57 protein-coding genes and 3 pseudogenes (1 of these 60 running past the window's edge) are annotated in these 57,671 nt (G+C 42.4%); 45 read left to right on the forward strand and 15 right to left on the reverse strand.

Annotated elements, in window-relative coordinates; genetic code table 11:
- From L1271_RS22115 to L1271_RS22125, 3 genes and pseudogenes are all read left to right on the forward strand, one after another.
- Positions 1–259 (forward strand): annotated as a pseudogene (locus L1271_RS22115) (hypothetical protein); the annotation flags it as partial.
- Positions 260–516: 257 nt separating this feature from the next.
- Positions 517–729, forward strand: a complete 213-nt coding sequence (cspE, locus tag L1271_RS22120; protein ID WP_010375758.1) for a transcription antiterminator/RNA stability regulator CspE — start codon at positions 517–519, stop codon at positions 727–729.
- Between the two features lie 341 nt (positions 730–1,070).
- Entirely contained in the window at positions 1,071–1,274 is a 204-nt protein-coding gene (locus tag L1271_RS22125) for a hypothetical protein (protein WP_235368816.1), read from the forward strand.
- A 232-nt stretch (positions 1,275–1,506) separates the two neighbouring features.
- Here the strand turns inward: L1271_RS22125 and L1271_RS22130 are convergent.
- Positions 1,507–1,723, reverse strand: a pseudogene (locus tag L1271_RS22130) (cupin); the annotation flags it as partial.
- A gap of 411 nt (positions 1,724–2,134) precedes the next feature.
- On the opposite strand from L1271_RS22130, the gene L1271_RS22135 reads away from it, so the two are divergent.
- Positions 2,135–3,874, forward strand: coding sequence for a hypothetical protein (locus tag L1271_RS22135; protein ID WP_235368818.1), 1,740 nt, complete (start codon positions 2,135–2,137; stop codon positions 3,872–3,874).
- Between the two features lie 12 nt (positions 3,875–3,886).
- A complete protein-coding gene (locus L1271_RS22140) occupies positions 3,887–6,028 on the forward strand; it encodes a glutamate synthase-related protein (RefSeq protein ID WP_235368819.1) in 2,142 nt (713 codons plus the stop codon).
- Positions 6,029–6,494: 466 nt separating this feature from the next.
- Here L1271_RS22140 and L1271_RS22145 read toward each other — a convergent pair whose 3' ends face one another.
- The 6 genes and pseudogenes from L1271_RS22145 to L1271_RS22170 all read right to left on the reverse strand — a co-directional run bounded on the left by L1271_RS22145 (position 6,495) and on the right by L1271_RS22170 (position 12,953).
- Complete coding sequence (locus L1271_RS22145; RefSeq protein WP_235368820.1) at positions 6,495–7,745, reverse strand: hypothetical protein; 1,251 nt, start codon at positions 7,743–7,745, stop codon at positions 6,495–6,497.
- A gap of 573 nt (positions 7,746–8,318) precedes the next feature.
- Positions 8,319–8,567, reverse strand: a pseudogene (locus L1271_RS22150) (transposase); the annotation flags it as partial.
- 140 nt (positions 8,568–8,707) lie between these two features.
- On the reverse strand, positions 8,708–9,862 hold the full coding sequence (locus tag L1271_RS22155) for a glycosyltransferase (RefSeq protein ID WP_010603839.1): 1,155 nt from the start codon (positions 9,860–9,862) through the stop codon (positions 8,708–8,710).
- Positions 9,863–9,889: 27 nt separating this feature from the next.
- Positions 9,890–11,464: a hypothetical protein gene (locus L1271_RS22160; protein ID WP_211865237.1), complete on the reverse strand. Its 1,575-nt coding sequence runs from the start codon at positions 11,462–11,464 to the stop codon at positions 9,890–9,892.
- Between the two features lies 1 nt (position 11,465).
- A complete protein-coding gene (locus tag L1271_RS22165) occupies positions 11,466–12,644 on the reverse strand; it encodes a radical SAM protein (RefSeq protein ID WP_010603837.1) in 1,179 nt (392 codons plus the stop codon).
- Between the two features lie 69 nt (positions 12,645–12,713).
- Positions 12,714–12,953, reverse strand: a complete 240-nt coding sequence (locus L1271_RS22170) for a hypothetical protein (protein WP_010603836.1) — start codon at positions 12,951–12,953, stop codon at positions 12,714–12,716.
- A 364-nt stretch (positions 12,954–13,317) separates the two neighbouring features.
- On the opposite strand from L1271_RS22170, the gene L1271_RS22175 reads away from it, so the two are divergent.
- Positions 13,318–13,638, forward strand: a complete 321-nt coding sequence (locus L1271_RS22175) for a response regulator transcription factor (protein WP_010603835.1) — start codon at positions 13,318–13,320, stop codon at positions 13,636–13,638.
- Positions 13,639–13,832: 194 nt separating this feature from the next.
- On the opposite strand, the gene L1271_RS22180 is transcribed toward L1271_RS22175, so the two are convergent.
- Positions 13,833–14,708 carry a trypsin-like serine protease gene (locus L1271_RS22180; protein ID WP_223229984.1) on the reverse strand — a complete coding sequence of 292 codons (876 nt, stop codon included), beginning with the start codon at positions 14,706–14,708 and terminating at the stop codon, positions 13,833–13,835.
- A 653-nt stretch (positions 14,709–15,361) separates the two neighbouring features.
- On the opposite strand from L1271_RS22180, the gene L1271_RS22185 reads away from it, so the two are divergent.
- The 15 genes from L1271_RS22185 to L1271_RS22255 all read left to right on the forward strand — a co-directional run bounded on the left by L1271_RS22185 (position 15,362) and on the right by L1271_RS22255 (position 28,238).
- On the forward strand, positions 15,362–15,856 hold the full coding sequence (locus L1271_RS22185; protein WP_235368821.1) for a hypothetical protein: 495 nt from the start codon (positions 15,362–15,364) through the stop codon (positions 15,854–15,856).
- 252 nt (positions 15,857–16,108) lie between these two features.
- Entirely contained in the window at positions 16,109–17,527 is a 1,419-nt protein-coding gene (locus tag L1271_RS22190) for an MFS transporter (RefSeq protein ID WP_235368822.1), read from the forward strand.
- A gap of 110 nt (positions 17,528–17,637) precedes the next feature.
- Positions 17,638–18,276, forward strand: a complete 639-nt coding sequence (locus L1271_RS22195; RefSeq protein ID WP_235368823.1) for a thermostable hemolysin — start codon at positions 17,638–17,640, stop codon at positions 18,274–18,276.
- Positions 18,269–19,744: an AMP-binding protein gene (locus L1271_RS22200; protein WP_235368824.1), complete on the forward strand. Its 1,476-nt coding sequence runs from the start codon at positions 18,269–18,271 to the stop codon at positions 19,742–19,744. The genes L1271_RS22195 and L1271_RS22200 overlap by 8 nt, the downstream gene beginning before the upstream one ends.
- A gap of 13 nt (positions 19,745–19,757) precedes the next feature.
- Entirely contained in the window at positions 19,758–20,441 is a 684-nt protein-coding gene (locus L1271_RS22205; protein WP_102058320.1) for a TenA family transcriptional regulator, read from the forward strand.
- On the forward strand, positions 20,441–21,232 hold the full coding sequence (locus tag L1271_RS22210; RefSeq protein WP_102058321.1) for an SDR family oxidoreductase: 792 nt from the start codon (positions 20,441–20,443) through the stop codon (positions 21,230–21,232). The genes L1271_RS22205 and L1271_RS22210 overlap by 1 nt, the downstream gene beginning before the upstream one ends.
- Positions 21,229–21,885, forward strand: coding sequence for a tetratricopeptide repeat protein (locus L1271_RS22215; RefSeq protein WP_010603827.1), 657 nt, complete (start codon positions 21,229–21,231; stop codon positions 21,883–21,885). The genes L1271_RS22210 and L1271_RS22215 overlap by 4 nt, the downstream gene beginning before the upstream one ends.
- Positions 21,882–22,544 (forward strand): response regulator, encoded by a 663-nt coding sequence (locus L1271_RS22220; RefSeq protein ID WP_235368825.1) that lies wholly within the window; start codon positions 21,882–21,884, stop codon positions 22,542–22,544. Before L1271_RS22215 ends, L1271_RS22220 begins: the two co-directional genes overlap by 4 nt.
- Positions 22,544–23,875: an ATP-binding protein gene (locus L1271_RS22225; protein ID WP_235368826.1), complete on the forward strand. Its 1,332-nt coding sequence runs from the start codon at positions 22,544–22,546 to the stop codon at positions 23,873–23,875. Before L1271_RS22220 ends, L1271_RS22225 begins: the two co-directional genes overlap by 1 nt.
- On the forward strand, positions 23,862–24,221 hold the full coding sequence (locus L1271_RS22230; protein WP_102058324.1) for a cupredoxin domain-containing protein: 360 nt from the start codon (positions 23,862–23,864) through the stop codon (positions 24,219–24,221). Before L1271_RS22225 ends, L1271_RS22230 begins: the two co-directional genes overlap by 14 nt.
- Positions 24,211–24,942: a hypothetical protein gene (locus tag L1271_RS22235; RefSeq protein ID WP_102058325.1), complete on the forward strand. Its 732-nt coding sequence runs from the start codon at positions 24,211–24,213 to the stop codon at positions 24,940–24,942. Before L1271_RS22230 ends, L1271_RS22235 begins: the two co-directional genes overlap by 11 nt.
- The gene (locus L1271_RS22240) at positions 24,932–25,639 is read left to right on the forward strand and encodes a hypothetical protein (RefSeq protein ID WP_235368827.1); all 708 of its coding nucleotides are present in this window, start codon (positions 24,932–24,934) and stop codon (positions 25,637–25,639) included. Before L1271_RS22235 ends, L1271_RS22240 begins: the two co-directional genes overlap by 11 nt.
- Positions 25,640–25,752: 113 nt before the next feature.
- The gene (locus tag L1271_RS22245) at positions 25,753–26,583 is read left to right on the forward strand and encodes an alpha/beta fold hydrolase (RefSeq protein ID WP_102058327.1); all 831 of its coding nucleotides are present in this window, start codon (positions 25,753–25,755) and stop codon (positions 26,581–26,583) included.
- A 351-nt stretch (positions 26,584–26,934) separates the two neighbouring features.
- Positions 26,935–27,144: a cold-shock protein gene (locus L1271_RS22250; protein WP_010603820.1), complete on the forward strand. Its 210-nt coding sequence runs from the start codon at positions 26,935–26,937 to the stop codon at positions 27,142–27,144.
- A 752-nt stretch (positions 27,145–27,896) separates the two neighbouring features.
- Positions 27,897–28,238, forward strand: a complete 342-nt coding sequence (locus L1271_RS22255) for a zinc ribbon domain-containing protein YjdM (RefSeq protein WP_017217750.1) — start codon at positions 27,897–27,899, stop codon at positions 28,236–28,238.
- A gap of 29 nt (positions 28,239–28,267) precedes the next feature.
- On the opposite strand, the gene L1271_RS22260 is transcribed toward L1271_RS22255, so the two are convergent.
- Positions 28,268–29,227 (reverse strand): integron integrase, encoded by a 960-nt coding sequence (locus L1271_RS22260; RefSeq protein WP_235368828.1) that lies wholly within the window; start codon positions 29,225–29,227, stop codon positions 28,268–28,270.
- A gap of 386 nt (positions 29,228–29,613) precedes the next feature.
- Here L1271_RS22260 and L1271_RS22265 point away from each other — a divergent pair, with 386 nt between their 5' ends.
- Both L1271_RS22265 and L1271_RS22270 read left to right on the forward strand, forming a co-directional pair.
- Positions 29,614–29,994, forward strand: coding sequence for a hypothetical protein (locus L1271_RS22265; RefSeq protein WP_208222202.1), 381 nt, complete (start codon positions 29,614–29,616; stop codon positions 29,992–29,994).
- 99 nt (positions 29,995–30,093) lie between these two features.
- Entirely contained in the window at positions 30,094–31,116 is a 1,023-nt protein-coding gene (locus tag L1271_RS22270; protein ID WP_235368829.1) for a pentapeptide repeat-containing protein, read from the forward strand.
- An 85-nt stretch (positions 31,117–31,201) separates the two neighbouring features.
- Here the strand turns inward: L1271_RS22270 and ltrA are convergent, their stop codons facing one another.
- The gene (gene ltrA / locus L1271_RS22275; RefSeq protein WP_235368830.1) at positions 31,202–32,539 is read right to left on the reverse strand and encodes a group II intron reverse transcriptase/maturase; all 1,338 of its coding nucleotides are present in this window, start codon (positions 32,537–32,539) and stop codon (positions 31,202–31,204) included.
- Positions 32,540–33,238: 699 nt separating this feature from the next.
- Here ltrA and L1271_RS22280 point away from each other — a divergent pair.
- Positions 33,239–33,721 carry a hypothetical protein gene (locus L1271_RS22280; RefSeq protein WP_206472590.1) on the forward strand — a complete coding sequence of 161 codons (483 nt, stop codon included), beginning with the start codon at positions 33,239–33,241 and terminating at the stop codon, positions 33,719–33,721.
- A 178-nt stretch (positions 33,722–33,899) separates the two neighbouring features.
- Here L1271_RS22280 and L1271_RS22285 read toward each other — a convergent pair whose 3' ends face one another.
- Positions 33,900–34,247 (reverse strand): RidA family protein, encoded by a 348-nt coding sequence (locus L1271_RS22285; RefSeq protein ID WP_235368831.1) that lies wholly within the window; start codon positions 34,245–34,247, stop codon positions 33,900–33,902.
- 47 nt (positions 34,248–34,294) lie between these two features.
- On the opposite strand from L1271_RS22285, the gene L1271_RS24785 reads away from it, so the two are divergent.
- Positions 34,295–34,429 (forward strand): hypothetical protein, encoded by a 135-nt coding sequence (locus L1271_RS24785; protein ID WP_268831051.1) that lies wholly within the window; start codon positions 34,295–34,297, stop codon positions 34,427–34,429.
- 60 nt (positions 34,430–34,489) lie between these two features.
- On the opposite strand, the gene L1271_RS22290 is transcribed toward L1271_RS24785, so the two are convergent.
- Both L1271_RS22290 and L1271_RS22295 read right to left on the reverse strand, forming a co-directional pair.
- Entirely contained in the window at positions 34,490–35,215 is a 726-nt protein-coding gene (locus L1271_RS22290; protein ID WP_010603815.1) for a substrate-binding periplasmic protein, read from the reverse strand.
- Positions 35,216–35,234: 19 nt separating this feature from the next.
- Entirely contained in the window at positions 35,235–35,975 is a 741-nt protein-coding gene (locus L1271_RS22295; protein WP_235368832.1) for a substrate-binding periplasmic protein, read from the reverse strand.
- Positions 35,976–36,221: 246 nt separating this feature from the next.
- Here L1271_RS22295 and L1271_RS22300 point away from each other — a divergent pair, with 246 nt between their 5' ends.
- The 7 genes from L1271_RS22300 (at position 36,222) to L1271_RS22330 (ending at position 44,273) form a co-directional block, all read left to right on the forward strand.
- Positions 36,222–36,896: a GntR family transcriptional regulator gene (locus tag L1271_RS22300; RefSeq protein ID WP_193554574.1), complete on the forward strand. Its 675-nt coding sequence runs from the start codon at positions 36,222–36,224 to the stop codon at positions 36,894–36,896.
- A gap of 14 nt (positions 36,897–36,910) precedes the next feature.
- Positions 36,911–37,789, forward strand: a complete 879-nt coding sequence (prpB, locus tag L1271_RS22305; protein WP_010603812.1) for a methylisocitrate lyase — start codon at positions 36,911–36,913, stop codon at positions 37,787–37,789.
- Between the two features lie 77 nt (positions 37,790–37,866).
- Complete coding sequence (gene prpC / locus L1271_RS22310; protein WP_017217742.1) at positions 37,867–38,988, forward strand: bifunctional 2-methylcitrate synthase/citrate synthase; 1,122 nt, start codon at positions 37,867–37,869, stop codon at positions 38,986–38,988.
- A 74-nt stretch (positions 38,989–39,062) separates the two neighbouring features.
- Entirely contained in the window at positions 39,063–41,657 is a 2,595-nt protein-coding gene (acnD, locus tag L1271_RS22315) for a Fe/S-dependent 2-methylisocitrate dehydratase AcnD (protein WP_039496387.1), read from the forward strand.
- A gap of 2 nt (positions 41,658–41,659) precedes the next feature.
- Positions 41,660–42,835 carry a 2-methylaconitate cis-trans isomerase PrpF gene (gene prpF / locus L1271_RS22320; protein WP_235368833.1) on the forward strand — a complete coding sequence of 392 codons (1,176 nt, stop codon included), beginning with the start codon at positions 41,660–41,662 and terminating at the stop codon, positions 42,833–42,835.
- Positions 42,836–42,983: 148 nt separating this feature from the next.
- Complete coding sequence (locus L1271_RS22325; RefSeq protein ID WP_233525263.1) at positions 42,984–43,583, forward strand: LysE family translocator; 600 nt, start codon at positions 42,984–42,986, stop codon at positions 43,581–43,583.
- An 84-nt stretch (positions 43,584–43,667) separates the two neighbouring features.
- Positions 43,668–44,273 carry a GNAT family N-acetyltransferase gene (locus tag L1271_RS22330; protein ID WP_010603808.1) on the forward strand — a complete coding sequence of 202 codons (606 nt, stop codon included), beginning with the start codon at positions 43,668–43,670 and terminating at the stop codon, positions 44,271–44,273.
- A 66-nt stretch (positions 44,274–44,339) separates the two neighbouring features.
- Here the strand turns inward: L1271_RS22330 and L1271_RS22335 are convergent, their stop codons facing one another.
- Together L1271_RS22335 and adhP are read right to left on the reverse strand one after the other, a co-directional pair.
- Entirely contained in the window at positions 44,340–45,941 is a 1,602-nt protein-coding gene (locus L1271_RS22335) for a sensor histidine kinase (RefSeq protein WP_235368834.1), read from the reverse strand.
- 177 nt (positions 45,942–46,118) lie between these two features.
- Positions 46,119–47,132 (reverse strand): alcohol dehydrogenase AdhP, encoded by a 1,014-nt coding sequence (gene adhP / locus L1271_RS22340; RefSeq protein WP_102058341.1) that lies wholly within the window; start codon positions 47,130–47,132, stop codon positions 46,119–46,121.
- 93 nt (positions 47,133–47,225) lie between these two features.
- On the opposite strand from adhP, the gene L1271_RS22345 reads away from it, so the two are divergent.
- The 13 genes from L1271_RS22345 to L1271_RS22405 form a co-directional block, all read left to right on the forward strand.
- Positions 47,226–47,393: a hypothetical protein gene (locus tag L1271_RS22345; protein WP_235368835.1), complete on the forward strand. Its 168-nt coding sequence runs from the start codon at positions 47,226–47,228 to the stop codon at positions 47,391–47,393.
- Positions 47,394–47,546: 153 nt separating this feature from the next.
- Complete coding sequence (locus L1271_RS22350; protein ID WP_235368836.1) at positions 47,547–48,836, forward strand: class I SAM-dependent methyltransferase; 1,290 nt, start codon at positions 47,547–47,549, stop codon at positions 48,834–48,836.
- A gap of 86 nt (positions 48,837–48,922) precedes the next feature.
- Positions 48,923–49,282, forward strand: coding sequence for a GNAT family N-acetyltransferase (locus tag L1271_RS22355; protein WP_233525264.1), 360 nt, complete (start codon positions 48,923–48,925; stop codon positions 49,280–49,282).
- The gene (locus tag L1271_RS22360; RefSeq protein WP_102058344.1) at positions 49,282–49,881 is read left to right on the forward strand and encodes a Crp/Fnr family transcriptional regulator; all 600 of its coding nucleotides are present in this window, start codon (positions 49,282–49,284) and stop codon (positions 49,879–49,881) included. Before L1271_RS22355 ends, L1271_RS22360 begins: the two co-directional genes overlap by 1 nt.
- Positions 49,882–49,951: 70 nt before the next feature.
- Positions 49,952–50,398 (forward strand): methyltransferase family protein, encoded by a 447-nt coding sequence (locus L1271_RS22365; RefSeq protein WP_102058345.1) that lies wholly within the window; start codon positions 49,952–49,954, stop codon positions 50,396–50,398.
- 24 nt (positions 50,399–50,422) lie between these two features.
- Positions 50,423–50,584, forward strand: a complete 162-nt coding sequence (locus L1271_RS22370; protein ID WP_235368837.1) for an I78 family peptidase inhibitor — start codon at positions 50,423–50,425, stop codon at positions 50,582–50,584.
- 71 nt (positions 50,585–50,655) lie between these two features.
- Positions 50,656–50,940, forward strand: a complete 285-nt coding sequence (locus L1271_RS22375) for a hypothetical protein (protein WP_102058346.1) — start codon at positions 50,656–50,658, stop codon at positions 50,938–50,940.
- A gap of 20 nt (positions 50,941–50,960) precedes the next feature.
- Positions 50,961–51,164: a DUF1289 domain-containing protein gene (locus L1271_RS22380; protein ID WP_227388092.1), complete on the forward strand. Its 204-nt coding sequence runs from the start codon at positions 50,961–50,963 to the stop codon at positions 51,162–51,164.
- A 200-nt stretch (positions 51,165–51,364) separates the two neighbouring features.
- On the forward strand, positions 51,365–52,615 hold the full coding sequence (locus L1271_RS22385; RefSeq protein WP_235368838.1) for an efflux RND transporter periplasmic adaptor subunit: 1,251 nt from the start codon (positions 51,365–51,367) through the stop codon (positions 52,613–52,615).
- A gap of 12 nt (positions 52,616–52,627) precedes the next feature.
- A complete protein-coding gene (locus L1271_RS22390) occupies positions 52,628–53,344 on the forward strand; it encodes an ABC transporter ATP-binding protein (protein WP_010603799.1) in 717 nt (238 codons plus the stop codon).
- A gap of 1 nt (position 53,345) precedes the next feature.
- Positions 53,346–55,742, forward strand: a complete 2,397-nt coding sequence (locus L1271_RS22395) for an ABC transporter permease (RefSeq protein WP_235368839.1) — start codon at positions 53,346–53,348, stop codon at positions 55,740–55,742.
- A gap of 4 nt (positions 55,743–55,746) precedes the next feature.
- Entirely contained in the window at positions 55,747–57,129 is a 1,383-nt protein-coding gene (locus L1271_RS22400; protein WP_235368840.1) for a sigma-54-dependent transcriptional regulator, read from the forward strand.
- A 13-nt stretch (positions 57,130–57,142) separates the two neighbouring features.
- Positions 57,143–57,671 carry the beginning of a sensor histidine kinase gene (locus tag L1271_RS22405; RefSeq protein WP_235368841.1) on the forward strand. 728 nt of this gene lie beyond the right edge of the window, so 529 of the gene's 1,257 nt are visible here — the first part of the coding sequence; the start codon lies at positions 57,143–57,145; its stop codon lies off the right edge, out of view.

Consider the following 57,671-nt stretch of genomic DNA (forward strand, 5'->3'; position numbering starts at 1 on the left):
ATTTTTTGCTAGATCAATTGAAAGCGTGCTAACGTTATTCATGATGGACTCTCCTAATAACTGTGTTTGCAACTATCAGTTTGGCGCATTGACGCCGATTTGGGAGCGTCCATCTCATCACCCATCACGATTAGCAAGCGGCGATATCCACGACACCCGCTGCTTAACAGATAATTTTTTTCAGAATCGTTTAATCAGTTGTGACTTTAAAGAAGAGAAACACTCAGGACGGATGATCCAATATTTGGGTGAGGTGTAGTAAGCATCTATAGTCGAGGGTGTAATGCTAAAGGTTTTGCTGTTGATTTTGTTGAATAAATAAAATAAAAAAGAAACTTATATCTATTAGTCATATTTCGTGTATAGTGGGTGACTCAATAAGTTACCTATTAATGTAACATTTAGTTCAAGTTCTTCTCAGTTTCCTTTCGAACCAGTTCGTCATATATGCTCTGCGATATCTTTTCCTTTATTACATACTTAGTAACTAATATTTTTTAATATATCGAGGTATATATGTCTAACAAGATTTTAGGTTCAGTAAAATGGTTTAATGAGTTAAAGGGTTTTGGTTTTATTACACCTGAAAATGGTAGTCCAGATGTTTTTGTTCACTTTAAATCAATTGTAAGCGAAGGCTTTAAAACACTGAATGAAGGTCAAAAAGTGGCCTTTGATGTTGAGCAGGGGGCTAAAGGTCCAAATGCTGCTAACGTTACTTTAGTATAAGTGGCGAATAGACTGGAGAGGACTTCCAGTCAATATCCATCTCTCAAAGTAAAAGTCCATTTCAATATTAACACCATAATTTCATAAAATTCCATTTAATCGATGTGCGTTTTTTAACTCACATAGAAAGGGAGTTTTATGCGTTTTCGTTCATATTATTTTGTTTTGAGAGGTAGGATTTTAAATTGAAAAAGCAGTCGAAAAAAAAGAGTGGCGAAGACGCGGCTCTTGATAAAAGTAAGTCAAATAATATTCACGTTGTAAGAAGAAAAATCGAAGATATTCTGTCTGAACGAGAGCGAAAGAAATTATTGGGGCTTTGATTTAAAGAGAAGTGAGTTATGGCTAGACCAAGAAGACAAAGTAGTAAAAAAACACGGAAAGAGGATTTTGAAGGTAAACTTGAACAAGTGGTAGGTGAATATCGTCAAGCAAAAGAAGTGCTTGATGCTCTTGCGGAAGATACGGTTGAGTATAGCGAGCAGAAAGATGAGTGTGACAAGCTCTTTGCGCGTGCTGAACGTTTCATCAATAGGCTGTCTTAAGACTCATAAACTTCAACATTAAAGCAAATGACAAGGCATGTATCTGCCTTTAATCCCGCTTTAAATTTGCTTACCTTAGTTGCAAAGTTCAAGGAATGAACCAAAAGCTAATATAGAAAAGTTAGCGTTTATCTTAACCAACTCATCTGAACAAACCCTACATTAGTTCGTTCATCTAAACCACTTCTTTGTTTGTATAAATAAGGGTAGTGGATCATGCTTACACTAGTTTTTATACACTTCCCTCTGATTCTATGACCAAAATTCTCGGCGCTCCACGAGGATGAGCAACATGCTCAGTGCCAATTGATGCATAAAAAATATCACCAATTTGCAACAGGGCTGATTGCTCAATACCATTCTCTTTATAAAACATGTCAACAACACCATCTAACACGACAAAGACTTCTTCACCGTCATTAACATGCCACCTTATAAGGCTGATCAGAACGTTAGTTTATAAGTCGAGTGTACTCACAAACTAGGTTGGGTTTTGGCGAAGCTTATCTTGGAGCGGGGTAATTCGGAGGCGTTTACCTTTGATACACGTCGAAAAAGGTGCCTTTTATCGCATCAAAATGGAAGTCTAGGGATTTTCCCTTCTAAAGTAACATCGAACCCCATCTAGCTATATATCGATATTCAAGTTTGGAAGTCCTGATATAACTAAAATGGGGGGTTATCTTCTGCAAAGTCAATCAAGCAAAACAAGATAATTGCGGCTCTCCCAACGAATTTCAAGTCAGCTTGAATGTAATACTATGTAATATCATCATGAACGGCCTTGTGTTAATTTTTTTATATATTTGTTAGTCATTGCGGTCAACAGTACGTTGGCAGTTAATCAGGGGCGGTTTGTTATGGTAAATGTAGTCCAAGTTATTTTATTTCTCTCATGTCTTAGCTCTTTCGTCGTTGCAAAAGAGGCTAACAGTACTCAACAATTACCTGATGGGTATATATATTCAGGGCAGGGTGACCCTATAACCAAAAGGCGACCAGAACCAACCACTATCGAAGTTTTGATTAATAAAAAATACTTTGAAATTTGTGAAGAAGAGCTTGGTCAAATCCCTGTTGAACAGGTTGACTGCACGTTGGCTCAGCCGATCCCTATGACCAGGACTATGGCAGACGGTTCAGTTGTTTCTCTGAACCGCCACAACATACCAGCAAGTATTCCAAGGTTTGGTAGTGGAAGTGAGCAAGTCAGTTTTAATAGTAGTGGTTTTGCTGATGTTACAACTTGTGATAAGCCCAGTGCTATATTTCGCGATATGAAAAATGTTGGCTGTGTTCCTGGTGACAGAATTAAATACATTAATAATGTATTGGCTAATGGTAATAAAGTTGATTGGGTTTATATATGTAGAAAAAACAACAAAATAATGGATGACCCACATCTTTATAATGAGCTTGGCATGATAGGTTACAACAGAGATACTGGGAAAACCTGTTTTTTTGCTGGTCAGCCAACATTAGAAGCGGAAGTTAAGGGGAAATGGATCTTAACTTCTGTGAATGAACAAACGGAGGAAAGCAGTACAAAAATTGAAAATATAGCGGCTATTCCTCTGGTTACTGGTAAGAAAATTCCACCGCCAAACTTTACCGACTTTGATCCCGAGTCGGTCAAACATTGGTCATTACCTGTTGGTGGTTGTGTCGGCTGTCATTCTCAGGGACCATTTGTACGTTTTCCTTTTACAGAGCCCGTTGCTTGTGCTGTCGATCCTAAAACTCAATCCTGCTCTCAGCATTACAACAGCATAAAGGAATGTGAAGTGGCTAGGGAAAATATGCCTCGTCGCGAGCGCCTAAATACCAAGTGTGAAAGTGTTATCCCAAAGCGTCGACCCGGTATGTTGTACGATCCTATATCACCGTTTGATCAGAAAGGAGAGCTTGCAGCTTATATAAATGAGTTAGCTCAATCTGAAGGTTTTGACATCGGAGATAAGTATTATAACAACTTGATGGCGGCTAAATGGAATCACCCGATGCGATTAATGGACGAGGAAGCCAAGCCTTGTACCGTTTGTCATGCCATCGGTAACGCTGACTACGGTGATCGATTTGTGCACGCAGGCTTTGTACTTGGGCAGCTAAACCCTGATGATGTTAAAAAGTATCACATTCGCTCAAAACTTTACTTAAGTAATGTTTCCAAGTCATTGAGAAACGAAGGCTTTCACGACAAGAAAGTACTAATCGATGGGTTACTGCCGCTTAGGCTTGGGTACGATTCAGTGGCTGAACGAAACGCCGAGCGCGAGAAACAAAGCATCGCTCGTTATATCAAGGCTATAAAACACATCAAAGGTTGTTCTGCGAAAGACAATAACTGTTCATGGGACGAACACTGGACTATGACCAGGGTAAAAGAACAACCGCTTAAATATCTCCAGGACCATTGTAGCTTCTGCCATACCAGCGATATGGCTTCACCTAGATTGGTCACGGAAACCGACTTTAAGCGGCTTGAAATACGCGAGCGGATCATTAACCGTTTATATGAAACCGTCAACCCTATGCCGCCAAGTGGGCAGTTTCCCGATGATGTAAAAGCTGTTCTAACAGAATACTTGCGTGCAAAATAAAGGGGTAAAGATATGGATACCGAATTAAAAAGACAGATCAAAAACAGTATTGAAGATAAACGAGCTGACATAATAGAACTGATTGAACTCGGTCGAGATCTTGCGTCAGATGAGTCAGGCCATATCAATCACGGCCCCAATACTTCAATGGGAGTGCCCAAAAATACCTTACCTAAGTGGGACGATATTCAGTTGTTAACTGCCCAACTCGCAAAAAAACCGCTATTTGACGGAGAAACCGTCGATACTCAGCTGGTTATTGGTCCCAGAGCTAAAAGCCCTTTAGTGTTGGATATACCCATGTTTGTTTCAGACATGAGTTATGGTGCCTTATCAAAAAACGCTAAAATAGCGTTAGCTAAAGGAGCAAACTACGCAGGAACTGGCATTTGCTCTGGCGAAGGAGGAATACTGGCAGAGGAACTGGCCGCCAATAATCGTTACCTGTTTGAAATGGGGACTGCTCGAAACGGTATTAAACCAGGTAAAGAAGCAGATTTTTTTGAAAAATATAACGGCAAAGTTAAAGCCTTCCACTTTAAAGGCGGGCAAGCCGCGAAAACGGGTACCGGCGGTCATTTACCAGGCGCTAAAGTTACCAAAGAGATTGCTGAGGTGCGTCATATTACAGAAGGCCAAACAGCAATCTCTCCTCCTACCTACGAGGACTTTACAAGTCCGGGTGAATTCAAAGACTTTGCTGACCTGATAAGGGAAGGGCTGGGCGGCGTACCCATTGGTTTTAAAATCAGCGCAAACCATATTGAACGTGATATTCAGTTTGCTTTGGATGCCACTGCTGATTACATCATCCTTGATGGTCGAGGCGGCAGTACAGGTTCTGCACCCAATATATTTAGAGATCATATTTCTGTTCCAACTATTCCTGCGCTAGCCCGAGCAAGAAATTATCTTGATGCTCAGGGGATGAAAAAGGGAGCCTCAGATTCAGTAACCCTAATCATTACAGGTGGGCTAAGAGTCCCGGCTGATTTTATCAAAGCTATGGCGCTAGGAGCGGATGGTATTGCTTTATCAAACAGTGTGCTGCAGGCAATCGGTTGTGTTGGCGCAAGAATTTGTAATTCAGGTAACTGCCCGGCAGGAATTGCTACTCAGGATCAAAACCTGGTTAATAAACTGAACATAGCTGATAGAGCGGATGATCTGGATAGTTTCTTTTATGCCAGTACACACCTTATGCAAATTATGGCAAGAGCCTGTGGCCACGATTCATTAAGTAAATTTTCCATGGACGACTTAACTACTTGGCATAAACAAATATCGGAATTAACCGGTATCGCTTATGCCGGAGTTACAAACGATTTTACTCGGGTCGAATTACCCGATAGTGCGGGTAAGCTGGCTTTACATAACCTAATCAGTCAGAGCAAAATAAAAATATCTGCTGTCAAACAGTTGGAAAGCTTTGAGCAACTGTGTAAAGGTGTGACATTAGCGAGCGGCAGTGCACAGGCCTATTTAACACAAAAACAGTATGTTGATGCAGGTTACCCATTAGAAATAGTCCTGAATACCTTAGGTGTTAGAGCATTGATGCGGTTGGTGCCACCTTTAATGAGTGGAAGTGAGCACCGTCCTCACTTGGAACCTTATTACGTAGGGAAATTTCAGATTAGTCAAATAGAATGGCAGCGAGTGACAGGTTCGACACCAAGTGAGTTTAAACTTGATGATAACCCAGTGAATAAAGTAACTCGTCAAGAGTGTGTTGACTTCGCTGCAAAATTGAATAGTGATCTGGTGGGCACTGGTTGGGAAGTTTCTTTGCCAAGTGTAGAAGAATGGATCCATGCTTGCCGTGCAGGTACTACAACACAATATTATTCCGGCTCTCTGCCATTGGACAAACAAGGCAAGGAGTTATCTGGTATGTCCCCAGCACAAGCCCATAGCAATGATATGCTTAGAGTTGGCACAATAGCGCCACCTAATGCTTATGGTTTGTACGATCTTTATAGCTATATTTACGACTTTACCATGACCAACGACTTTTCTGGTCAAGATATCTATTTGCGGGGTGGATACTATGGCGGTTTCTTTGGAAGCGAACAACACAGTGGTTCAGATCCGAATGGACCCGCAGCCAACTTTAAAAGCTTTAGATTGGCCCTAAGATATGTTGGAAAGTAATAACTTTTTGTTGGCATATGTATATGTTTTAACAGGTAATGCCACCAGCTAATTAGTATTAGAGGGGTTCTATGTTACTTTCGAGGGGAAAATCCCTAGAACCCCAAACTGTGGGATTTTTTGCAATATGGGGGTTAGCTTATGAAAAGTTCAAATGTTATCGGGTTTGTTTTAGCTACTTTATTGTTTTTTATTGCTAGCTTTATTGACGGAGAGTTTAATGAACTCTTTTTTAGTATTGCTATTTTGTTGGTTATCTTATCTTTGTTTTACTTTTATAAATCAAAAAATGAATTCTAATGATTAAGTGTTATTCTGGCGAGATTTATAAAGCTTTTTAGGTTTTAGGGCATCGAAGGTGTTAAGCTGACATCCTCCGATACCTCTAGTTGTTCTATGATTTGGTTTGTAGTTTCAATAGTTATAAATTGAATGCGTCAGTAATGCGTAAACGTTTTCCTTTCCATTATTCAGCTGAATAGCCTTCACCAGCATTAGACAACACGCCCTTTGGAACTTCTCCATATACAGAGTTAATAAGTGTGGTCACAGTTGTATTTGTCGTCTTTGGGTTCGCGTGCAACCAAATTATCTGTGCAGAAGCCGTAATTGGATCAACTGTGTTTCCTTCTTCTCGATTGCGGCAGTTTGAATCAAAACTGGGCCACTTGTCCGACTTCGTATGAATTTGTGTGTTCTGATCCTTGTAACTCCGAAAAGCCTTTACTGGATCACATTTAACAGAAGGTGAAACTCCAGGGGCTCCTCTATCAGTGTGGCTTTTTGAATATGAATCTTGAATCAAATGTAAGACTGACCCTAATGCAGCCATCCGAACCTCATCTTCGTTTTCAATAACCGTACAGCTAGCGGAAATAAACATTCCGTCACACGCTAAGTTGAACGTCGTTGCAACACTGAATCCCTTGAAAGTCTTTTGTTTGCCATTCCAAAGCTCAGTGTTAAATAAACGAGACCAAAAACTAATAGGTCTTTCCTCACACCAGCCTTTTGCTCTTACATTGTCTACCCCAAGCGCTGGTTCAATATTTGGGTATTCACCACTAGACCAGTGGTCGCAATACGGTTGACTAAGGTCGCTTGAACCAAGAGATAGATTGAAAGCAAAATTTGACCATTCGATAACCTTATTCAGAGTCTTCTCGCTTGGTATGCCGTTAGCTGATGCCATGGAGTGTAAAAATTGTAATTCCCCTAAATGACTGGCACAAAGTAATCCGTCATCTGTAATATCAATCTTGTTATCAGGGTCATCATCCAGTCTGCGGTTACAAACACGCTTTATGGTAGCTGCAAATTTGGCTGCGGTTCTATCCTTATTCTGCACTTGCCGTGTCGGATCATCAGACCATCTAATCGACTTTACCAGTTGGTAGTAATCTCTAATCGCCTCCGGATACTTATTGGGCGATGAATATATGTCAATGTTGTTATTCTCTGAAATCTGTGAATTGCATTCGTTCGGCATATTGGTGATTTCAGTTTCATTGATATTTGCTTCGGCCAAACACTGTAAAGCTAATACAGTCATTTTTTCGTGGTTCCGCTCCCATTCGATGCCGACGATTCCTAATTTATCCGTATCAAAGGTGGGGGCGGACTCGTTCTTTACTGCTTTTTTCCCTATTTCATAAGAAAGTGCGGATGTGGTAATAGCAAACAGAACAGCTGAAAACAATGAACAGATGACTTTCATATTTGGTCCCCTAAAAATTAACAAATTTATGATCCTTAAAGTGTCGAAATGAAGGCCGACAAAATGGAGCTCGCTACAGTATAGTAGATTTCGCTATGATTTCAGGCTGTAAATATCTGGTTGTGCAAAGCGAAAATAGCAACATATTTATATTGGCGAATGCAGACCTCAGCGATTGCCTTCTGCATCTAAAAATAACGCGAAGAAACTGCTTTCGTTATCGAAAAAATTTCGAGAATTTAACTCTTATGAATGCTTTAAAGTCCTTATTAAAGTGAAATTGTTATAGCAATTACTTTTGTACGCGATGTTAGTGATGCTGTCTTTACGATTAGTGTTAAAGTGCTTTGCAAGCGTACAAGTTTACTTAAATGCTTTGGACTAATACCAACAAAATCTAAAAACTTCCGCTCCAGTAGGCGCTTTTTATTGGGATTTGATGATTGTATTAACCGATATATCGTTATCTAGTGCAAAGTAAATATAAAAGTTCACTTATTATTTATCCAACCTCTATATTTTCATTCAGCGCAAAAGCGCTTGTTTGACCTGCACTTCTCACATTGTTTCCCCTATGAGTTCTCCTGACAGTGCTGTGTTTATGTAACTTCTGTAACCGCAGAGTTTGCGAAAGAGCGTGTAGGCCATTTCTGTCACCAGCTTTCGATCATCTACGTTTGTTAGCTTCAACGCCACAATTTCACCTATGTGATTGACGATCAAATGCAGTGTAAATCTAAACGATCAGACCATGGTGCCTTTGCTATCCTGAGCAATGCTTTCAAATACCTTATTTCTCTTGGCGCGAATGACGTGACAGACCCTCGCAATAGGTTTCAACTAACTTATTCACGCTCGTTTCTTTTGGTCGAATGAACTGGTCAGGAAGTGAGCTATTCGTTCCTTTGATTTTTTAAATTCTTATCCGAAGTCAAGATTAAGTTAAATTGGCTAGGCTTAACTTATGACTCTATTGCTGGATAGTACTTATTAAGCCAGTCTAATTCTGCTAACTCTGAGTAATCTTGTTGCAACGTTTGCTCTCTAGTTTGATGTCTAAAGTTTCTTTTTAGACTTATTAAGTAGCTTGAATACATTTTTGCAACGCGTTCCATTGAGTAGTTGTTTTCAGCCCATTCTCTACAATGTTTTGAAGAAATTTTATCTATATTTTTGGTTGCCCAGTAAAACTGCTCTTCGTTACGACACCTAAATCCTGTGAGGCCATGTAGATTATTTTCTGGAATGCCGCCCCAATCACTAGAAATTACAGGTGTACCACTCAACATGGCTTCGATCATAACGCCCCCAAACACTTCAAGAACAATAGTTGGCAGAAAGAGAGCTTTGGCCTTTTTAAGTAAATGCTTTCTTTTATTTAAATCAGCATAACCCACAAACTCAACATGGCTTGGAATTGTTTTATAACTTAGGTGATTGATATCTCCCGGACCTGCGACAATAAGCTTAGCGTTGGCTTTTCTCGTTGCTTCAACAGCTATTACTAAACCTTTATTGGGATCCATCCTACCAAGATATAAAAAATAGTTATCTTTAGCTTCACAGTATTCGAAATCATCACAATCAAAATAGTTTGGTATTACTGCGTCGTAACGTTTGGGATGTGTTATCCCCAATTGACCGTAAACATAGCTCATATGAGCATATGACTCGAATATTTTAAAAGGAGCAAAACATCCCTTGCCATCGTAGCCGATGCCTGGTTCTATGATGAAACATTTTTCCTCGAACATGGATACCGCTTCTTCCATACTATTACCCCAAAAGCATAAAATAGCGTCTCCAGCTTCAACTCTAATTTCTAGTTCTCGTTGAACATTTTGTTTAAATTTATGATGAGCGATGTCCAATGTGCTGTGATTGCAATAACTATCTTGCCAACTTTTACCGCCGTATGCTTTAGTTAAAATGTCGTCGGTCGTCACAGTTACATGTTCATGGCAGTCAACCTCTGATCGTTCATGACCATAATGAATGATCTTAAAAAAAGGTTTCATCATTTTGCAGAATTTGACGACTTTTTGCGTGAAGGCGCAAAACAGATAGTCCTGATTTGTTGTTACGGTATGAGGGGGGGCTAGTACATGCAATATCATTTGTGTTCTTCCATTATTTTGTTGTTTTTATTGGATTCGAAAGTTCTTAAAGATAGAAGGTGAAAATTTGCATGGTAAATCTGCAGAAAATTCTTTCCCTTCAACAGTTAGGACACCTCTCGTAGAGCATGACTTATTATAGCTATCTAAAAGCAAATATCCGTCGCTTCGAATATCCAGCGAATTTATCTTTTCGATGTATCCGTTTGCTTTTTCGAAACTCGATGGACAACTGGAATGTTGGTATATTCTTACTCGCTCTTCGCGAGTTTCGAATGAAAAAAAGCCATCACATGCCGACGTCATAAAATGCCTAAAAATTGCTTTTTTTAATATGTGGTTAGGAGTTGATTTATTAATTATTATTTCACCGATTAGCTGCTGATAACTTTTTATTATCGCTTCTTCGGGTGGGGGAGTTGAGTTGCCAGAAGTGAGCGCACCTAACGCCGTTTTACTTTCAGGAGATATATTACTCACGAAGTGATTGAGACTATTTTCTCGAGTGTTAAGAAGTTTTTGTCGCCAGTAGTGAAAAAATTGTTTTTCCCCAATTAAGTGATGTAAAAATGCATGTCCGCAGCTATAGCGGCCTGGCCAATACTGCGTTCCCGGTATTACCTTATAGCTATGCTCAAGCGAACAGGTGAGCTTTTGAAGATTATTTTGTGTGTCAAACTGCTCCCTATCGATGAGCTTTAAATTGAGCTTGGCTATATTTGCTGCGAATTCAGCACCACCTTCGCTAAGCCAGTGAGGTTCATGACTGTCATTACTTGTCCAAATATGGAATACTTCGTGAGCGATAAATTGTTCTAGGTGTTGAGCAATAGCAGGGCTAAAGTTGAGGTAACGTTTACCACCAAACCTTAAGACAAAAGTGTTACCATTATGCACCCCGCCATCATAAAAATCAGACTCTGGACTCTCGAAGCTTGCAACAATGGTTAACTTTTTATCATTTGATAGTGCTAATTCTTTACTGTAATAACTGTGAAACTTTTTGAAATTTTCAGTTATCAGATCACTTAGCCATTGTGGTAGATTATCATTGAAGATGAAGTTGAATTTACTTTTCTTACTGACGAGCACTGATTCTTCGTTAAAGTTAAATATCAAAAAGTTATTTTTCTTCTCTACACTTACCAGTTTTTTGTCTTTTTCTGCGAAAAAAGTGATGCAATTTTCTTCTAAACTTTCCCATTCGTCATCTGGCTTTATTTTCATTGCAATTGGAGTGATTGCGGTCATGAATACGCCATGAGAGTCTCCTAAATTCACGTATGGCGCGTATGTTGCGTTAATATACTTATTTAAGGGGGATAGAAGGAATGAGGTAGTTAAGCCTTTATCATTCATTAGAACTATGTTACTACTATGATGAGCTATATTTTCCCTCTGGTTAATATTTAAAAATGCAGATTCTGTTTCTTTCGATGCGTTGAGTTTCAATGCAGTGTAAGGTTTGCTAGCTCGATATTCGACCTGCAATCCTTTTGGGCTTTGTTTAAGTATTAACTTTACAGGAAAAGTACAGCTCTCTTTTGCGAAACTAGAGAATGAAAGTATCATCGAACTAAAAAATATAAAAATCTTAATCATTTTACTTCCCTTCTATAATTTTAAGGATTTCATCTTTAGGATAGCCATTGGAGACTAAATGCTGAGTAATTTCAAAATATAATGCACTTATTGCCTCGCAAAACACGGATGGGTTATTAAACCCGTTGTTTTTACTGTATCTATTTTCTAAGTCTCCGCCTCTGCAGAGCTTCTCCCATACACAGTCTTTACAGCCTTCAGGTGTTTCTTTGTAAATTTTATCTATCTCTTTAAAAATTTCGTGTTCCAAAAATGATCTTAATGTGGTTTCTTTTACGTTGCTTGTTGGCGCCATTTTTCGCCATTCACTCGTTGGAATGAATGAATCATCAATGGTTATCGTTCCATCTGATTGAATACAAATTATTTGATTGTTTATTATTTCTTTTCGATCATATGGTCTATTGTCTCCTCCTTCCCTCTTTTGAAATATTCTAAATTTGTCTTCAATTTGACGTGTTGAAAAATTATTAGTTTCTCTCCAAAGATTAAAAATATCGAGCACTGCTTTTTTATAATCATTGATTGTTGTATTGTTAGGGAATGGGTCGTCATGACTTATATCTGGGAATAAGAAGCTTAAATTTTTTATATTTAAATCTTCAACTAAGTGCTCAGTGATTTTTTTATAGTCAAAGGTGCCATTTAATACGCTAATGACACCAGGCTGAGTAAGTCGTCCTTCGGAGGCCGCCTTGGTTATAAGTTCAGTGCCCGCCTTTATTTTGTCATAAGAGCCTTTACCATTGTGGTCGATTCTGAATTTATCATTGAAGCTCTTTGGGCCATCAATACTTAAGCCTGGACTCACCTGATATTTCTCGAAGAGCGTAATCCACTCTTCAGTAACTAGAGTTACATTAGTTTGTACTGATAACTTCAACTGGGTATGCTCAGACAGCCCTTTACTTAGTTTTTCACATAAATCTGAAAACTTTTTAAGCGGGAGCATCAAAGGCTCCCCACCATGTAAAGCTATCTCGATAACAGAAATCTTTATTTCTTTTAATGAACGAAGGAGGAAGTCAATCAAGTCATCAACGGTTTTGCCTGAAATTAATGCAGGTCTATCTTTGTAAGAATCATCGCCACCAAAAAAATAATAGCAATATGTACATGCTAAATTACATCTTTCAGATACTTTTAATATAACCTGCAATCTATCTATAGACTTTAGCATTATTATCTCTTTCTATTTTTAGGCTAAAAGTAGCCCATGCTTTTGCATTACATGGGCATAGATTTATACTTATGAACAGCGCTGGCTGTAACTTCCAGAACCTTGAGTGTAACCACTCCCATCATTTCTCTGGTCGTAACTTCCTCCATTTTGTCCATAGCCAGGATTTGAGCCACCACACTGGGCGTAGTTTCCACCTGAAATGGAAGGTAATACTTCAGGCTCTAGTAGCTTAGTCACTAGTGGGCTTTCTGTTACCTTTCCCTCGTGTTGTTGTAGTTGGTTGAATAAATTACTTTTTTCTATCATGAGCTTTCCTTGTAAAAGATTGTTATTAATATCTCGAATTACAGAAGTCTATGTCTGGAGGCATTACTTCGTAATTCACTCGTAGTGACGTTGTCATATCAATCAGCTCTTATTGGCCTTAAAAGTTAATAATGTTTACTTTTGTACCTTAATGCTGAACTTTTAATTTATCAGTACGTAAGTTAAATGAAACTATCTAAGTGGGTAGTTTTGAGGCGACCAACTTTTGCCAAATGGTTATAGCTGCTGAGGAGTTGCGAGTGATGCTGTTGCGCCGAAAATTGTTTGATGTATACCGCTTCAGATAACAGCTGCTATCAATATGAAAGTAAATGAAGGGTTGTTTTTATTGAGGTGAAAGTATTTGAATGTTAATGTTGAGTTTAAAGGTAATTTTTATGTGATCAAGGAGGTGGGTGTGTCTTGCTGTTTTTCTAAATTATCAAGCCGAGAGCGTGATGTATTACTACTTTTATTATCAGGGAAGTCCTATAAAGACATTGCATTTGAGCTGCATGTTTCATCAAATACCGTGAAGTTTCATTGTGGAAACATTTACGACAAGCTGGGTGTTGCCAATAGAAAAGTGCTGTCGGCTAGGTACTTTAGACATGATGTATTGGAGCAGAATGAGGCTGTAAATGATAAACTACAATACAATGACGCCAAAGAGCCTATCATTTAGCTTGCTATTGTTTATTAAAGCTCAAAGGGAAGCAGAGACAAGCTTAAATTTAACAAAGACTTGTCACTACTTGGCAAACCATTCCTGTAAGCTTTTAGTCGCAGTGGCTGTTTTATCACAACGATCAACATACCTTATTACCTTCGTAAATTTAGCAACCGTCTTATGGTTTGCTTTTAGACGCGCTTTACCTGCTACTGGCCTTTATTGATATGCTTATTTATCCAATCTTGGTAATAAGATACACGCGTTAATACTGCGGTTGAACCGTATTTTCCTAAAGTATAATTTTCCAAATCGCCTTCAATTTCTCTCCATGCAGCTAATCCAACCAATACCGGAGTTGAGCCTTGATAAATGATTGCTGCGCCGCCGCTATCTCCTGAGCCTATAGTGCCTTCTAACGGTAGCGCATCGGCTCCTTGTTCGAAGGTAAATCTGAGCCAGTGTGCTTTTGCTTCTGTGATCACGTTGTTGTAAACATGCATTTGATAGTCGTCTTGAGTGAAAGCCCAATCTGAGAAAAATTTGGTGACTTGGTACCATGCATAGGTAGTTAAGCTTGGTCCCTCAGAGTCGTGCTCTTCACCCGTTATTCCCGTTCCGATAGCGCCGCGACCAAACCCGGTTATTTCCATGCCTAACTCTTCATTTCCCTCATATATAGCGATGGGTTGAATGTGTGTCACAGGCTTACTTAAGCGAATTAACGCAATGTCTTTGGCGTTATTTAGCTGCTCCATAAGCGGTGCCGGGTCGCCTTCACTCCAGTCACCTTCTACCTTTTTGTAATCCGGGTGAATAATGATTTGTGCGATTTGATTTTCAACGCCATGCACCATGATAGGTTTGTCTTGGTAGTCATACATAAACGTATAAATGACGTGAGCTGGTGCCAATAACCAATGCTTATCGATTAACACCGAACCGCCTTGAAATGGCATATCAACATAAAACTGCGGAATGCTGTTAACCTTATACAAGTCAGGGTCAACATCATGTCTTTTGACAACCGCATGGTTCTGAAAAGAGGCAAACATGAGCAAAAAAATGGCAAGGTATTTCATCATTATTCCTTATTTATTATTATTTCCAAAGTGGCCAATAAATCATCATACTGAAACTTTCTTTTCAATGCATCAATAAATGTACCTGTTTTATACTACGCTCTCTCCCTCAAAAATATCTGCACGCTCACCAAATTAAAATAAATAAAAACAAAAGGTTATTGTCATGCTATGACGCCAAAAATATTGCAAATTAGTTCGGAAACATGATTGATAAGAAGTGTGACTGGTGCAATCAAGTTTGTGAGGTAACAGCATTAAGGTAAAGTTAATTTATGTGCTGTAGGGCCTGTTGACCTTTGCTGTTTGACTTTTGTTCTCCTGAGTGTGTTTTGGTTGCGACGCTCGACTTGCCGCCTAGTAATCTAGGCAAAAGTTGAGCAACAATGAGCAAAGCGCACTCAAGTGAACCCAAAGGGCAGCGCTTGATTGGCATTTCTACTGTGTTATCACCTGACTCACATAGAATAACTATGCGACGCAGGCTCTGCCTTGTATAAATACCAATCAAACTGCTGCAAAAACAAACTTGAAAGATAAACAGGCCCTAGGCTATTTGCCGTTTATGCAATCAAAAGCGAGTTGCTTGCAAGGAGATCTCTGAAAGCTAAATCGCTTTGCGGCAATCACATAAAATAAATTGAAAGGAACAACGCATGATAAGGATGATATTTGCAACTTTTCTATTGCTTTGGGGCATGCAGGTTAGCGCTCAAGAGCTTACCTTATCGAAGGTCGTCAAGTTAAAGGTTGACTTACCTATCGCTATTTCGCATGTGTCTGAAACGTTAGTGTTAGCGTTTAAAGACAGTAAATTACTTCACGAAACTTTAGATCCGCAAAAGTTTGTACCTGCTGTTGATTTATCTGGGCATGAACATCAATTTATACGGAGTTTATTTGAGGTCGATTCAAGAATGAAATTGCCTGCTTGGCTCAAGATACTTTCAGAAGAGGTCGCAAGCACCTATCAAATACAGAATGTCAAACAAAAATCTATTCAAGAAATTACGATATTTAGTAGTTACAACAAAGAGGAAACACACGGGATAGCGTTTGTTCTTGAAGCGCAAGTAATTCATAAAATAGAGGTTTTTGGACAACAATTACAGTTTCAAAATGTGATAAATAACATAGCGACAAGGTTTTAGGAACTTAATAATCAAAGTGCTGTGGCGGAGGTCCAATCACTGCTGCTCAGCACATTAAGTTACTGGCTTTCGATTCGCTAAAACTATCTAAGGCTTTGCTGCTAATCCAGTTGATCCAGTTGATCCAGTTGATCCAGTTAATCCAGTTAAGCCAATCAAGCTTCAAACCCAACCACACTCTTGACCTCAAGTTCACTTGAAGTAGTACAGTCACCACTTATTAGCATGGCGCAATGGTAGGAGTGGTAACGCATGTTAGAAGATACGGTAAATACAGAGGATAAAATTGCTCTGGGGGCCGGACAAAAGCGGGTGTTGTTCAGCTTGGCTGTGGTACTCATTTTGCCTACGCTTGGCATGAGTAGTATCAATGTCTTGTTGCCAACACTTGCTGAGGAGTTTGGCGTGGGGCAGGCATTGGTGAATTGGGTCGTTGTGGCATATTTGCTTTCGCTTACCGCGTTTATTCTTGGTGCTGGCGCTGTTGGAGATAGTGTTGGCCGAAAAAGGGCACTTCGCATTGGGATCTGCGTCTTTTGTGTGGGTTCCATTGTCGCTGGACTGAGCGTAAATCTTTGGATGCTGATTGCTGCTAGGCTGTTCCAAGGCATTGGCGCTGCGCTGTTATTATCTCAAGTATTTGCACTGGCAAGCGTTGTGATGCCAAAGCGTAAAGTTGGACTTGCAATGGGGCTACTCGGTACTACCGCTGCGATTGGCACGGCACTGGGGCCATTGCTAAGTGGCGCAATGCTAGAGTGGTTATCATGGCAGTTCACTTTTTGGTTGATGATATTGCTTGGTGGTGCAGCTTACTTTTTAATAGCAAGATTTCTGCCTGATGATGTCGCAAATCCACCTGAGCTACAACGTTTTGATGTTATTGGAAGCGTGTGGCTGTCGGCGTCATGCCTATTTTATGTGTTGGCTATGCCATCGAGTAGTTCGTTTAGTCTTGTCTTGCATAGCGTATTTTTCTTATTTTCAGTGGCTTTTATCTACTGTTTTGTACAAAGCCAAAAGCATGCTCAATTTCCACTTGTGAGTTTGGCTTTTCTGAAACACAAGCTACGCAACACCTCGTTAATCGTGAGCTTTATAGTTGACGCCATCGCGATGTCGACATTAGTTGTCGGGCCTTTTTATCTCACTTATGCGTTAGGGCTGAGCCCGGTCACGGTTGGTCTTATTGTGTCTATTGGACCTTGTATTGCTGCTGTCGCTGGTTATCCGTCAGGCGAGGTGGTTGATCATTTTGGCATCGCGTTTGCCATGTTTTTGGGCTTGCTGATGATCCTCATTGGGACAATTAGCTTTGCAATCCTACCTTCATTATTTGGACTTTATGGCTATGTTGTCGCGTTATTTGTGTTAACTCCCGGAAGGCAGTTGTTTCTAGCGGCTCACCATACCTTTGTGATGACGACAGTAGCCGAAAAAGAAAAGGGCATGGGATCAGGGCTCATTAATTTATGTAAAAACTTAGGGCTAATGACTGGAGCCTCATTACTTGGTGGTGTATTTAGCCTGTTGTTGCAGGTAAAGAGTGCGGCCTTGGCAAGCTCTGCACAGCTGAATATGGCATTTTCAATGACCTTTTTACTCGCCGCACTGTTTATTTTGGTCTCGCTCGTTGCCGTATTTGTGATTAGCCGAAAGCAAGCGTTTTAAAACTGGAATGCGTATTTCGAAAAATTTTTTCCGCCTTTTTTCAAACTTAAGGTTTTCTTAATTTTCGCTTTTTAAAGTTTTTACATCAGAACAGGAAAGGTGTGAAAACGATGGGTGAAGCACTACAAGCAACAAACTCACAAAGTCGTCTTAGATGGGCAAACAAGACTTGCGGTGCGCGCGCTGAATTGGAGCACGCTATCCACAGTGGTTTTGCCCATGCTTTTGGCGCTGACATTCATGAGTATTATCCCCTTTTAAGCCATTTAAACTACCGCCAAAGCGATTGCTTTTTAGGTCTTAGATTTGCAGCCAAAGACGCATTATTTGTGGAGCAGTATCTTAATCGTGCGGTAGAGCAGTGCCTCTCAACGGTTTCAGATCGTCATCATATCGCAGAACTTGGCAATTTGTTCTCAACAGGCCGAATGGCAACGTTAAGCCACTTTATTGTACTGACTCAAGCACTGCTTGAGAGTGATATCCGCTACTTGGTGTTTACGGCAACCAAACAAGTGCGTGCATTGATGAAGTTATGCCAAGTCGAGGTTAACAAGATTTCTTTGGCACACGGCACTATCGCCTCAGCCAAAGATTATGGCAGCTATTACCAATGTGCTCCCATGGTTTGTTCGGTCGATTTATATCAAGCCCTGCAGGTGATCACAAACACTGAAATGTATCAACACTTACTACAAGGACTCGAGGTCGAAATCGCGAGCTTAAAAGAGGCATTTTTATATGTGTGATTTCTTAAAAAAACTGCCACATCAAGACAGTGATGTGCTTTTACAACAAGGGCAAACTCGTCTCACTTTTGCTGAGGTAAAGTCTTACACGCAAGCATTGGCTGAGCGCTTTATTGTGATGAGTGGCGAGAGTGTTGCGGTCTCTCTAGACAACTCTATCGCTTGGTTATTGGTAGATTTTGCACTATTACAAGCGAATAAAGTGTCTATTCCAGTACCTCATTTCTTTACCACAGCGCAAGTTGAACACACCCTTGAGCAGTCAAAAGCAAACTGGTTGATCAGCGATACCAAGCTTGAAAATAGCGCTGAATATTCGGTGTTAGATGTCTATGGTCAAGCAATCTATGTATATAAAACTAGGTGTGAAAGTACGGGAGCCTATTTTCCTAAAACGCAAAAGATCACTTATACCTCAGGTTCAACAGGCGCACCAAAAGGCGTATGTCTGTCGGTTGAAAACCAGCTTGTCGTGGCGAGTAGTTTATGCGAAACCATCGCACTTAATCGGCCTAAGCACTTATGTTTATTGCCGCTACCGGTGTTGCTAGAAAACATCGCGGGTGTGTATGCGCCGCTACTCAGTGGTGGCATGGTTGAGGTAACCGAACTTGCGTCGCTAGGCTTTTCGGGCAGCCAGTTGCTATATCCACAAAAGTTGCTGCAAAAGATAAGTGAAGTACAACCAAATAGCTTAATTTTAGTGCCTGAGCTGCTGCGTTGCCTGCTAAGTGCCGCACAGCAAGGGTGGCAACCCCCCGCAAGTTTACGCTTTATTGCGGTCGGTGGCGCTAAAGTTGACACTGAACTGCTACAGCAAGCTAAACGGCTGGGCTTACCTGTGTTTCAAGGGTATGGGCTTTCCGAGTCGGGGTCTGTTGTTGCACTGAATACTGGTGAGCAAGATGGCAGCGTTGGTAAGTTACTGCCTCATATTCAGGCACGTATTGTGGCAGATGAGTTAGAGATCAAAGGTAATAACTTTTTAGGTTACTTAGGCGGCGAAGCGATAGCCCAAGATGCGTGGTTAAAAACCGGCGATAGAGTGTCCAAGCGTGAGCAGCATTTTGTCATCGAAGGTCGGCTAAAAAATCTTCTGATCAATAGCTTTGGACGCAATATTTCTCCCGAGTGGCCGGAGTCCGTTTTGCTTGCTTATGTACCTTTACTGCAATGCGTGGTGGTGGGTGATGGCAAGCCATTTTTAACGGCGCTTATTTACACCCCGACACAACTAACAGCTGCTGTGATTGATAACGCCATTGAGCTTGCCAACCAGCAACTCCCTGATTACGCCCAAATAAAATGTTATGTGCGCGTAGAGGAAGCCTTTTCGGTAGGTAACGGCATGCTTACCGCGAACGGGAGACCTAAACGCGACGTGATTTTAGCTAATTTCGCGCAGCAAATTTCAGCGCTTTACTCCCAGAATCAATACGAAGCGGCAGAGCCCGTAGCTTCGGTTTAAAAGGAAAACGACAATGAGTAACTTTTACCAAACCCTACAATCCGAAACGGAACAAGCGCGCCAATATCTTCTAAGCGCACCCATTATTCATGATGTTTTTCATGGTCAGATCACCAAAGGTCAATACGTTTCATTTTTACAGCAGGCGTTTCATCACGTAAAGCACACAGTACCACTCCTTATGGCGTGTGGCGCAAGACTAGATGACAGTAAAGAATGGTTGCGAGAAGCGATAGGGCATTACATCGAAGAAGAAATGGGACACCAAGAGTGGATCCTTAATGATATTGCCGCCTGTGGTGTGGATAAAGAAGTAATACGTCATAGCATGCCAAGCTTCGCAACTGAAATGATGGTGTCTTATGCGTACGACAGTATCGCTCGTAAACATCCATTGAGCTTTTTTGGCATGGTTAATGTGCTTGAGGGCACTTCCATCGCACTTGCCGATGATGCAGCTCGTCAAATTGCGAAGAAACTTGGTCTGCCTCGTAGCGCATTTTCCTATTTAACATCTCATGGCGCGTTAGATGTTGAGCATATTGACTTTTTTGCAGGGCTGATGAACAAGATCAGCTGTGAAAAAGAGCAAGCGATCATTATTCACAGCGCTAAACAGTTTTATCGCTTGTACGGCGACATATTCCGCAATATTGAAGCGGTGCCTGCAGGTGTTGAATTTGCGGAGGTAGGTTGATGAAAGCAACAAAACTTGCCGTTATCACCGGGGGATCTCGGGGGATCGGTCGGGCCATTAGTAAACAGTTGGCCATGCATAATTGGCGTTGTTTGCTGATTGGTCGAGACAGCGAAAAATTAAAGCAGGTGATAGCGGGGTTATCCGGAGAACACGATTATCTTGCTTTGGATATCACCGCTGAGGACGCTGCGACACAAATCGCGAGAAAAGCGGCGACTATGGGTGGGGTTGACTTACTCGTCAACAACGCGGGCATTAACACCATGGCTGGGTTTGCTGAAATTTTACCAACTGACTTAAAAAAGCAGATGGAGACGAATTTATTGGCGCCCATGCTAGTTAGTCAAGCCTGTTTACCACAACTGATCTCAAGTCATGGCACCATAGTTAACCTAGGTTCAGCGTTTGGCTCTATCGGCTTTCCATATCAAAGCAGTTATTGCGCAAGCAAGTTCGGTTTGCGTGGTTTTACAGAGGCACTGACGCGGGAGCTCGATAACCAAGTAGCGGTTAAATATCTCGCGCCACGCGCAACCACAACTGAAATGAATGACGACCGCGCGACAGCTGTAAACCATGCACTCGGCAATCAGATGGACTCGCCAGAGGTCGTCGCACAAGCCTTTATGAAATTGCTCCATAGCAACACCAAACGTGCTGCCATTGGTTTTCCTGAACGATTTTTTGCGAGACTCAATGGCTTGCTACCAGAGCTTGTTGATAACGCATTAATCAAAAAAGTGAAAACCATCCAAACCATTTTTTCCACTAAGGAGTCATTACGATGAACGCACTAAAAACCTTGTTAGCTTCAGCAACATTACTGGTATTCAGTCAAGGTGCTTGGGCAGCATTTGACGATGATCTTAGCCAAGTCCAAACTAAATGGGCAACGGTAAATTATGAAACCGAAGGCGATGCCCAAGAAAAAGCATTTGAAGAGCTGGTTAAGCAGTGCGTGGCATTTGTTGAACAATATCCAGATCGCGCTGAAGCTTACATCTGGCGTGGTATTGTGCAGTCGAGCTTTGCAGGAGCGAAAGGTGGCTTGGGGGCGCTTGGTCTTGCCAAAGATGCAAAAGCCTCATTCGAAAAAGCCATTGAACTTGATAAAAACGCACTGTCTGGTTCTGCATTAACGAGTTTAGGCACGCTCTATGCTCAGGTCCCAGGCTGGCCAATTGGGTTTGGCAGCGATAAAAAGGCGAAAAAGCTGTTCCAAGAATCATTAGCGATCAATCCGGCAGGAATTGATGTAAACTATTTCTATGCACAGTTTTTATATGACGAACGTGATTATAGTGCCGCACTTGCGCACTTAAAAAAAGCGCAGAATGCGCCAAGCCGTCCGGGTAGAGAAAAAGCCGATGAATACCGTCAAGAAGAAGTGGCACAGCTACTGGCTAAAGTCGAAAAAAAGCTAAAAAGAAGGAATAAATGAGGCTATTACTTGTAGAGGACGATGAGCTACTGGCACAGGGGCTCATCGCATCACTCAAAAAAGAAGGGTATGCCATTGAGCATGCGTCGACGCAAAGACAAGCAATCAGTTTTGTTGAATCTGGTGAATTTGAGCTGGTGGTGCTTGACCTAGGTCTACCCGACGGAGATGGTTTAGCGGTACTCAGGGCGCTAAAAAAAACCAAATCGCAAACCGCTGTGCTCATTCTAACGGCGAGAAATAGTCTTGATGATAAAATTGCAGGGCTGGATTTAGGGGCTGATGACTATTTGGCTAAGCCGTTTGAGCCAAAAGAACTGTTTGCGCGTTTACGGGTGATTGGTCGACGCTTCACCAAACAAGTGAGCAGCACCTTGAGCTGCAACGATGTCGTGTTAGATCTTGCCAGTCACGAGGTGCTTGTAAGTGGTAGCGCTCAAGAATTACCTCGTAAAGAATATATGCTACTCAAGGCGCTGATGGAAAACAGCGGCCGTGTGCTGTCTAAAACTCAGTTAGAATCTAAGCTCTATGATTGGGGAGAAGCTTTGGGCTCTAATGCTATTGAGGTGCATATTCACCACCTCCGCAAGAAAATGCCCGACGGATTTATCAAAACGCTGCGTGGCATTGGCTACGTGGTTGGCAAGGGGGCTTAGTGGGCACGAGAAGCTCGCTTGGAGGTGCTTCAATAACGAGAAAGTTGACCCTAATTTTAGTGTCAGCTTTGGTGCTGACTGCATCCATGGCCCTGCTACGGGGTTATCATTCCAGCATGGCGATGGCACAAGCACAATTAGACAGCCATTTAGAGTCCATCGCAACACTCGTTAATACTCAAGTTACTGCGACTACCTTGCCCAGTAGTGCGGGTAACAACGCATTTTACTTTTTAGTCCTTGAGCACAATCAAGTTGTTGCGGGCAGTGAGCTACTTGCTAAGTACAAAAATAAGCTTAAATATCATGCTGGGTTTAGCACCCAAAATGTGGGCGCAACTAGACTCAGAACTTTCAGTGAAGCGTTTGGCGAAAGGCAAATACTGGTGGCTGAGCCGGTACAAAAGCGCTTTGCCCTTGCTGAAGGCATGATTGTCTCCGCAATGACGCCATTGGTGGTGATCATGCCGTTTCTTGCGGTGTTTATCGCATGGATTATTTATACGGCGTTAAAGCCTTTACGAGATCTTTCTAGAGAGCTTAGACGACGTAACCCCAAAGACTTTACGCAGCTGGCAGTGCAAAGCGACAAAGCGGAAGTGGCAATCGTTATCGCGACGCTAAATGACCTCTTTCAAAAAGTTGAAGTCGCGTATCTTAAAGAGCGTTATTTTGCTTCCGATGCCGCTCATGAGTTAAAAACGCCGATCGCAAGCTTAAAAATCCACCTGCATAATTTAACGCACGATACTAAGCATCCCAGTGCCATTGCTATGTCAAAAGGGCTTGAGCAGCTAAACCATGTGGTTGAGCAAATGCTGACGTTAGCGCGTACAGAGCCAGAACTGTGGCATAAGCAATTTGCGCAGCAAGACTTAGTGGTATTAACTCAAGACTTGATTGCTAACTGTTACCCGAGAATTGAACAAAAATCACAAAATATCAGCTTAGAAGCGTCAGAAGCGACCATAGAGGGCTGTGAGTTCACATTAACCACATTATTTTCTAATCTAATTGGTAATGCTATTAAATACACGCCAATTGAAGGTGACATAGAAGTAAAAATTCAGCAGCATGCGCAGCGGGTTGTATGGCAAATCGATGATTCGGGTTGTGGTATGTCGGATGCGGAAATAGAACGAATTTTTGACAGATTTTATCGCGTTGGTGGAGATAAACACCCTTCAGGGGAAAAAGGGGCAGGTTTAGGAATGGCGATAGTCAATCATATAATTGCAATTTATCATGCAGATATCTCTTTTGCTCGCAGTCATTTAGGTGGGCTTAGAGTTTGTGTAAATTTACCGAGGGGGCTGGATGCTAAGGACTAAGGTCTCTTCGCTGTCTTTCGCGCTTGGTTTACCTTTGGCGACCTGTAGTTTCGCCTTGTGGGCGGAAGAAAGTTATACCATTATTCTTAAAAATCATTTGTTTACACCTGCACAAGTTGAGGTTCCGGCAAATCGTAAAGTAAAGCTCATCATCGAAAATCAAGACCCTCAGGTTGAAGAGTTTGACAGTTTTGATCTTAATCGTGAAAAAGTGCTCTTTCCAAACCGTAAAAGTGTGATTTATATCGGCCCGCTAGCACCCGGTGAATATAGTTTTTTTGGTGAATTTTCACCAAATACAGCACAAGGTATCGTTATCGTGAAGGATCCAAACAATGCTTCTTAATGCGGTGGTAGTGAGCGTGAACCAATTATTACCAGTAACTGTACTTTGGGTACTATTAGCACAATGTACCAATGCTGCTCTACCACTTAAAACGACACTCATCGCGTTGAGTGCGGGGCTAGTCGGCTGTTTTGGCATATGGTTTTTGGGTGGAGAAATAGCCTCGAGTTTTGATTATCGCGGGTTCGAGTTATTGCAAATAGGACTGCTACTCAGTTTATTTTGCTTAATGATTGCAACAAAACGCACCGGACGTACGGCACTTGCTGCCTTGGCCTTTGGATTAGCCGTGGTACTGTATTTGCACCATTTGGCAAGCTTTGCGTTCTCTTACTCAAAGCCAGCGGATGGTCAAACCCTCGCTATTGGCACCTCGCTCGGTGTGGGGATCTGTTTGAGCTTTTCTATTCTACTCTTCTTTTTCCTTGATTGGTTGAAGAGTAAGCACTTACCTTGGTTGTTGCTATTGTTATTGGCTTTACACGGTGCGAGTAAGGTGTCGATTGCATTGGACTTGGCGCTTCAAGTGGACTTAATTAGTGCCGCCAGACTTGAAATTGACTTGCGACAAATTGTGGACGAACACAGTGTTGTTGGTCGAGTGCTAAGAGTATTAGTGGGGTATGAAGCAACACCAAATGCTGCGACGCTTGCAGGGTTTGGAGGCGCGTTGATTACGTTCTTGGGATGTACATATTGGAGAACAGCGCATGCGAAATAATGTTTTACTCGCGCTGCTGGTGAGTTTCTTTGGGATTGTAGCGTTTAGTGCAAAAGCGGATGGTATGGTGGTGGACAAAGTTTATCATCCATACGTTTTACCGCTTGAACGTGAGTTGGAGTGGCGACTACTATCTCGCCAAACCGAGCAAGGGAATGTGTTGGCACAGCGTTTAGGACTTGGTTGGAGCCTCACCGAGACAATGACCATCGAAGGTTACGCAATAGGTGAGCGTGACGATGAGGGCAATTTTGACTTGGCAGCTTACGAGCTAGAGTCGCGGTGGCAATTTGTAGAGCAAGGGCGCTACTGGGCGGATATAGGCATGTTGTTCGAGCTTGAAAAACGCCATAAACTCGATGCCTATGAAGCAACCGCAGGGTTTTTATTTGAGAAGGAATTTGGCCGCACGAGCCTTACCATGAATGCATTTTTGGTGAGGGAGTGGGGTAAGGACATTGAGGATGAGTGGGAATCTGAGTTTAGAGCGCAACTGCGCTACCGCTTGTATAGTGCTTTTCAGCCTGCAATTGAAGTCTATGTCGGAGAAGACTTTTTTGGTGTTGGTCCGGGGTTTATCGGATTGCATCGATTCGAAGGTCAAAAACAGCTGAAATGGGAAGCGGGTTTTATTTCGGAGATCAGCCAATCCGGCAAAGATCATAGCTTTAGACTCGCATTGGAATTTGAGTTTTAAGCGCCGCTTTTACTTTGTTTAAATAAAGGGGGAGATGCAGCAAAAATGTCATTAGCTTATGGTGCATCTAGCTGCTAACTTTAGAGTCGAACTATAGATATCAAGGAAACGATATGTATCGCACGCTAACTTTATTGGGGTTGTTGTTCGTTAATAGTGCTTATGCACAGATTGCACTTGAACGCGATATTCAAGAGCACATCGTGGTTGCGAACAAAGTATCTTTGCAGGTTTATCATGTTGCGGGCAATGAACCTGCCGTTGTTTTTGAAAGTGGCTCTGCAGCGCCTGCCATTTATTGGACACCAGTAATGATGGGTCTCGCGCAGCAAGTACCCAATGCATTGGTGGCCTATAACCGTGAAGGTTATGGCAAAAGCGAGCTTAGCCGCAGAGCTTATAGTATTGATACGGATAATCGTAATCTTCGTGAAGTGTTGAGAACACTTGATATTCGGCCGCCATTTATTTATGTCGGTCATTCATACGCATACTATGTAATGCAAAACTACATCACCTATTATCCAGATCAAGTTGCAGGCTTGTTATATGTTGACCCTGTGACCGTTTACTTCATCGATAAAACCCATGCCTTAGCGCAGGATAAGCTACTAAAACCCTTGAGTACTCTGCCAGAAAATACCTTCGGTGAAGCTCTGCGCCGGGAAACTCAAGCGCTAAGTGAAACCGTTGCGAGTGTTCGGGCGCATCAAGCACCTGATCATATACCGTGTCGTGTTATCGTTGCCCAAAGACCATTTGATCCAACTCAGCGCGATGTTAAAGCATGGCGAGAAGGACAAGAAGCGTTGGCATCACATTGTGATTCTGAGCTAATTATAGCCAAGGGGAGTGACCACACGGTACCTATGAATGCCCCGCAAGTGGTTGTCGAGCAAGTGGTGCAATTAATTCGGGAATTAGAGTCAAAAAAGCCTCTCTAGCTTTATGAATATTTTATTGCAATCTCTATTATTTACACAGGGTTAGGGGAATAATGTGTTTAAAAAATAGGGTGTTGAAAAAGCCGTGAAAAAAATATTGATATTTGTCATTAGCAAGTCATATTGATGATTAAAAATACATTGACTTAGGGCGGAATCCCTATATGATGTTCATAGACAGAATTTGAGTCAGTGTTTTAAAATCTCCATTACGTTGTTGTATAAGTGTTTGCTTGTAGTAGTACCGTCCTGAAGTTTTATCCACTCTACAAATTTAGGTCTATGCGCCCACATGGGCATAGCTCATCAATGCGCAGCATTGGTTTTTGTTTTTATATCAGGATTAGTATTATGTCTAACACTCTTACAGGTACCGTTAAGTGGTTTAACGAGTCTAAAGGTTTTGGTTTCATCGCTCAAGAAAATGGCCCTGACGTGTTCGCACACTTCAGCGCAATCAAAGGTGACGGTTTCCGTACACTTGCTGAAGGCGAGAGAGTAGAATTCACAGTTACTGACGGCCAGAAAGGTCCTCAAGCTGAGAACATCGTTAAGCTTTAATCGCTTAATTGATGAAGAAAAAGCAAGCTAAGGCTTGCTTTTTTTGTGCCTAAAATTTTGCTATTTGCTCCCTCGGGTTGAGTGAATAATGAACAAGCTTGTATAGCGCGGCTAGACAGATTAACCCCTCAAATTAGCATTGTATTTCTGTGTGTCTTGGCGAGATGTTCAAGCGTATTGATCGCCGAAGCATAAATCTCTCGCGATGTTTTATTGAGCCCGCCGCTAGCTGCTGAGATTTCAAATGTACGCTTCATATCACCAAGTAAATTGATTTTTTCGTGAGGATTTTCAGTTATTGATATTGGCGCGCCGATAGCCATCATTTGGCCTGAATCAATAAATCCTCCTTCGAATAGTTCTCGGGATATAGCCCGTACTTCCGCAGCTGAAATGTTGTGAACGTTGTAGTTAGAGGCAATAGTTTGCCAATTATGTTCGGCACAGTTTGCGGTTTGGCTAATGGAGACTCGGGTGTCTTTCTGTACTGCTTCAGCCTCTTTTGGTTGATGCGGGCTATGGCTGTGCTATAAGTTTCTGGTGATCCAACCTCCTGGGTTTGGCTAACAAGCATAGGTAATCCTTTATATGATGAAATATAGATCAATAATTGAGCAATTATCGTGCCGCAACATTTTGGGTAGCTGTTCTGAATTCAATAGCGAGTTAAAGAAGAATATAGAGGACGCTCCACTCACTTTTACAGTATCATATGTCCATGATACACAGCCTAAAAAGTGATACAGTTAATTATGTCTTTACCTGCTTGCCCCAAGTGCAATTCTGAATATGTTTATCAAGATCAAAGTCAGCTAATATGCCCTGAATGTGCTTACGAATGGGATCCTAACGCGACTGCTACCGAGGACGACATTCAAGTAAAAGATGCCAACGGCACACTATTAGCTGATGGCGATAAAGTCACTGTGATTAAAGATCTTAAGATTAAAGGCAGCTCACAAGTCATTAAGATTGGCACCAAGGCTTTGGTAAGGCGTGTGCTGGATAAAAAAGACCACGAACTTGACTGCAAGGTTGATGGCGTAGGTGAAATGATGGTTACGGCGAAATTTGTGAAAAAAGCAAATACTTAAGTGGATAAGTGATTGAAGGTTATGAAGTTTTAAAGTTGCTCCAGTGGGCTGAGGGTGGTGCCAAATCTTGTGCCAATAACATGAGTATATCTTTCAGTTGTACGAATATCAGTGTGGCCCAAAAGCTCCTTAACAGTTCTGATATCGGTTCCGTTGATTAATAGTTGTGTTGCAAACGTGTGTCGGAAAGTATGAGCTTTAACTTGTTTTGGGATATTGCATTGCTTAACGACGCTCCTTAGCTGTTTTCTAAAAGCGGTTTCGTGTATGTGATGCCGGCAAATATAGCCATCATGGGGGTGCTGACAGCGAGTAGTGGAAGGAAAAAGGTACTGCCATGAAAGATCTTTAGCTGCATTTTTATATTTTTTGATAAGAGATACAGGCAAAGATGTAAAACCAAAGCCCGCTTTTATATCTTGCTGATGTACCATGGTTGCATATTCGATTTGCGCCGTTAATTGCGAATGCAATGACTTGGGCAGCAGCGTATATCGGTCTTTTTTGCCCTTTCCTCTAAATACAAATAGAGTGCTATTAGTAAAGTTGATATCTTTTATTCTCAGGTGTAAGGCTTCGTTTATTCTGAGCCCACAACCATAAAGAAGAGATGCGACTAATTGATACTTGCCATGTAGCTTAGAGATAATCATCATTGCCTCTTCATGAGTTAGTACACATGGGATTGCTTGCTCTTTTTTAGTTAGCGTGTATTTTAACCCTTGAATTTCCCGCTGTATCACATAGCGATATAAAAAAATAAGGGCACACAACGCTTGGTTTTGCGTTGCGCTACTAACTTGCTTGTTGACCGCAAGGTGGTTTAAAAAACGCTCAACTTCTTGATTGCCCATTTGCTCAGGGTGCTTTTTATCATTAAACAAAATGTAGGACTTAATCCAAAATAGGTAGGACTTCTCTGTTCTGATGCTATAGCGTTTTGTTCTAAGCTCTAGCCTAACAGACTCTAAAAATGGTGATCTAGGCATTTTGAATCCTTTGTTCACTGTTTATTTATACAGTTATAAGTGACAGGTAACAAAATTGCAAGGTAAGCTGCCTAATGTTTTAAGAAAAGATCAATAACGAGAAATTAAAAGGCTCGGATATCTCGTAAGTGCCATTTAAAACTGAGTATTTTTAATATGTTAGCTATTTGCAACTTGTTCTTAGCGAGCCAATTTGTGGCTCGGATAAGTCCCAACTCGTTTTTTCAGGTAATTTGCATGTTGAAATGACAAAGTTTGGCTGGTAACTTACTAAAAATATTAAATAAAGTTAGCTTGAATGTTGTATTCATTTCTCTTGTGGATAAGTGAGATATTCAGGAATTCATGCTAATAAGCTGTTAAGTTTTCTTAGAGATTGGAGTTCTATGTTAAACGATCATGGTTACGAAGGAGCCGATTGGGATAAGGCTAAGGAGCAGGCAAAGGATGTTTTAGTGGGTGTCGCTCGTAGAAAGGGGCGTATTGCTTACTCCGAATTGGCGGCTCAAATTAGTGCAATTGCCATTGAGGCGCACGATCCAAGAATGTTCCATATGCTAGGTGAGATTAGCTCTGAGGAAGATGCAGAAGGTCGAGGGATGTTGACTGCAATTGTAGTTCATAAATCCGGGGATATGCAGCCTGGGCCAGGCTTCTTTGAATTGGCCCAGTCGTTAGGTAGAGATACGTCTGACACATTATCTTGCTGGGTTAATGAATTTAACTTTGTTCACGATTATTGGGCTAATCGCGCAAGCAAAACTTAACAAGCCAATCAACTACGCGCCTACGGCGCCGGACTGGCGTACGCCAGCCGGTTATTGGAGCGTTATGTCACTTATTAAGTCGAGCGTAGGTATATAGTTATGGATGATGAAAAAGAAATTCAAATTGAAGCCCGATTAATAGAACAAGAACATCGACTTATTCCGGTAATTCTCAATGTAATTGAAACACGAAGAAAATATGAAAAGTCTGATAGTAGACGAATAGCAGCTGTTAAAGCCCTCGTTTGGAGACTATTTACTCCAGCTAATGCTGCGGTAGTTGGAATGGGGGCTGTTTCATTTCTGGGGGTTTGGGTTGCATATCAATCAAATACTTTGATTAAAGAACAAAATAAGTTAATTCAAACACAAAATGTAATTGTTGAAGCAACTAGACGATCAAGTATGGTTTTCGAGCTCACTGCAATATTTGATCAAATTAATCAAAATATTGAAAAATTTGACAAAGTTACAAGGCAAACAAGCGGCTTAGATTGTTCTCCTCGTGATTATGTGAGTGTTGATTACTATATTCCACCCACAGTAAACAATACTTATTATGTATTGCCACCTACCTTATCAGGTAGAGCAATCGCATTAAGTTTATCTTTTAAGCCATATGCATACTTGGACGTGGAAAAAGTACATAGACTAGCAGGAGATAATAATAACAGCGATCTAACAGGTAGAAACCTCAGTCCAGAAAGGGCTCAAATGTTATTGTCGCTAGTAAAATCAAACATTGATATAGAGCCTATTAACAGTGCTGGTGCAAATTTTTCTTCTTCTGATTTTGTCGATTTCAACTTAAACGGACTTTCTTTTAATGGCGCTAATATATCATCAGCAAACTTTACTGGTGCTGAAATGGTACTTTCTGATTTTACCAATACAAATCTCTATGGAGCTTTGCTTGTAGATGCAAACGGAATCTGTACAAAATTTGATGGTGCTGATATGAGGAACACTGATTTTAGTGAGTTTTGGTATGAGGGTGCCACTTTTAAAGGTACAAACTTGAGAGGTGCCTATACTGGTTGGGGAAATACAAAAGAACCGATTACTGCTGATTATTTTGAGGATTGGCAAATTGATGAAAATACTCAATTTGGCAGTTTGTGACATAATCGGGTAGCCGAGGGTATCTAGCCCTCAGCCCCCACAACACCCTGCATGCGGGTCCGCACAGGGCGTTTCATCTAACAGATTACCCGTTTGGGTAATGTACTTTTATCCATCCGTCTCTGAGTGAATATAGTCCCTCGTTTTTCAGATAATTTAAGCTTAAAGCCTGTTGAATACCGGGTGTTTTGGAGCTGCGCCAAGGCCCTTTACTTGTGATGCCACAGGCAACGGCTGCTTGCACATGAACTCCACGCTTCATCAGGTTTCTCACTTTAGTTCTCGGTTTTCGCCATTGTCGCCAGTAACACATCCTGATCCTGCGCCTTATCCAGTGGTCTAGGTCAACACATTGCTGGTATGCGTTTGCAATACCAAAATAATTGATCCATCCGCTTAGATATTGGCTTAATTTAAACAACTGATATTGCATGCTCACGCCCCAATTACGGTTAGTTAGAATGCGCACCTGTCGCTTAAATTTATGCAGGGTTTTGTCATGCCATTTGATTGCACCACGTTTAAAGGTAAACCCTAAGAATTTACTTTGTGTGGTTTTAACCACCTGACTTTTATCCGTGTTAACAAGCAATTTGAGTTTAGTTTCAAGGAACCGAGTAACGCTGGCAAGTACACGTTCGCCCGCACGTTTTGATTTTACTAAGATTATAAAATCATCAGCGTAACGGGCAAATTGGTGACCTCGTTGCTCCAATTCTTTGTCTAAATCATCCAACATAATGTTGGATAATAAAGGAGAAAGAGGGCCGCCTTGCGGTACTCCTTCTAAACTCGGAATTAGCGTGCCATTGTCATCAATTCCAGCTCTCAAATAACGGCCAATGAGTTTGAGCAAGCGTTTATCTTTGACATGACGTGATAAATTTCGCATTAATAAGTCGTGATTGACTCGGTCAAAGAACTTTGACAAATCGACATCTACCGCAATATTGCGTTTAGATTTAATGATTTGTTGAACTTGCTTCACAGCTTGTTGGCCGTTACGATTAGGACGAAAACCAAAGCTGTTATCTGAAAATGTGTTATCAATGATGGGCGATAAAACCTGAGTAATGGCTTGCTGGATAACTCGGTCGACCACGGTGGGTATTCCGAGTTGTCGTTTTCCACCATCGGGTTTATCAATTTCAACGCGTTTGACCGGCTGAGGACGATAAGTCCCATTTTCGAGTTGAGCTTTGCACTGTTGCCAGTGTTGTTTTGCCCAGTCGATAAATTGGGCTATTTTCATACCATCCACACCCGCTGCGCCTTTGTTGGCTTTAACCTGCTTCCATGCGCGTTGAAGGTTATCGTTTGATAAAACGTGTCCGAATAAATCAAAGTTGAAGGTTGATTGCACTGCATTACGCTGCATATCAGAACCACAGGGCTGTGGCGTATAGCTATGTAAGTAAGACATGAAGTATTCCTTCGGTTAAATGTTCAGGCCTTCACCGTGTCCCATCCATTACGATGGGTGTTTGGCTACTATGCCTTCTGCTGACTGCTGGATAATCACAAAATAAATTGCTCTAAATTGCGCTGCGTGCGTATCGGTGGGTGTTGCAGTGGTTTCGCTCGTAGACTATTTCGCAACCAAATAGCAACGCCAAGGGGTTGATTGACCAGCCACTTACTGGTATTTTCCGCAGCGATAGCGCAGGCCGCATGTCATCCAGCTCTCCCCGAATAAGAACATTAACTTTCATTGCACAACTGCATCATTTACGGTGGCCGTTAGATCACGTGACTTCGTTATCTTGTGCTAACTCGTCTTCAGCCTACGCCTGGTATGATGTTTTTGTTCATCAGCTCGCAATTTTGCTAGCGGCTTCCTCCATGCAAACCCTCGCGGATTTGCACTTGCCATTCGCTAGTAGTTATCGTTTAATAACAATCAGTTATTTAAACGGTGATCTTCCTACAGAGGACTTTCACCTCATTAGTTAATGCCCATGTCGGGCGTACACAAACAATTTAAGAGTGATTCAGCACGCTTGGCGTTTTTTGTTTGGGTCTGGTTTAGTGTTTACGGGGGGCAAGTTGAGTATTGTGGATGCGTGCTTCACACCTTAATTGGGCGTTATGGCGCAGGGCAAAATTCAGCTAAGGGAATTAGATGAGTAATAAAGTGAAAGTAGCCTTGAAATGGCTCAAAGAACTCTTGGATTCTGAGGGTGTTGAGTATCAAATTGTCGGTGGGCTAGCTGCAACGATTCATGGTGGCAGTCGTGAAATCGCTGATATAGACCTTTATATCCACAACTCCGACGCAAATAAGGTCTTAGCTCGCGTATCGCAGTTCATATCTAAACCGTTAAGTCATTATGCAGAGTTCGGTTGGGATCTAGAGTATTTCCAGTTGGTTTACCAAAATCAGAAAATTGAAATCGGTTTATCTCAAAATACGAAGATACAGTCGGCTCTAGATGGCTCTTGGCATGAGCTTGAAATCCACTTTTCAGAGTCAGTGGTAAAATACTATCAAGACATCGAACTGCCAGTTATTCCAGTACATCATCTCGTAGAGTATAAGCGAATATTGGGTAGGGAAGTTGACCTAATTGACATACAAGAACTAGCTTTGAGTTCAGCGCCATAACAATAAACCAAAGACACCCACTGTTGTGGTTCAATAAATCCGGACACTACTTTAGGTGGTATCATTACCACCTGACACTGCTGCGTCAAATACGGCTGTCAAATTTGATCAATATCTAAAAACCAAATCTGACAGATTAACAGTCAGCCTTGTCTAAACTAGGCTTATATTTTTTAGACTAGATTTCTGCAGCAACCACCGAAATTTCAACAAGCAATGCATCACGGGCCATGCTCGCTTCTACGCAAGCGCGAGCTGGTGCATAACCTTCAGGCACCCATGCATCCCATACCTCGTTCATTTCTGCAAAATATTTCATGTCTTTAATATAAATTGTTGCAGAAAGAATGTGTTTGCGGTCGCTGCCTGCTTGAATAAGTAGCTCATCAACTTTCTCAAGCATGGTTTCAGTTTGTTCCTTAATTCCTTGTTCTGCGTCTTTACACACTTGGCCACATAAATAAACAGTACCATTGTGTTTTACAATACGGCTCATTCGTTGTTTGGTGTCAATTCGTTCAATCACTGTTTTTCCTTTCTAATCGTTACTGTAATCGGCAGGTTTAGGCTGAAATGTTATCTCTTTTTTATAAGATGAGCTACTTGCTTGGTATTGGTATTGGTATTGGTATTGGTATTGGTATTGGTATTGGTATTGGTATTGGTATTGGTATTGGTATTGGTATTGTGAAAAGCATCGATGGTTAATTGCTACCTACACAAACCAAGATACGTGAGAGTATTTTGAACTAAAGCAATTGGGTTTAGCTACAGCTCTAAAACGCGTCGGTAAGCTTCTGTTTTACTTATCTTAGTAAATGCACTACGTAGTCTCTCAACGATCGCTAACGGAAGCTGGTTGTTCGTTGCAAGGTAACCTTTTACCGAGAGTGCTTCCACATCGTATAAAAAGGTAAAGTGGTCGGCTGGAAGGTTAAGCTCCGAGGCCATGGTTTTGATATAACGCGGGTCATCAATCACTAAATCAACACGGTTTGTGACGAGTAATTCATATGACTTTTCGATGTCGCTGGTTTGAACAAAGTTAAACCCGAGTGCTTTAAGTGTGCCTTCGGCGATATCACCACGCTGAACTGCTATTTTGTATTGCCTGGCATCCTCAAGTGATTGAATTTTTATGTCCTCACGATAGCGATTGGTAACAAACCCTAAATGAAACACAGCAACGGGGCCAATCCAATGAAAGCTGTCTTCTCTCGCGGGGGTCTTTGCGATGCTATAAATCAAGGTATGTTTGTCATGCTGCGCTAATTTAAAAGCTCTAGCCCAAGGGTAAATAGAAAACTGTCCCTCGAGTTCAGCTGCTTTTAAAATCGCTTTGACCAGATCGGTACTTGAACCTGCAACTTGGTGGTTTTCTATGGTTTGATTGGGTGGAGAAAGTTCCGTAACAACCTGCAATTTAGCCCATAAGGGCAACGGGCTATTCAGCAAAATAAAAAGTAGTAGACGTCCAACAACAGCATTCGTCATTACTAAACAACTCCACACGTTAACGCGTTAATCTATATTTAGCATAGATGGATTTTATTTTTCCGTCATTAACAATTCGTCGCAAGGCGATATTTATTTCCGTTTGTAGCTCAGTTAGATGAGGCTGCAAGCGCATATGTACGGGTAATCGGCTTATTTCATAGCAAGACTGAAATTTGCGATACTTTGGTTGTTGTGAAATATAGTAGTCTGCTGTCACCGAGCCAATCATGATGTAGTCTAAACGCTCATGTTCAAGCTGTGCGAGCAGTTCTTTCTCCGATACATTTTCATAAACTACGATCTTGTCTTCGCCCAAGTGCGCTTCAAAATTATCGTAACGATATCCTCTTACTTTGCCGACCAATGCGCCGTAAAACTGCTCAGGCCTATGCTTGCCTACACAGCGAGATTGATACCCAAGCAGTACTTCGGTTGAGAAGGCATAGTCGATGCTGTAAATCCCCGGAACGTCTGCTTCGGCCCGCCATACTTTATTGATCCCAGGTTCAATATCTATTTTTCCTTGGTCGAAATAGCGCTGTCCTCTGGCGACAGAGAGCGGCATAAACTCAAATTGGTATGAAGTCAGTTTTGCCAACTCTTGAAAAATGTCGACAAAAATACCTTTGGGTTTTCCCTGTTCTTCAAAATAGTAAGGAGGATTAGCACCGTGATAGACCAGTACGGTATAGATCTTCGCCTGCGCTAAGCCGCTTATTAGCAGCAGGGAAAGTATTACTATTTGAAAACACCGCATCGTAATCTTCAGGCTAAAGTAAAGGTATCTTCATAATATGCATGATTTTTAAGCGATGCAATTAATCCTTTCCTGATACCGTATCGAGATAAATACACCAGACTGATTAGTTGTCGCAAGCTATAAATATGGTGAATACTACTTATATTATAAATTGTCGACAATTTATAGTCTGGTTGGTTGACGTGCGCGTCAACCAGCACTATATTGTCTACAACTTAAATTACTAAGACTGGCTAACTAATGATGAGCTTTTTTGACGAGCAAGCGGTTACTTCTTCTGATAAAGCATTCTTTCGTATGCGTAAGGAAATTGTAGAAGGGGAAATAGCGGCAGGTTCTAAGCTCAGCGAAATGGAATTGTCGACAAAGTATGAGGTCAGCAGAGCGGTTGTTCGCGAGGCAATTAATCGCTTGGAGTCATGTCACTTAGTTGAACGTAAAGCCAATGTAGGGGCGCGGGTTGTTACTCTCACACCGGAAGGGTTAATGGAGCTTTATCAGATCCGTGAAGCACTAGAAGGGATGGCGGCAAGGCTTGCAGCACAAAACATGACTGACAGTGAAATTCAAGACTTAGAAGGTTTGTTGTCGAGTCAATTCGATGAAGTCAAAAACCAACATTCTTATTATCAAGAAGCGGGCGATCTCGATTTTCATTACCGCATTATTCTTGGCAGTAAAAATGCGAGCCTTATCTCAATGCTAGTCAATGGACTGTACCACTTGGTACGTATGTATCGCGTGCAGTTAGGGATGGCCGGCCCCCGCGTCACTACGGCATTTGACGAGCATAAACATATCGTCCGTGCAATCAGTAATCGCGACCCAGAACTGGCAGAAATACTGATGCGTCGACATATTCAATATTCTAAAAATAATATCGCAACCAAGTTAGCAAGCAATCAATCACACTTTTAAGAGAGAACATCATCATGAGCGCAGGAAAAAAATTTCGTGAAGCATTAAAAGCCAATAAACCGCTTCAAATCGTCGGCACTATCAACGCATATAGCGCTATGATGGCAAAGAAAATCGGCCATCAAGCTATCTATCTTTCTGGTGGTGGCGTCGCTAATGCATCTTATGGTTTACCTGACTTAGGAATGACATCTCTAAATGATGTAATTGCAGATGTAAGTCGCATTACCTCGGCTTGTGATCTACCTTTAATGGTCGACATTGATACTGGATGGGGCGGCGCATTCAATATTGCAAAAACCATCCGAGATATGGAAAAAGCAGGTGCAGCTGCGGTACATATGGAAGATCAAGTAGCGCAAAAGCGTTGTGGTCACCGTCCAAATAAAGAAATCGTGTCGACAGAAGAAATGGTTGACCGTATTAAAGCAGCAGTTGATGCGCGCACCGATCCTGACTTTTTCATTATGGCAAGAACAGATTCGTTTGCACAAGAAGGGCTAGAAGCGGCAATTGAACGTGCAAAAGCTTATGTTGCAGCAGGCGCTGATGGCATTTTTGCAGAAGCGGTACAAACTGAAGAACACTATCGCGCATTCAGCGAAGCACTTGATGTGCCCATCCTAGCGAATATCACTGAGTTTGGTAAGACAGAACTTTGGAACAAAGCTGAGCTGGGTGAGTGGGGCGTAGATATGGTGCTATACCCATTGAGTGCGTTCAGAGCGATGAACAAAGCGGCGGAGCTGGTGTATCAGTCTATTTTAGAAAATGGGGACCAGAAAGCGGTACTCGATACCATGCAAACCCGAATGGATTTGTATGATTACCTTGGCTATCACGATTATGAGCAAAAGCTCGATGCATTATTCGCCGAAGGTAAAAATAAGTAAAAATTAAAGCTGTTGAGGGTTGCTCAGCAGCACAAAATATCAATACCCAGCAGGTAAAAAATTCAGGAGACAATAATATGGCTAAAGTACTAAGTGGCGCGGGCCTTCGTGGTCAAGTAGCAGGAAAAACAGCACTATCAACGGTAGGTAAGTCGGGCTCAGGTTTGACTTATCGTGGCTACGATGTAAAGGATCTAGCTGAAAATTGTCAGTTTGAAGAGGTGGCTCACCTTATCCTTAAAGGTAATTTACCAAATCAAGCTGAACTAGACGCTTATAAAAGCGAGCTAAAAGCAATGCGCGGTTTGCCGCAGGCATTAAAAGAAGTATTAGAACGTATTCCTGCTGACGCACACCCAATGGACGTATTACGTACGGGTTGTTCAATGCTTGGCAACCTTGAAGGTGAAGCAAGCTTTGATGAGCAAGGTAAAGTAACCGATCGCATGCTAGCAAGCTTCCCAAGCATTATTTGTTACTGGTATCGCTTTAGCCATGATGGCGTTCGTATCGATGTGGAGACGGATGACGACTCAATCGGTGCACACTTCTTACACTTATTGCACGGCGAAAAACCAAGTGAGCTACATGAGCGTGTGATGCACGTATCACTTATCCTTTATGCAGAGCACGAGTTTAACGCGTCGACCTTTACAGCGCGTGTTTGTGCCTCAACGCTTTCTGATATGCATTCTTGTATTACTGGTGCGATCGGCTCTCTACGTGGCCCGCTTCACGGTGGCGCAAACGAAGCGGCAATGGAAATGATTGAGCGCTTTGAATCTGCGGATCACGCAGAGCAAGAAATGATGGGTATGCTTGAGCGTAAAGAAAAGATCATGGGCTTTGGTCACGCTATCTATTCAGAATGTGACCCTCGTAACGAAATCATAAAACGTTGGTCTGAGAAGCTAGCAGCAGATGTGGGTGATACGGTACTTTACCCTGTATCTGTGCGCTGTGAAGAAGTCATGTGGCGCGAGAAAAAACTATTCTGTAATGCCGATTTCTTCCATGCATCAGCTTATAACTTCATGAAGATCCCGACTAAATTGTTCACACCAATCTTTGTTATGTCACGCTTAACAGGTTGGGCTGCACACGTTATGGAGCAGCGCGCAGATAACCGTATCATTCGTCCATCGGCGGAATACACCGGCGAGGAGCTACGTCCAGTTCCTGCCATTTCTGAGCGTTAATCGAACACTGTTCGAATCTATTCTGGCGGTCGCCATGGCCGCCTGTTCTCCGTCACCGATTGTTGGAAGTTGTTATGAATACTCAATTCCGTAAACGTTTACCTGATTCTGAGCTTTGCTATTACGATACAAAAGAAGCGGTAGAAGCCATCAAACCAGGTAGCTACGAGACTTTACCTTATACCTCACGCGTCCTTGCTGAAAACTTAGTACGCCGCGCTGAGCCTGAAAAACTCAATGATTATCTTGAACAAATTATCGAGCGTCGTCGCGATTTGGACTTTCCGTGGTTTCCTGCTCGCGTGGTTTGCCATGATATTTTGGGTCAAACTGCGCTAGTCGACCTTGCGGGTTTGCGTGATGCTATCGCTGAAAAAGGCGGCGATCCGGCTAAAGTCAATCCAGTCGTACCGACTCAACTGATTGTGGATCACAGCTTGGCTGTAGAGCACGCCGGTTATGAAGAAGATGCATTTGAGAAAAACCGCGCGATTGAAGACCGTCGAAATGACGACCGTTTTCATTTTATCAACTGGACCAAAACGGCATTTAAAAACGTTGATGTGATCCCGCCAGGCAACGGTATTTTGCACCAAATCAATTTGGAAAAAATGTCGCCAGTTATTCAAGCGCGCGACGGTGTTGCCTTCCCTGACACGCTTGTTGGCACCGACAGCCACACGCCACACGTTGATGCACTCGGTGTTATTGCCGTTGGTGTGGGTGGCCTTGAAGCAGAAAGCGTGATGCTTGGCCGTGCTTCATACATGCGATTGCCGGATATTGTTGGGGTTGAAATCATTGGCAAACGTCAACCGGGGATCACCGCAACGGATATCGTACTGGCGATCACTGAGTTTTTGCGTAAAGAGCGCGTCGTTTCTAGCTACTTAGAATTCTTTGGTGAAGGTACGCAAGATCTTAATTTAGGTGACCGTGCGACAATTTCAAACATGACACCAGAGTATGGTGCAACCGCGGCCATGTTCTACATCGATGAACAAACCATTGATTATTTGAAGCTCACAGGCCGTGATGACGAGCAAATAAAGCTGGTGGAAAAATACGCTAAGCTGACAGGACTTTGGGCTGATTCTTTACAAAACGTACAGTACGAGCGTGTACTTAAGTTCGATTTGTCGACGGTGACGCGTAATATTGCAGGTCCTTCAAATCCGCATCGCCGCGTTGCAACTAACGACCTTGCTAATCAAGGTATCGTTAAAGAGATTGAAGCGCCAAAAGATGGTTTGATGCCAGATGGTGCCGTGATCATCGCTGCTATCACCAGCTGTACTAATACCAGTAACCCACGTAACGTAGTTGCCGCAGGCCTGCTGGCACGTAATGCCAATAAATTAGGCCTTGCTCGTAAACCTTGGGTGAAAACGTCTTTTGCACCGGGGTCAAAAGCGGTACGTTCTTATATGGAAGAGGCCAAGCTCCTACCTGAGCTTGAGCAGCTTGGTTTTGGTGTTGTTGCCTTTGCTTGTACGACTTGTAATGGCATGAGTGGTGCACTTGATCCGAAAATTCAACAAGAAGTGATTGACCGTGATTTATACTCAACGGCAGTGTTATCGGGTAACCGTAACTTTGACGGTCGAATTCACCCTTACGCAAAACAAGCCTTCTTAGCTTCACCACCGTTGGTTGTGGCTTATGCAATTGCAGGCACCGTGCGCTTTGATATTGAAAATGGTGTCTTAGGTCGTGACCAAGAGGGCAATCCGGTCACGCTTAAAGATATCTGGCCAAGCGATGAAGAAATCGATGCGGTGATCAAAGAAAGCGTAAAACCAGAGCAGTTCCGCGCCGTTTATGAGCCAATGTTTGACCTCACGGTAGACTATGGTGAAGACAACGACCCACTTTATCAGTGGCGTCCAACGAGTACCTATATTCGTCGCCCTCCTTATTGGGAAGGGGCACTCGCGAGCGAGCGTACCATGAAAGGTATGCGTCCATTAGCGATTTTAGGTGACAACATCACGACTGACCATTTATCGCCATCGAATGCGATTTTAGCAAGCAGTGCGGCGGGTGAATATCTGGCCAAAATGGGCTTACCAGAGGAAGATTTCAACTCATACGCGACACATCGAGGTGATCACTTAACGGCGCAGCGTGCGACATTCGCCAACCCCAAACTGTTAAACGAAATGGTGGTAGAAAACGGTGAAGTAGTACAAGGTTCACTGGCGCGTGTTGAGCCTGAAGGCAAAGTCACCAGAATGTGGGAAGCCATCGAAACCTACATGGAGCGTAAACAGCCGCTGATCATCGTTGCTGGCGCAGATTATGGCCAAGGCTCGTCTCGTGACTGGGCTGCAAAAGGTGTGCGTTTGGCTGGAGTTGAAGTTATCGCAGCAGAAGGGTTTGAGCGTATTCACCGTACTAACTTAATCGGTATGGGTGTACTACCGCTTGAGTTTAAAGCGGGCACTACCCGTAAAACGCTTGAACTTGATGGTACAGAAACCTATGACGTTGAGGGGGAACCGGCACCAGGTGCTACATTAACTCTCGTAATTAACCGTCAAAGTGGTGAGCGTGTAGAGGTGCCTGTGACTTGTCGATTAGATACCTTTGAAGAAGTATCTATTTACTCTGCAGGTGGCGTGTTACAACGCTTTGCTCAAGACTTCCTCGAAGCGGAAGGCGTATAACCATGAGTCAATTTAAGCCGCAAATTAAAATTCCCGCCACTTATATGCGTGGCGGCACCTCTAAAGGGGTGTTCTTTAATTTAACAGATTTACCCGAGTACGCGCAGCAACCTGGTGAAGCGCGAGATAACTTGCTGCTACGTGTGATTGGCAGCCCAGATCCCTATGGTAAACATACCGATGGCATGGGCGGTGCAACTTCCAGTACCAGCAAAACCGTGATCTTAAGTAAAAGCGACAAAGCCGACCATGACGTGAATTATCTTTTTGGTCAGGTTGCTATCGACAAACCATTTATTGATTGGAGCGGAAACTGTGGCAATTTAACGGCTGCGGTGGGGGCGTTTGCAATCAGCAATGGCTTAGTCGACGCGAATAAAGTGCCAGAGAACGGTGTTGCTGTCGTTAAAATCTGGCAGGCGAATATTAGCAAAACCATAGTGGCGCATGTTCCAATCAGCAATGGAGAAGTGCAAGAGACGGGCGACTTTGAACTGGATGGCGTAACTTTCCCAGCAGCAGAAGTGGTGGTTGAGTTTATGGATCCAAGCGACCCAGATGTTGATATGTTTCCGTCGGGCAATCTCGTCGATACGTTAACTGTGCCTGATGAAGGCACCTTTGAAGTGACCATGATAAGTGCCGGGATCCCAACGCTTTTCTTCCGAGCTTCTGATTTAGGTTATGAAGGTACAGAGTTACAAGAAGCAATTAATGGAGACCCAGCTGCACTAGAGCGATTTGAAAAGTTCCGTGCTTATGGCGCAGTTAAAATGGGTTTAATAGGTCATATTGACGAAGCGAAAGTTCGCCAACATACCCCAAAAATTGCCTTCGTTGCACCTGCTAAATCTTATGCTGCGTCGAGCGGTAAAGCGGTGGCAGCCAATACCATCGACTTAAACGTTCGCGCCTTATCTATGGGTAAGTTGCACCATGCGATGATGGGAACTGCCGCTGTGGCGATAGCAACCGCGGCGGCAATTCCTGGCACCCTAGTTAACGAAGCCGCTGGTGGTGGTGATCTTAACTCCGTGACCTTTGGACATCCGTCAGGCACCTTAAAGGTTGGCGCTGAAGCACTGCAAGAGTCTGGTCGTTGGCAAGCTAAAAAAGCCGTCATGAGCCGCAGCGCTCGCGTGCTAATGGAAGGCCGAGTTCGCGTTCCAGAGGCGTAGCTCCATACTAAATTAAAGGCTCTGTTCCCAAGAGCCTTATTCTCTACATAAGAAAACTCCCGAGTTGTTGCTTGGTCGTTAAGGTGTGCCTGTCATTCGGCTTCTTCTTTGATTTCCACCATGCAGACTTGAAATTCATAAGGACGATATGATGTTTGAAGCTTTACTTTCTGTGGCAATCACAACCGCGGTGTTACTTGGTTCACCCGGTCCTGCGCCACTTGCGCTGGCTGCAACGGGGGCGAGTCAAGGTGTTAAAAAAGGTTTCCCGTTCTTAGCAGGTATTTTGGCAGGATTGCTTGTTGCGGTGATCTTTGCAGCCACTGGAATTGCAGGGTTACTGGTGAGTCATCCCCAAGTGGCGCTTGTACTCAAATGGCTTGCAGCCGCCTACTTAATTTATGTTGCCTACAAAATTGCAGCAAACAACGCTGCGCTTGGCAATGCAGGTACGCAGCTACCGAGCTTTAAAGATGGGTTTATTCTTAACCTCCTCAACCCCAAAGCCTACGCGGCTTGTATCGCTATTTTTGCGACGACTTCGGTGCCGGCAAGCTCAAACCTAGTTGCTACGCTACTTGCCGCTAGCGTGTGCTACGTGGTGGCGATAGTGGTCGACACAATGTGGCTGGTATTAGGTGGTGTGATTTTTAAAACACTGAATGATGAGACCGTACTTAAACGGATCCGAATTGGTTTTGCGTTGACTTTGGTTGTGCTCGTTCTTTACGGGCTATTTGTCGTTTGAGGTTGATGGGAAGTCACAGGCATAGCTTTTAGACTTGAATAGATGTAATAATCTGAGTTATGCAACCGTCACTCAGAAAAGCCAATGATCGCCCCACCAGATGAAAACAACGTCCCCATAAGTGACATCCGTGTTGAATTTTCGGACTCGGCATTTGCTTTGAGAACGTTAAGAGCGGGTGAATATCAACGGTTGGAGCGTCTGTTTTCGCTTAGATATGGTGAAGAGTACGATGCCGAAGAGTTATTAAAGTTACGACAACAAAGAGTGCTAGTACCTTTTTTACAAGCAGCTGAAGATAAATCAAAGCACTGTATTTGTGTGCGGCAAACTCAAACGCGCGAAATGCTTGGCATGATCTTAATTACAGTCGATGACTCAGCGGCCAAAAAAGTGCTGGTAGAAGAGAGTTGGTTTATCCACGATACTCTGTTCGACAAGGTGTTTTGTTTATTCGTGACAGAGTATTTGAATACGCTAGGTTTCGCTTTGGTTGAATTTAGAGTCGACGAGCGTAATGATTTAGTACGCCGGTTGGTTGAGCAACTTGGTGCGTGTTTTGATGGCATATTACGTCGTGCAGGTGTTTATCGGAACGAGTGCTTCAACCAAGCTGTGTACTCTATTTCTCAGGAAGAGTGGCAGTGCGTTGTTCCTCTGTATTCTATTTACAAAGCATTGCCACAATAATAATGAAGCTTAAAGTGTGCATTTATGGAAAGTAAATCAAAGTATCGGCTGGGTCCGTTAGCGCGACTAGCTCGGCAACTTGATAATGATGCATGTTCCGGAATTAGATTCTGTTTCACACTCAATTACGCCATTAAAATACTGAGTGACAATAGCGAGCGCAACACTTAGCCCTAAGCCCAGGCCTTTTTGTGTGCGATTACCGACAACAAAAGGATCAAATACTTTATCTTTGATTTCATGTGGAATACCGCCGCCATTGTCCGTGACTTTAATCGTATATCCAAGTTTTGAGGCTTGAGCCGATATAATCACACATGGGCTTTGCACTGAGTTATCAGCAAAGGCGTGGTAAAACGCATTTTCTATTACAGGTTGGAAAATCTGCTGTAACAATCTCTCTGGGGCGGTGATAGCAAGTGCTTCGGGAATATCTAAAGTAATATCAATATGTGGGTGTTGATTGGCAAGCTCACTCACACAGTGTGCGATAAGCGGTTGTAAGTAAACTGGCTTTACTTCTCCTTCAAATCCAGTATTGGTGATGATTTTGAGCTTGTCGATAATACCGGTTATCCGCTCGGTACTATTGACGACGAGCTTGGCACAGCTTTCGATATTTTCTATCGAATGCAATAAAGCAGACTTAGCTATTTCATTTTTATTTACCCTTTGTCTTACCCCTTCAACAAGCAATAGTTGGTTACTGGAAGCGGTCATGGCGACGCCAATCGGCGTGTTAATCTCATGGGCAAGTCCTGGGATCAATCGCACCAGCGTTGCTGACTTTTCGGCGTTTATCAGGCGTTTTTGAGTCTCACTGAGTTCACTGATCGCGTGATTAAGTGCTTTGTTTTTTTCTATTAACTCTTCAGTTTGGCTTTTTACCTCCGTATTTAGGTAATCAATAATACTTTTACGGATGGCCGAACGAGAGTTGTACAACGCGATGAGGCTAAGTAATAGCAAGATAAAGCAAACAAATGCGGCACCATAATAGGATTTTACCTTTTTATTGCTGCTTGCAAGGAGTGAGCTGAAATCCTGCTCTCTGCGTTCTAAAAAGGCATTGATGTGCGTCATTATATGTACTTTACTTTGGAGGTAAGCCTCGCTGTACAAAATCTTGAGGGCCTGTTGATTTTTCCCTGCTACCACTAATTCAAAGGCTTCACGCTCAAGTGACACGAGTGCTTCACTTTTATCCTCTGCATTTCGCAACATAGTTAATTCATCCGTAGAAACTCCGTTTTCTAATAATAATGTCAGCAGCGCTTTTGGTGCTTCTTTTTCAAATGGCGCCTGACCCTCTTTGACCAGCAACATGTCCCAATAAACGCGATGCAAATGCTTAGGGCGAGGAGAAGTGCCGTTACGGATCGTTAAGATCTCATCAAAAAATTGCTTAAACTTAGGGTTGCCTGTGGCGGCATAAGCCCGCGCCATCATGGTGAGTTGATCTGAGCTGAGTCTTAACTCTTGGGATAAACGAACAAGATTAAAATTTCTTTCTATTTCTTGCTCTTGCGCTTCTTTATTGACGAATGCTAAAAATGTGAACACCACAGAAAGAAAAAAAAGCAGCATGGAGAGCGCTGATATATGGTAGAAGTACTTAAAGCTAAACGACTGACTTGGGTGAAGTATGTTGCTTTGACTGGCTGCCATGTATTCAACGTTGTTAAGACTCGAATACACAAAGTATAGTTAACCTAAGCTCGGAATAACAATTTGTTCTCTGGCCGTTGTCATCCCTCGTTCTGGTTGGTCGTTCTAGGCTTTTGTCACTTTGCCGAAGTGAGAAAGCAGCCAAATGGCTATCAAGTATTTGGCTGCTCGATGGGTCTAGTCGAAAGTAAGTACGATCCTGCCGTTAATGTCGCTATTGAGCATATCGTCAAATATATCGTTGATTTGCTCAAGTGGCTTGGTTTCAATAATGGCCTTTACCTTGCCCTCAGCGGCAAACTGCAAGCATTCAGTGAGATCTTGACGGGTACCAACGATGCTGCCAACAACACTGATACCTTTAAGAACGGTATCAAATATAGGAATAGGCATTTCCTCTGGTGGTAAGCCAACGAGCACGCAAGTACCGCCTCGCTTCACGCTGTTAAATGATGTCGTAAAGGCAGGCTTTGAGACCGCGGTACAAACTACGGCTTGGACTCCTCCTAGCTTATTTTGCATCAACTCTGCGGGATCGCTCTGCTTAAAGTCGATACATAAATCGGCGCCAAGCTCTTTTGCTAGTGCTAACTTTGATTCGCCAGTGTCAACTGCAACTACATTCAGCCCCATTGCTTTGGCGTATTGCACTGCTAAGTGACCAAGGCCTCCTACACCAATAATGGCAACCCATTCACCGGGTTTAGCTTTCGATACTTTTAGTGCTTTATAGGTGGTGACGCCCGCGCAGAATAGAGGAGCGGCATCGACAAATGACAAGCCTTCGGGGATTTTTACCACGTAGTTGGCATCGGCTTTACAGTACTGTGCGTAACCGCCGTCGACGGAATAGCCGCTATTTAACTGCTCTGGACATAAGTTTTCGTCGCCTTTTAGGCAGTGTTCACAATGACCGCAGGCGCTATGAAGCCAAGGTACACCGACTCTATCACCAACGGCTAGGTGTTTAACATCGTCAGCTTTTGCGATAACGGTACCCACACCTTCGTGACCAGGCACTAGTGGTAATTTAGGCTTAACTGGCCAGTCACCATGACAGGCGTGTAAGTCGGTGTGACAAACACCACAGGCGGCTATTTCAACGATGACCGATCCTTGTGTAAGTTGCGGTTTCTCAATTTCTTGAATTTCTAACGGTTGTTTAAATTGGTGCACTAACGCTGCTTTCATCTTTTTGCTCCTTGATTGAGTCGATGGTAGCTTAGCAGCTATAACCAGAAACAACTTGATCCGAAACAATGAATGAGATGAGAGTAAACAAAAATGGCGAGCACAATGCTCGCCAATTCATTACTTAATTACAAAAAAGTAGGGTGTTATTTTCTTCTACGTAGCAGCGCCAGTGGTGCAGCTAGTAGTATCCAAGATAGTGAGTCACTTGAAGGTTTTGATGTTGGATCTGGTGTAGGTGCTGTCGAAATGATGAATTAAGCGCTACTTTTATATTGTTGATTCAAACTAGAAAACCGATCACGGTGAGTTGATTTAAGGTTTTTATTGCAAATATATACACTCTATCTTTAAATGATACTTTAATAAGAATAAGTACTTAATACAACAGCGTTTTATATCAAGGGAAAGCATATGGATCTAAATAGCTTTAAAAGCAGGTGTTTAACAGGAATTTTCGCTGCAAATAAGGAGTCTCCTGAACTGACAACTTTGTTTGACGAGTTTATCAAATTCTTTGGTAAACTGAGTGGAGTTGATACTCAGTTTGATATTAATGATTGGAGTAGTGTTCATACTGAATATGGTGTTGCTATTTCTCCTGTTCAGGCAGCTAAATGCTCTCAAGAACTGCTGCGCAGTTTGATTTTTATGCAAGGTGTAAAAGCGGCTATCGAAGATAAACAGCGAGAAGGGTTATCTGAAGTTCATATTTTATACGCAGGCACTGGTCCTTACGCCACGTTGCTGCTTCCATTGTTAGCACTACATCCCAACCTTCCTGTTAGGGCAACCCTGATTGACATACATCCAGAAAATATAGCTGCGGTAAAAAAGTTAATTGATGCTTTTGATGTAGAGCACCGTATCGAACGCTTGGTTTGTTGTGATGCGTTAAAATGGCAGGATGAAGAAAAATGTAGCTTTGATATCGTGATTTCAGAAACGATGACAGCATTACTAAAAAGAGAGCCACAAGTTTGGATCTTCAAGCACTTATTTCCCTACCTAAAAGAAGACGGTATTTTGATCCCTGAGTCTATCGCGTTGTCGGCAATGTTAAATAGAAAAGGGGAGCAAATACACGTTGGAGAATTTTTTAACTTACAGAAGTCTTCGGTACAGAAGCTCAGCCGTGGTGACGATACGTTATTACGTGGGGAGTTGATTATCCCGGATAGCCACCAGCCTGGAGATGGCTTTAAGTTGCAAACGGATATTATAGTCTATGGCCATTATGTCCTTGGTGAAAATGAATGCAGCCTCAATATTCCTTTTACTATTCCATGTGAGGCGACAAATTTATCTGCTGGCGCTATTGTTAAATATGAGTACACCAATTATGAATCTCCTGAGTTTGTGTTCAACTTCCCAGCATCGCCGCGTTTTGTGCAAGATAATCACCTTGCACCAATAGATGAACAGGGGAAGCTTGGCCTTGTCGGAATAAAAAGTGCTTTTCAGCATTCTCAGCTCATCAAGTATGGTAAGAATGTGGCAATGCCTGAAAATATTTGGTTATGTCAGCAAGCTTTATGTGAGGCTTGTGATATATCACTCCAAGATTGGCTATCGCAACTTTATCAGTCAGCTACATTAGAAGTTTTTGAAGCGTGGCTGATCGAGCAAGAATCGAGGTTACAGGATAGCCTTTTCATTAATGAACTTAATTCAAAGCTCTTACTTAACTATAAAAGCGAATGAGATGCTCACATTAGTTCAAGGGGTTTTTTACACAACTTCCAGCTTTGAGCAAAATGGAGAATGCGGATGATTATAAGGAATTTATCTTGAGCAATTCGCTGCTTGTTCATCAGCAGTTATTTTCTGAGCCCAACATACACTATTTAACAATCCACTCAGATAGTGAAATAGTTGGCTTTATAATTTTAGCCGTTGAACCAGAACTGAAAAGTGTTGAATTTTGCCGGATTGTGGTTGCTAAAAAGGGATTGGGAATAGGGCAAGAAGCGATAAATCAGATGGAAAAATACGTGTTAGAGGAGTTGCGTACAACGCGAGTTTGGCTAGATGTTTTTGCAGATAATACGCGAGCGCAGCACATATACCAAAAGCTTGGATATCAGCAGTTCGATACGATACCTTACGACAATAAAATCCTGTTAATATTCGAAAAGCACTTACACTAATGTCTAAATCAAGTAACGAAAATTATCAAAAATGGTTAGCTGTATATGGGCGGTTGGTGGACTTCTCACTTGAGGATTGGCTTCTTATGGCTCCGTATATAAAAATCGGTCATATCACAGCCGATACGATGCTATTCGAACAAGGTGAGAAAATCTCGAGTGTTTATTTCTTATTAGATGGTTATGGACGTTATTTCTACCTAGATGAAAAGGGTAATGAACGGAACAAATCTCTGCTACAGAAGGGCGGGGCATTCTCTTGTTTATCTTGTTATCTAGAAGAACAGCCGAGTCCATTTTCAACGCAAACGCTAACAGACTGTGTTATTGCCGAAATTCGCTATGCTGACTTAGTCACTGTATCTGAGCAAAACCTCAACTGGGGACGGTTTGTGCGCAAAATTTATGAACAGTTAGTGCTTAAAAAAGAGAAACGCGAAGCGGCGTTACTCCAGTTAAGTGCAAAGGAAAGGTACTTACGCTTTATCACAGAAAATCAAGCATTAAGCCGCTCGGTTGCTTTGCGCCATATCGCAATGTACCTTGGGATCACGGATGTATCGCTGTCGAGAATTAGAAAAGAACTTGGCTTAACATAGGTTAAGGCATAGCAACAAAATTCGCATTACCTTATCTCTAATTATTGTTCTAAAGGTAAGGAATAACATCATGAAAAAGCTACTGCCTCCTATTTTACTGTTTTTATTTGTCATATTGATGCCTGTGGTGTGTTGGTTGACTGCTGCACCACATTTTATTTATTACCCTTTCAATCTGTTAGGGTTAATACCGATTGCTTTGGGGTTTGCACTGGCCAAGTCGGGCAGCATGATATTCGCGAGGGAAGAAACCGATATTATGACTTTCAATAAGCCTGATAAATTAGTGGAGGCTGGGGTATTTCAATATACCCGCAATCCCATGTACCTAGGTTTTGTCATTGCATTACTAGGCTATGCCGTATTAATCGGTGGTGCACTCGTGTCATTTTTGTTTGTGACTGCTTTTTTACTTATTGCCGACAGATGGTACATTCGATTTGAAGAAAAAATGATGGAACAAACTTTTGGAGATGCCTATTTACGCTATCAAAGGAGAGTGCGTCGTTGGCTTTAAACATCCAGCATAAATAAGGGTTAAATGGTGCAAGATATTGATTATTCAAAATCCCTACAAACAATCGTTGGAAAAGTGGTTAGGGTGTATCGATCTGGAGATATGCTTACCCAAGATCATCAACCTCAGCGACTTAATATTGAGTTAAACGACGCGCAACAGGTCGTGCGTATGTGGTGGGGATAGCCCCACCCAGTTTGTATATTGATTGATGAAGATGATGTATTTCGTCCAATAAAATGACTAAAGGTAACAAGATGCATATTGGCCTAGTTAAGGTATTTTTTGTTTTAGCCACGTTCATGAGCCTAACTATTTATGCCGCTAGCTACGATGAAATAACAGATATTGATGCGCTAGCGGCGCATTTTGATGAGCCCACTTTTGAACAACACTTCTTAGAAGAAGACATGGAGTTCATTTGGTTTTACTTTAAGGATATTGACCATTCCTTTTTAGTTAATATCGAAACGGGAGAGGTCTGCCATCATTTTAAAGGCAAAAAGAGAGAGTCTTGTTTTCCGGCAAGTTATTTTGAGTAAATCTATTTAAAGGAGCTGCGATGTCACACTCAAGTTGTAATTTGGTCCAATCTCCTTGCATCAGAAAGTGTTGTTTGGATGATAAAGATGTGTGCTTAGGTTGCTTTAGAACGTTGGACGAAATCACCAGCTGGACAAGTTACAGCGAAGATGAAAAGCTCAAAGTCTTAGCGCGTTGTACGAGGCGCAAACAGCAACATGCTCAGAAATATAATAGGAATTGACCTCTCTATAATGACAAAGCAAAAATAGCTCAGCTTTTGTCTCGCTTTTGGCACAGTCATTACTGTATTCGTGTCTCATTTTCGAGACATGTTTTATCGGGTATTATCTTAATTTAGTTCTATGGCATTGATTTATAATTAGAAAAAGTTTGGCCTGAAATTTGATTCATCAACTGTATTCTCAAAGTGGAGTACAAAGTATGGATATAAAACTGGCGAAAACAAAGCGCATGCCGATTAAGAAGCTCGCATTGCTTGTAATTGTGCTACTTGTGGTCGGTTTGGTGTTTTTTGCCAAAGCGTATACCCAAAGTGCATCAAACGTGGTTTTCCAAGAAGAGTTAATCGTTGCTACAGTCCAACAGGGCGAGTTTGAACTCAGTGTTAAGGGACTTGGTAGTCTTGCATTGGAGAAACGCCATTTGGTTACTAGTAGTAGTGGCGGCAAAGTAGTTGAAGTGCTGGTTAAACCGGGTGAAATGGTCACTCAAGGTACGCTACTTGCTCGGCTTGAAAACCCATCACTGCGCGAAGCGCTCATTCAAAAACATAGCCAACTTACCAAAATTTCAGCACAACATGAGGCCGAACTTGCAGAGTTAAAGGCCAAAGTGCAAGAGGCCCACACCGCACATCATGATGCTTTGTTGGGTTATAAAGCAGACAAAATTCAGTGGCAGGCGCAAAAAACCTTAATAGAAAAGGGCAATAGCACTATCTCTATGCTTGATCATCAACGCAGCGAGTTTGCAATGCAGCGTAGTCAAAAGCAAGTGGAGTTACAGCAAGCTAGGGTTGCCACTCAGCAACAAGTACAGCGGGCAAAAGCCAAAGCGCAGCTGGCTGAGCAAGCAAGCCTACGATCCGAAATTAAGCTACTTGAAGAGAATATCGCAGCGCTTGATGTGCGCTCGCCAATCACTGGACAAATTCAGGATGTGCTGATTGAAGTGGGCATGCAATTGTCTAATACCAGTTCAGTTGCAGAGGTGGCAGATCCGCGTTTGCTGGTTGCTAAGATAAACATCGCGGAACTAGATGCGCCGCATGTACAAGTTGGGCAGTCGGCTACAATCGATACTTACACTTCGCGTTTTAACGCCATCGTAAAACGTGTTTCCCCAAAAGTCACCAATAGCCAAGTTGAAGTGGAGCTGAGCATTGAAGACGCTTTGCCAAGAGAAGCCAGAGATAAACTCAACATTGAAGGGGTTATTGTAACGAGCTATAAACCTGAGGCTATATTCGTCGCAATACCGGCCAATGCCATTGCAAATAATCAAGCGAGCGTGTTTGTTGTAAATAAACATCTCGCGACGAAAAAAACGGTTAAATTTGGTCAGCGTTCGGTAAACTACATCGAAGTGCTTGAAGGCCTTAATAAAAATCAAACTATCATTATTTCCGATATGGAAAAGTATACTCAAGATAGCCAAGTGCTAGTGCGTTAACAGGACACTATTATGAACTCAGTCATTCAACTTAATAACATCAAAAAGCGGTTTCAGACGGATGAAATTGCAACTCAAGCACTAGACGGTATTAATCTCGTGGTAGAGCCCGGCGAGTTTGTGGCTATCACGGGACCTTCGGGGTGCGGCAAGTCTACGTTACTGTCAATTTTGGGCCTGATTGATGAGCCAAGTAACGGCGAGTATTTTATCAGCGGTAACCAAGCATTTAATTTGAGCTCAGACGAGCGTGCTCATATTCGCGCTAACCATATAGGCTTTATTTTTCAGGCATTTAATCTTATCAGTGATTTAAATGTACTTGAAAATGTCATGTTACCGCTGACTTATATCGGCGGCATTAGCCAAAAAGAAATGGAGCAAAAAGCCAAAGATGCACTGGCGATGGTGGGGTTAGAAAACCGAGTAAATCATTTTCCCTCTCAACTTTCAGGTGGTCAGCAACAGCGGGCCGCAGTTGCAAGAGCGTTGATTAACAGCCCCGACCTCATTCTCGCCGATGAGCCGACTGGTAACTTAGACTCAAACAATGCCCAGCAAGTGCTAGGGTTGTTGAGCGAGCTTCATGCAGCTGGCAAAACGATATGTATGGTAACGCATGATATTGAATCAACGACCTACGCCAGCCGGGTGATCTCAATGCTTGATGGCAATATTTTACGAGATAAAAAGCAGCTTGACCGTGTAAGTAAAGTCGTTGGAGCTTAGTATGGGATTACTTTTAGATTTTCGCTATGCGCTGAGAAACATCGCAAAATCAATGCGATTTACGTTATTGATGATGTTTATTATGGTTGGTAGTTTGACCATATCATTGATTGGCTTTAATTATATTTATACCGTGGCATTCTCACATAGCCAAGTAGGGAATGGCAGCTCTGAAATCAGGATCTTCAAGGTTCGCAACCCTATCAGCACGCAAAATCGATTTGAATATAGCATGCTGCCACAACTACGAGAACTTGATGAAGTTAAGCAACTTGAGGAGTGGCTTTATATTGCACCTGTGAGTGTTTGGGTAAGTGACGCTGAGCGAGGAAATCATTATCGAGGCTCCTATGTTGATGAACGCTTTTTCCAGTTTATGGATATTAAGCCTGAGCTCGGGCGATTTTATACCGCTGAGGACTTTGTGGGCTCAGCTCAAGATGTAGTCGTGATTTCAGACTATCTATGGTCGCATTTATTCCAAGGTAGCGAAGATGTTATTGGGCGTACGATGATCGTTGATCAAAAGCCCTACGAGATAATCGGCGTGATGCCCAAACGTAATAACTTCCCGATATTTTCTAAACTCTGGCTACCGCTTAAAGGTAATAACGCAGCACCTGCTGATGCTATTGATATTATTTATAAGATGCCAAACGAGGTGGTAGAGTCAAAGCTGGAGCAACGCTTAAGTTTATTCTTCACTGACTATGCAAAGCAACGCGCTAGTCAGTCAGAGCTCGAGGTGGATAAAACAGTTCGAGTTGAATCAATGACTTTAGTAGAATACAACACTGATGGTGAGGCGATATTTGTATTTACCCTATTTATGATAGGTATCGTACTTATTTTGCTTATTTCCTCAATCAACATTAGTAACTTACTCTTTGCCAAAATAATCGAGAGACAAAAAGAATCGGCTATTCGCGCCGCGATTGGTGCGAAAAAATTAAGAGTTGTTCAGCAGCATGCTTGTGAGGGCTTTATTTACTGCTTTAGCAGTTGGGTAGTGGCGCTATTACTAACGGATCTCGGTTTGCGGGCACTGAACTTTGTTATTAATATGATGATTGGTGGCAAAATGCCGTACTGGTGGTATTGGCAATTAAATACCATCACTATCTTGGTGTCATTGTTGTTGATAAGCTTTGTATTTGCTATTGCTGTGCTGTTACCTGCGGTGAAAACCGCTAACTTTAACATCAATGATGTACTGCGAGACGGCACGCGAGGTGCAACCGGCAAACAGGCTGGATTGATGTCAAAACGGCTATTGTCTTTGCAGGTGACTTTAGTGAGCTTTATGCTGATGGCGTCGAGCACCATAGGTTATGTGATGTACTCTATGGCGGGAAACATCGACGGAGAGACTCTCAAAGGGGTGCATTCCACTGAGCTGCAATTTCAAGCTGAAAACGAATTTTCGAGTGATAAAGCGGTCGAAATGGCAAGCGCGTTGGTTGTGGGTATGACACTGGATCCTGCTTTTAAAGAAGGGCGCGTGTATCAGCGTGAGATTGAACTTGATGTGCAAACAAGCGAAGGCGAAGTCTACACCGATAAAATCATAAATATTGAAGCTGTAACTCATCTTTTCAAGCGCGAACTGCAAAGCGGCAGAAACTTTACCGCACAAGACAACACAGAAGCGGCACCCGTGGTGATCATTAGTCAGTCTCTCGCAAAGGCTTTGTTTGGCAGTGAGGAAGTATTGGGGCGCTCACTGATGTTACGTGATGCAAAATGGCCAAGTGCTAAAATAATTGGCATAGCAGTGGATGAAATGAGCGTTGTCGCCAGTGAACGTCGTCATGAGGTCTATTTTAGTTTTCGTCAATATGCGCCAAAGGATAACGCTATGGCGGTTAAATTCGTCACTGAACTGCCGCCAAGCCAAAGTTACGAAGCGTTCTATCGTGTGTTAGGTAGGCTTTCAAGTAAGCTCGAAACTAGCTATGTTTTGGATCACTACGACAACCATCGCTCTATGATGGGGGCATTCACTAGCATCATTTATGTGTTTTTGATTGTGGGTGGATTTGCCTTAACGCTTTCTTTAATCGGCATTTATGCCATGGGCCTTAGTAATATTAATAAATCTAGCTATGAAATAGGCATCCGCCGTGCGCTTGGCTCCAAAGATCGCCAGATCATGTTGTTATTTATCAAGAAAAATCTAACCCATACCGTTACAGGGCTGACTATTTCTGCATTAATTTTCTATATCTTGTGTTATCTTGCTGTAGACTTTTTCCGTGGTATTGTGCCGTTTAGTGTTATGTTTGGTTCGGGTAGCATTACTTTGCTACTGGTATTTGTTGCGGTATGCCTTGCGCTTTATATCCCGGTGAAACGCAGCATAAAAGTCCAACCTGCGGTTAGCTTAAGAATGGAATAATAATTTGAAAAAGGTGTTAATAGTAGACGACTCGCTTGATATTCAGGCGAGTCTGAAGTTTTTACTTGAGGATGAAGGCTATGCTTGCCATGGTGTGGTGACACCAGACGCAGCATTTGATTATGTCAGTACACAGGAAGTGGACTTGGTGCTATTGGATATGAACTTTACCCATGACACCACCAGTGGCAAAGAAGGGTTGGCGGCGATTGCTAAGCTCATTCAAATAGATCCGCTTTTACCCATTGTGGTGATGACTGGTTGGGCGACATTAGACCTTGCCGTTACTGCCCTAAAGCAAGGAGCGGCCGATTTCATTGAAAAGCCATGGGATGATGAGCGCCTTGCTCATAGCATCAAAGTACAAATCGAGAAGCGAGCTGACAGACAACATTTAGCGCGGCTATCTGCTGAAAACGAACGCCTTAAACAGCCCCAACAAACGATCAACTTTGTTACGCAAAGTGAGAAAAAACAGCGTGTGCTGACACAGCTCACCCAGTTGGCACAAAGCGATATGAACATCTTGCTGACCGGTGAAAATGGCACAGGAAAGAGCTATTACGCACAGTATGTACACGAGCATTCAAGTCGTGCTGGTGGCAGTTTTATTTCGATTAATATGGGGGCAGTGAGCGACGAGCTATTTAACTCTGAGTTATTTGGCCATAAAAAGGGGGCATTTACTGATGCGAAAGCAGATCGAGTGGGTGCATTTACACTCGCAAGTAATGGCTCGTTGTTTTTAGATGAAATTGCCAATTTATCTTTGCAATCTCAAGCAAAGTTGCTTCAAGTGCTAGAAGAGCGGAAGTACGCGGCGGTTGGCAGTCACAAAGTTTTGGATAATACTGCGAGAATAATTTCTGCCACCAACTGCCAACTCAATGAAGCGATTGCCAATAACCAGTTTCGCCAAGATTTATATTATCGATTAAATACTATAGAAGTAGAAATACCGCCTTTAAGAGCGTGCCCAGAGGATATCTTGCCATTAGCAGAGCGTTTTTTAATGCGCTTTAGTCAAGATTACAAAAAACCACCACCAATCATTATGCCTTGTGCTGCTAAAGCACTGAGTGCTTATGACTTTCCTGGCAATGTAAGAGAGCTTAAACATATGATGGAGCGCGTGGTATTTACATGTTCAAACGCCCGAGTATTTGCCAGCGATTTGGCGCTCAGTCCCACACCGCACTCAGCGTTGCAATCGGTGAATACTGCTACTGTGAGCACATCAGAAAATCACGATTTAACGCTGGATGAAATTATTGAGCAAGCACTCTTTAAAAGACTGGAATTTCACGGTGGTAATGTATCTAAAGCGGCGAAGAGCTTGGGACTATCGCGCAGTGCGTGGTATCGCAAAATGGATAAATATGAGTAGGAGATAAGCAAGCTTGTTTTATCGATTTGGACACTGGTTGTTAAGTGCATTACTACTCGTTATTGCTAACGTTCTGCTCCTTGTGCACAATTACCCGGTTGCACTCGTTATGTTGCTAGATTTGGTATTTGCGCTGTGTTTTGCACTGCTCACTTATAAATATAGCTCTACAAGACAAAACACTATTAATCTCATTGATACCTTGTTGATATCGCTTCGCCAAGGCGATTATGCCCTAAGAGCAGCACATGGCAAAGACGCACAATTATATTCAACGGTGGAACACTTAAACGCGCTTGCACAAACCATGCAAGCCGATCAGCGAGCGCTGGCAGAGCAAAGCGACCTGCTAAAGCAAATCATTGAAAAGCTTGATTGTGCACTTATCGTGTTTGACAAACAAAGCGTTGCATTTGCCAACAGCTACGCTGAGCGCACCTTTTTTGACTGTTACAAAGACGATGCTTGGCGCTGGTTTCAGTCATTACAAGCTCAGCAAAAACAAGGAAAGGTTTCGGTGATGCTTGACGGTACCGAGCATG

Origin of the sequence: Pseudoalteromonas sp. OF5H-5, assembly GCF_021530695.1 — a bacterium.
GTDB lineage: Bacteria > Pseudomonadota > Gammaproteobacteria > Enterobacterales > Alteromonadaceae > Pseudoalteromonas.

Excerpts from the sequence above, each read along its gene's own strand:
- cspE (WP_010375758.1), top strand. The coding sequence starts at position 517 with ATGTCTAACAAGATTTTAGGTTCAGTAAAATGGTTTAATGAGTTAAAG.
- L1271_RS22125 (WP_235368816.1), top strand. The coding sequence starts at position 1,071 with ATGGCTAGACCAAGAAGACAAAGTAGTAAAAAAACACGGAAAGAGGAT.
- L1271_RS22135 (WP_235368818.1), top strand. The coding sequence starts at position 2,135 with ATGGTAAATGTAGTCCAAGTTATTTTATTTCTCTCATGTCTTAGCTCT.
- L1271_RS22140 (WP_235368819.1), top strand. The coding sequence starts at position 3,887 with ATGGATACCGAATTAAAAAGACAGATCAAAAACAGTATTGAAGATAAA.
- L1271_RS22145 (WP_235368820.1), bottom strand. The coding sequence starts at position 7,745 with ATGAAAGTCATCTGTTCATTGTTTTCAGCTGTTCTGTTTGCTATTACC.
- L1271_RS22155 (WP_010603839.1), bottom strand. The coding sequence starts at position 9,862 with ATGATATTGCATGTACTAGCCCCCCCTCATACCGTAACAACAAATCAG.
- L1271_RS22160 (WP_211865237.1), bottom strand. The coding sequence starts at position 11,464 with ATGATTAAGATTTTTATATTTTTTAGTTCGATGATACTTTCATTCTCT.
- L1271_RS22165 (WP_010603837.1), bottom strand. The coding sequence starts at position 12,644 with ATGCTAAAGTCTATAGATAGATTGCAGGTTATATTAAAAGTATCTGAA.
- L1271_RS22170 (WP_010603836.1), bottom strand. The coding sequence starts at position 12,953 with ATGATAGAAAAAAGTAATTTATTCAACCAACTACAACAACACGAGGGA.
- L1271_RS22180 (WP_223229984.1), bottom strand. The coding sequence starts at position 14,708 with ATGATGAAATACCTTGCCATTTTTTTGCTCATGTTTGCCTCTTTTCAG.
- L1271_RS22185 (WP_235368821.1), top strand. The coding sequence starts at position 15,362 with ATGATAAGGATGATATTTGCAACTTTTCTATTGCTTTGGGGCATGCAG.
- L1271_RS22190 (WP_235368822.1), top strand. The coding sequence starts at position 16,109 with ATGTTAGAAGATACGGTAAATACAGAGGATAAAATTGCTCTGGGGGCC.
- L1271_RS22195 (WP_235368823.1), top strand. The coding sequence starts at position 17,638 with ATGGGTGAAGCACTACAAGCAACAAACTCACAAAGTCGTCTTAGATGG.
- L1271_RS22200 (WP_235368824.1), top strand. The coding sequence starts at position 18,269 with ATGTGTGATTTCTTAAAAAAACTGCCACATCAAGACAGTGATGTGCTT.
- L1271_RS22205 (WP_102058320.1), top strand. The coding sequence starts at position 19,758 with ATGAGTAACTTTTACCAAACCCTACAATCCGAAACGGAACAAGCGCGC.
- L1271_RS22210 (WP_102058321.1), top strand. The coding sequence starts at position 20,441 with ATGAAAGCAACAAAACTTGCCGTTATCACCGGGGGATCTCGGGGGATC.
- L1271_RS22215 (WP_010603827.1), top strand. The coding sequence starts at position 21,229 with ATGAACGCACTAAAAACCTTGTTAGCTTCAGCAACATTACTGGTATTC.
- L1271_RS22220 (WP_235368825.1), top strand. The coding sequence starts at position 21,882 with ATGAGGCTATTACTTGTAGAGGACGATGAGCTACTGGCACAGGGGCTC.
- L1271_RS22230 (WP_102058324.1), top strand. The coding sequence starts at position 23,862 with ATGCTAAGGACTAAGGTCTCTTCGCTGTCTTTCGCGCTTGGTTTACCT.
- L1271_RS22235 (WP_102058325.1), top strand. The coding sequence starts at position 24,211 with ATGCTTCTTAATGCGGTGGTAGTGAGCGTGAACCAATTATTACCAGTA.
- L1271_RS22240 (WP_235368827.1), top strand. The coding sequence starts at position 24,932 with ATGCGAAATAATGTTTTACTCGCGCTGCTGGTGAGTTTCTTTGGGATT.
- L1271_RS22245 (WP_102058327.1), top strand. The coding sequence starts at position 25,753 with ATGTATCGCACGCTAACTTTATTGGGGTTGTTGTTCGTTAATAGTGCT.
- L1271_RS22250 (WP_010603820.1), top strand. The coding sequence starts at position 26,935 with ATGTCTAACACTCTTACAGGTACCGTTAAGTGGTTTAACGAGTCTAAA.
- L1271_RS22255 (WP_017217750.1), top strand. The coding sequence starts at position 27,897 with ATGTCTTTACCTGCTTGCCCCAAGTGCAATTCTGAATATGTTTATCAA.
- L1271_RS22260 (WP_235368828.1), bottom strand. The coding sequence starts at position 29,227 with ATGCCTAGATCACCATTTTTAGAGTCTGTTAGGCTAGAGCTTAGAACA.
- L1271_RS22265 (WP_208222202.1), top strand. The coding sequence starts at position 29,614 with ATGTTAAACGATCATGGTTACGAAGGAGCCGATTGGGATAAGGCTAAG.
- L1271_RS22270 (WP_235368829.1), top strand. The coding sequence starts at position 30,094 with ATGGATGATGAAAAAGAAATTCAAATTGAAGCCCGATTAATAGAACAA.
- ltrA (WP_235368830.1), bottom strand. The coding sequence starts at position 32,539 with ATGTCTTACTTACATAGCTATACGCCACAGCCCTGTGGTTCTGATATG.
- L1271_RS22280 (WP_206472590.1), top strand. The coding sequence starts at position 33,239 with ATGAGTAATAAAGTGAAAGTAGCCTTGAAATGGCTCAAAGAACTCTTG.
- L1271_RS24785 (WP_268831051.1), top strand. The coding sequence starts at position 34,295 with ATGTTATCTCTTTTTTATAAGATGAGCTACTTGCTTGGTATTGGTATT.
- L1271_RS22290 (WP_010603815.1), bottom strand. The coding sequence starts at position 35,215 with ATGACGAATGCTGTTGTTGGACGTCTACTACTTTTTATTTTGCTGAAT.
- L1271_RS22295 (WP_235368832.1), bottom strand. The coding sequence starts at position 35,975 with ATGCGGTGTTTTCAAATAGTAATACTTTCCCTGCTGCTAATAAGCGGC.
- L1271_RS22300 (WP_193554574.1), top strand. The coding sequence starts at position 36,222 with ATGAGCTTTTTTGACGAGCAAGCGGTTACTTCTTCTGATAAAGCATTC.
- prpB (WP_010603812.1), top strand. The coding sequence starts at position 36,911 with ATGAGCGCAGGAAAAAAATTTCGTGAAGCATTAAAAGCCAATAAACCG.
- prpC (WP_017217742.1), top strand. The coding sequence starts at position 37,867 with ATGGCTAAAGTACTAAGTGGCGCGGGCCTTCGTGGTCAAGTAGCAGGA.
- acnD (WP_039496387.1), top strand. The coding sequence starts at position 39,063 with ATGAATACTCAATTCCGTAAACGTTTACCTGATTCTGAGCTTTGCTAT.
- prpF (WP_235368833.1), top strand. The coding sequence starts at position 41,660 with ATGAGTCAATTTAAGCCGCAAATTAAAATTCCCGCCACTTATATGCGT.
- L1271_RS22325 (WP_233525263.1), top strand. The coding sequence starts at position 42,984 with ATGATGTTTGAAGCTTTACTTTCTGTGGCAATCACAACCGCGGTGTTA.
- L1271_RS22330 (WP_010603808.1), top strand. The coding sequence starts at position 43,668 with ATGATCGCCCCACCAGATGAAAACAACGTCCCCATAAGTGACATCCGT.
- L1271_RS22335 (WP_235368834.1), bottom strand. The coding sequence starts at position 45,941 with ATGGCAGCCAGTCAAAGCAACATACTTCACCCAAGTCAGTCGTTTAGC.
- adhP (WP_102058341.1), bottom strand. The coding sequence starts at position 47,132 with ATGAAAGCAGCGTTAGTGCACCAATTTAAACAACCGTTAGAAATTCAA.
- L1271_RS22345 (WP_235368835.1), top strand. The coding sequence starts at position 47,226 with ATGGCGAGCACAATGCTCGCCAATTCATTACTTAATTACAAAAAAGTA.
- L1271_RS22350 (WP_235368836.1), top strand. The coding sequence starts at position 47,547 with ATGGATCTAAATAGCTTTAAAAGCAGGTGTTTAACAGGAATTTTCGCT.
- L1271_RS22360 (WP_102058344.1), top strand. The coding sequence starts at position 49,282 with ATGTCTAAATCAAGTAACGAAAATTATCAAAAATGGTTAGCTGTATAT.
- L1271_RS22365 (WP_102058345.1), top strand. The coding sequence starts at position 49,952 with ATGAAAAAGCTACTGCCTCCTATTTTACTGTTTTTATTTGTCATATTG.
- L1271_RS22370 (WP_235368837.1), top strand. The coding sequence starts at position 50,423 with ATGGTGCAAGATATTGATTATTCAAAATCCCTACAAACAATCGTTGGA.
- L1271_RS22375 (WP_102058346.1), top strand. The coding sequence starts at position 50,656 with ATGCATATTGGCCTAGTTAAGGTATTTTTTGTTTTAGCCACGTTCATG.
- L1271_RS22380 (WP_227388092.1), top strand. The coding sequence starts at position 50,961 with ATGTCACACTCAAGTTGTAATTTGGTCCAATCTCCTTGCATCAGAAAG.
- L1271_RS22385 (WP_235368838.1), top strand. The coding sequence starts at position 51,365 with ATGGATATAAAACTGGCGAAAACAAAGCGCATGCCGATTAAGAAGCTC.
- L1271_RS22390 (WP_010603799.1), top strand. The coding sequence starts at position 52,628 with ATGAACTCAGTCATTCAACTTAATAACATCAAAAAGCGGTTTCAGACG.
- L1271_RS22395 (WP_235368839.1), top strand. The coding sequence starts at position 53,346 with ATGGGATTACTTTTAGATTTTCGCTATGCGCTGAGAAACATCGCAAAA.